This is a genomic window from Leuconostoc holzapfelii (assembly GCF_012396485.1).
Lineage (GTDB): Bacteria > Bacillota > Bacilli > Lactobacillales > Lactobacillaceae > Leuconostoc > Leuconostoc holzapfelii.
In genome coordinates this window covers 115,344-172,778 of the sequence record NZ_JAAXPO010000005.1, presented here as the reverse complement: position 1 = coordinate 172,778, position 57,435 = coordinate 115,344, and the positions used below count along the sequence as shown (strand labels likewise).

At 44.2% G+C, this 57,435-nt stretch carries 54 protein-coding genes (1 of these 54 cut by a window edge); 2 read left to right on the top strand and 52 right to left on the bottom strand.

The annotated features are described in order from the left end of the window. Nucleotides 1-143: 143 nt before the first annotated feature. The 22 genes from HF966_RS05940 to HF966_RS05835 all read right to left on the bottom strand — a co-directional run bounded on the left by HF966_RS05940 (nucleotide 144) and on the right by HF966_RS05835 (nucleotide 27,771). Complete coding sequence (locus HF966_RS05940; protein WP_168677094.1) at nucleotides 144-1,415, bottom strand: hypothetical protein; 1,272 nt, start codon at nucleotides 1,413-1,415, stop codon at nucleotides 144-146. Between the two features lie 111 nt (nucleotides 1,416-1,526). Next, nucleotides 1,527-3,110 (bottom strand): glycosyltransferase family protein, encoded by a 1,584-nt coding sequence (locus HF966_RS05935; protein WP_168677092.1) that lies wholly within the window; start codon nucleotides 3,108-3,110, stop codon nucleotides 1,527-1,529. Nucleotides 3,111-3,514: 404 nt separating this feature from the next. Beyond that, nucleotides 3,515-3,961: a hypothetical protein gene (locus tag HF966_RS05930; protein ID WP_168677090.1), complete on the bottom strand. Its 447-nt coding sequence runs from the start codon at nucleotides 3,959-3,961 to the stop codon at nucleotides 3,515-3,517. A 17-nt stretch (nucleotides 3,962-3,978) separates the two neighbouring features. Continuing rightward, entirely contained in the window at nucleotides 3,979-6,120 is a 2,142-nt protein-coding gene (locus HF966_RS05925; protein WP_168677088.1) for a GH25 family lysozyme, read from the bottom strand. A gap of 111 nt (nucleotides 6,121-6,231) precedes the next feature. Then, nucleotides 6,232-8,463: a hypothetical protein gene (locus HF966_RS05920; protein ID WP_168677087.1), complete on the bottom strand. Its 2,232-nt coding sequence runs from the start codon at nucleotides 8,461-8,463 to the stop codon at nucleotides 6,232-6,234. 7 nt (nucleotides 8,464-8,470) lie between these two features. Next, the gene (locus HF966_RS05915) at nucleotides 8,471-9,424 is read right to left on the bottom strand and encodes a glycosyltransferase family 2 protein (RefSeq protein ID WP_168677086.1); all 954 of its coding nucleotides are present in this window, start codon (nucleotides 9,422-9,424) and stop codon (nucleotides 8,471-8,473) included. Continuing rightward, nucleotides 9,425-10,246, bottom strand: a complete 822-nt coding sequence (locus tag HF966_RS05910; RefSeq protein WP_168677084.1) for a glycosyltransferase family 2 protein — start codon at nucleotides 10,244-10,246, stop codon at nucleotides 9,425-9,427. Continuing rightward, nucleotides 10,246-10,656: a GtrA family protein gene (locus HF966_RS05905; RefSeq protein ID WP_168677082.1), complete on the bottom strand. Its 411-nt coding sequence runs from the start codon at nucleotides 10,654-10,656 to the stop codon at nucleotides 10,246-10,248. Before HF966_RS05905 ends, HF966_RS05910 begins: the two co-directional genes overlap by 1 nt. Nucleotides 10,657-10,702: 46 nt before the next feature. Next, a complete protein-coding gene (rfbD, locus tag HF966_RS05900) occupies nucleotides 10,703-11,551 on the bottom strand; it encodes a dTDP-4-dehydrorhamnose reductase (protein ID WP_168677080.1) in 849 nt (282 codons plus the stop codon). 11 nt (nucleotides 11,552-11,562) lie between these two features. Next, nucleotides 11,563-12,600, bottom strand: a complete 1,038-nt coding sequence (gene rfbB / locus HF966_RS05895) for a dTDP-glucose 4,6-dehydratase (RefSeq protein ID WP_168677078.1) — start codon at nucleotides 12,598-12,600, stop codon at nucleotides 11,563-11,565. A gap of 12 nt (nucleotides 12,601-12,612) precedes the next feature. Further along, on the bottom strand, nucleotides 12,613-13,206 hold the full coding sequence (locus HF966_RS05890; RefSeq protein WP_168677076.1) for a dTDP-4-dehydrorhamnose 3,5-epimerase family protein: 594 nt from the start codon (nucleotides 13,204-13,206) through the stop codon (nucleotides 12,613-12,615). Between the two features lie 10 nt (nucleotides 13,207-13,216). Further along, nucleotides 13,217-14,101, bottom strand: a complete 885-nt coding sequence (rfbA, locus tag HF966_RS05885) for a glucose-1-phosphate thymidylyltransferase RfbA (protein ID WP_168677074.1) — start codon at nucleotides 14,099-14,101, stop codon at nucleotides 13,217-13,219. Nucleotides 14,102-14,319: 218 nt separating this feature from the next. Next, nucleotides 14,320-15,036 (bottom strand): response regulator transcription factor, encoded by a 717-nt coding sequence (locus tag HF966_RS05880; RefSeq protein ID WP_168677072.1) that lies wholly within the window; start codon nucleotides 15,034-15,036, stop codon nucleotides 14,320-14,322. Then, complete coding sequence (locus HF966_RS05875) at nucleotides 15,033-17,615, bottom strand: DUF4118 domain-containing protein (RefSeq protein WP_168677070.1); 2,583 nt, start codon at nucleotides 17,613-17,615, stop codon at nucleotides 15,033-15,035. The genes HF966_RS05880 and HF966_RS05875 overlap by 4 nt, the downstream gene beginning before the upstream one ends. 12 nt (nucleotides 17,616-17,627) lie before the next feature. Beyond that, entirely contained in the window at nucleotides 17,628-17,843 is a 216-nt protein-coding gene (locus HF966_RS08955; protein WP_168677068.1) for a potassium-transporting ATPase subunit C, read from the bottom strand. Continuing rightward, complete coding sequence (locus tag HF966_RS08950; RefSeq protein WP_168677066.1) at nucleotides 17,812-18,111, bottom strand: potassium-transporting ATPase subunit C; 300 nt, start codon at nucleotides 18,109-18,111, stop codon at nucleotides 17,812-17,814. Before HF966_RS08950 ends, HF966_RS08955 begins: the two co-directional genes overlap by 32 nt. A gap of 8 nt (nucleotides 18,112-18,119) precedes the next feature. Next, nucleotides 18,120-20,144, bottom strand: a complete 2,025-nt coding sequence (gene kdpB / locus HF966_RS05860) for a potassium-transporting ATPase subunit KdpB (RefSeq protein WP_210729363.1) — start codon at nucleotides 20,142-20,144, stop codon at nucleotides 18,120-18,122. Between the two features lie 10 nt (nucleotides 20,145-20,154). Then, nucleotides 20,155-21,816: a potassium-transporting ATPase subunit KdpA gene (gene kdpA / locus HF966_RS05855; protein WP_168677062.1), complete on the bottom strand. Its 1,662-nt coding sequence runs from the start codon at nucleotides 21,814-21,816 to the stop codon at nucleotides 20,155-20,157. A gap of 200 nt (nucleotides 21,817-22,016) precedes the next feature. Continuing rightward, nucleotides 22,017-23,444 (bottom strand): NADP-dependent phosphogluconate dehydrogenase, encoded by a 1,428-nt coding sequence (gndA, locus tag HF966_RS05850; RefSeq protein ID WP_168677060.1) that lies wholly within the window; start codon nucleotides 23,442-23,444, stop codon nucleotides 22,017-22,019. A 149-nt stretch (nucleotides 23,445-23,593) separates the two neighbouring features. Then, nucleotides 23,594-24,790: an SAM-dependent methyltransferase gene (locus tag HF966_RS05845; protein WP_168677058.1), complete on the bottom strand. Its 1,197-nt coding sequence runs from the start codon at nucleotides 24,788-24,790 to the stop codon at nucleotides 23,594-23,596. Nucleotides 24,791-24,937: 147 nt separating this feature from the next. Continuing rightward, entirely contained in the window at nucleotides 24,938-26,221 is a 1,284-nt protein-coding gene (locus HF966_RS05840; protein ID WP_168677055.1) for a pectate lyase family protein, read from the bottom strand. Between the two features lie 194 nt (nucleotides 26,222-26,415). Continuing rightward, a complete protein-coding gene (locus tag HF966_RS05835) occupies nucleotides 26,416-27,771 on the bottom strand; it encodes an FAD-dependent oxidoreductase (protein ID WP_168677053.1) in 1,356 nt (451 codons plus the stop codon). Between the two features lie 94 nt (nucleotides 27,772-27,865). Here HF966_RS05835 and HF966_RS05830 point away from each other — a divergent pair, with 94 nt between their 5' ends. Continuing rightward, entirely contained in the window at nucleotides 27,866-28,510 is a 645-nt protein-coding gene (locus HF966_RS05830) for a Crp/Fnr family transcriptional regulator (RefSeq protein WP_168677051.1), read from the top strand. Between the two features lie 33 nt (nucleotides 28,511-28,543). Here HF966_RS05830 and HF966_RS05825 read toward each other — a convergent pair whose 3' ends face one another. From HF966_RS05825 to HF966_RS05740, 18 genes are all read right to left on the bottom strand, one after another. Further along, on the bottom strand, nucleotides 28,544-30,130 hold the full coding sequence (locus HF966_RS05825; RefSeq protein WP_168677050.1) for an amidohydrolase: 1,587 nt from the start codon (nucleotides 30,128-30,130) through the stop codon (nucleotides 28,544-28,546). Next, the gene (locus HF966_RS05820; protein ID WP_168677048.1) at nucleotides 30,130-31,224 is read right to left on the bottom strand and encodes an ABC transporter substrate-binding protein; all 1,095 of its coding nucleotides are present in this window, start codon (nucleotides 31,222-31,224) and stop codon (nucleotides 30,130-30,132) included. Before HF966_RS05820 ends, HF966_RS05825 begins: the two co-directional genes overlap by 1 nt. A gap of 164 nt (nucleotides 31,225-31,388) precedes the next feature. Next, nucleotides 31,389-32,162 (bottom strand): ribonuclease HII, encoded by a 774-nt coding sequence (locus HF966_RS05815; RefSeq protein WP_168677046.1) that lies wholly within the window; start codon nucleotides 32,160-32,162, stop codon nucleotides 31,389-31,391. Nucleotides 32,163-32,166: 4 nt separating this feature from the next. Beyond that, complete coding sequence (gene ylqF, locus HF966_RS05810) at nucleotides 32,167-33,009, bottom strand: ribosome biogenesis GTPase YlqF (protein ID WP_168677044.1); 843 nt, start codon at nucleotides 33,007-33,009, stop codon at nucleotides 32,167-32,169. 49 nt (nucleotides 33,010-33,058) lie between these two features. Continuing rightward, nucleotides 33,059-33,286: a YozE family protein gene (locus HF966_RS05805; protein ID WP_168677042.1), complete on the bottom strand. Its 228-nt coding sequence runs from the start codon at nucleotides 33,284-33,286 to the stop codon at nucleotides 33,059-33,061. Next, nucleotides 33,273-33,884: a YpmS family protein gene (locus HF966_RS05800; RefSeq protein ID WP_168677040.1), complete on the bottom strand. Its 612-nt coding sequence runs from the start codon at nucleotides 33,882-33,884 to the stop codon at nucleotides 33,273-33,275. Before HF966_RS05800 ends, HF966_RS05805 begins: the two co-directional genes overlap by 14 nt. Then, nucleotides 33,866-34,783: an SGNH/GDSL hydrolase family protein gene (locus tag HF966_RS05795; protein WP_168677039.1), complete on the bottom strand. Its 918-nt coding sequence runs from the start codon at nucleotides 34,781-34,783 to the stop codon at nucleotides 33,866-33,868. Before HF966_RS05795 ends, HF966_RS05800 begins: the two co-directional genes overlap by 19 nt. 70 nt (nucleotides 34,784-34,853) lie before the next feature. Further along, entirely contained in the window at nucleotides 34,854-36,089 is a 1,236-nt protein-coding gene (pepT, locus tag HF966_RS05790) for a peptidase T (protein ID WP_168677037.1), read from the bottom strand. Between the two features lie 88 nt (nucleotides 36,090-36,177). Continuing rightward, entirely contained in the window at nucleotides 36,178-36,966 is a 789-nt protein-coding gene (locus HF966_RS05785; RefSeq protein WP_168677035.1) for a Nif3-like dinuclear metal center hexameric protein, read from the bottom strand. Next, nucleotides 36,963-37,652, bottom strand: coding sequence for a tRNA (adenine(22)-N(1))-methyltransferase (locus tag HF966_RS05780; protein WP_168677034.1), 690 nt, complete (start codon nucleotides 37,650-37,652; stop codon nucleotides 36,963-36,965). Before HF966_RS05780 ends, HF966_RS05785 begins: the two co-directional genes overlap by 4 nt. Before the next feature lie 126 nt (nucleotides 37,653-37,778). Further along, nucleotides 37,779-38,963, bottom strand: coding sequence for an iron-containing alcohol dehydrogenase (locus HF966_RS05775; RefSeq protein WP_168677032.1), 1,185 nt, complete (start codon nucleotides 38,961-38,963; stop codon nucleotides 37,779-37,781). A gap of 30 nt (nucleotides 38,964-38,993) precedes the next feature. After that, the gene (gene menC / locus HF966_RS05770) at nucleotides 38,994-40,082 is read right to left on the bottom strand and encodes an o-succinylbenzoate synthase (RefSeq protein ID WP_168677030.1); all 1,089 of its coding nucleotides are present in this window, start codon (nucleotides 40,080-40,082) and stop codon (nucleotides 38,994-38,996) included. Next, the gene (gene menH, locus HF966_RS05765) at nucleotides 40,069-40,887 is read right to left on the bottom strand and encodes a 2-succinyl-6-hydroxy-2,4-cyclohexadiene-1-carboxylate synthase (RefSeq protein ID WP_168677028.1); all 819 of its coding nucleotides are present in this window, start codon (nucleotides 40,885-40,887) and stop codon (nucleotides 40,069-40,071) included. The genes menC and menH overlap by 14 nt, the downstream gene beginning before the upstream one ends. Beyond that, on the bottom strand, nucleotides 40,880-42,505 hold the full coding sequence (gene menD / locus HF966_RS05760; protein ID WP_168677027.1) for a 2-succinyl-5-enolpyruvyl-6-hydroxy-3-cyclohexene-1-carboxylic-acid synthase: 1,626 nt from the start codon (nucleotides 42,503-42,505) through the stop codon (nucleotides 40,880-40,882). The genes menH and menD overlap by 8 nt, the downstream gene beginning before the upstream one ends. Beyond that, the gene (locus tag HF966_RS05755) at nucleotides 42,495-43,688 is read right to left on the bottom strand and encodes an isochorismate synthase (protein WP_168677026.1); all 1,194 of its coding nucleotides are present in this window, start codon (nucleotides 43,686-43,688) and stop codon (nucleotides 42,495-42,497) included. Before HF966_RS05755 ends, menD begins: the two co-directional genes overlap by 11 nt. A 55-nt stretch (nucleotides 43,689-43,743) precedes the next feature. Continuing rightward, nucleotides 43,744-44,247, bottom strand: coding sequence for an ECF transporter S component (locus tag HF966_RS05750; protein WP_168677025.1), 504 nt, complete (start codon nucleotides 44,245-44,247; stop codon nucleotides 43,744-43,746). Further along, complete coding sequence (locus HF966_RS05745; protein ID WP_168677023.1) at nucleotides 44,244-45,047, bottom strand: bifunctional hydroxymethylpyrimidine kinase/phosphomethylpyrimidine kinase; 804 nt, start codon at nucleotides 45,045-45,047, stop codon at nucleotides 44,244-44,246. Before HF966_RS05745 ends, HF966_RS05750 begins: the two co-directional genes overlap by 4 nt. 23 nt (nucleotides 45,048-45,070) lie before the next feature. Then, complete coding sequence (locus HF966_RS05740) at nucleotides 45,071-45,547, bottom strand: hypothetical protein (protein WP_168677022.1); 477 nt, start codon at nucleotides 45,545-45,547, stop codon at nucleotides 45,071-45,073. Nucleotides 45,548-45,650: 103 nt separating this feature from the next. On the opposite strand from HF966_RS05740, the gene HF966_RS05735 reads away from it, so the two are divergent. Continuing rightward, nucleotides 45,651-46,535, top strand: a complete 885-nt coding sequence (locus tag HF966_RS05735; RefSeq protein ID WP_168677021.1) for a YitT family protein — start codon at nucleotides 45,651-45,653, stop codon at nucleotides 46,533-46,535. Between the two features lie 27 nt (nucleotides 46,536-46,562). Here HF966_RS05735 and HF966_RS05730 read toward each other — a convergent pair whose 3' ends face one another. The 12 genes from HF966_RS05730 to trpE form a co-directional block, all read right to left on the bottom strand. Further along, nucleotides 46,563-47,135 carry a GNAT family N-acetyltransferase gene (locus HF966_RS05730; protein ID WP_168677019.1) on the bottom strand — a complete coding sequence of 191 codons (573 nt, stop codon included), beginning with the start codon at nucleotides 47,133-47,135 and terminating at the stop codon, nucleotides 46,563-46,565. Continuing rightward, nucleotides 47,132-49,327: a Tex family protein gene (locus tag HF966_RS05725; protein ID WP_168677018.1), complete on the bottom strand. Its 2,196-nt coding sequence runs from the start codon at nucleotides 49,325-49,327 to the stop codon at nucleotides 47,132-47,134. Before HF966_RS05725 ends, HF966_RS05730 begins: the two co-directional genes overlap by 4 nt. A gap of 119 nt (nucleotides 49,328-49,446) precedes the next feature. Further along, nucleotides 49,447-51,051, bottom strand: coding sequence for an ABC transporter permease (locus HF966_RS05720; RefSeq protein WP_168677017.1), 1,605 nt, complete (start codon nucleotides 51,049-51,051; stop codon nucleotides 49,447-49,449). Then, nucleotides 51,041-51,943, bottom strand: coding sequence for an ABC transporter ATP-binding protein (locus HF966_RS05715; protein ID WP_168677016.1), 903 nt, complete (start codon nucleotides 51,941-51,943; stop codon nucleotides 51,041-51,043). The genes HF966_RS05720 and HF966_RS05715 overlap by 11 nt, the downstream gene beginning before the upstream one ends. Nucleotides 51,944-52,134: 191 nt before the next feature. Then, nucleotides 52,135-53,202, bottom strand: a complete 1,068-nt coding sequence (folP, locus tag HF966_RS05710) for a dihydropteroate synthase (protein WP_168677015.1) — start codon at nucleotides 53,200-53,202, stop codon at nucleotides 52,135-52,137. After that, on the bottom strand, nucleotides 53,192-53,791 hold the full coding sequence (locus tag HF966_RS05705) for a non-canonical purine NTP pyrophosphatase (protein ID WP_168677013.1): 600 nt from the start codon (nucleotides 53,789-53,791) through the stop codon (nucleotides 53,192-53,194). The genes folP and HF966_RS05705 overlap by 11 nt, the downstream gene beginning before the upstream one ends. Beyond that, nucleotides 53,788-55,056 (bottom strand): bifunctional folylpolyglutamate synthase/dihydrofolate synthase, encoded by a 1,269-nt coding sequence (locus tag HF966_RS05700; protein WP_168677012.1) that lies wholly within the window; start codon nucleotides 55,054-55,056, stop codon nucleotides 53,788-53,790. Before HF966_RS05700 ends, HF966_RS05705 begins: the two co-directional genes overlap by 4 nt. 4 nt (nucleotides 55,057-55,060) lie before the next feature. After that, complete coding sequence (folE, locus tag HF966_RS05695; RefSeq protein ID WP_168677011.1) at nucleotides 55,061-55,636, bottom strand: GTP cyclohydrolase I; 576 nt, start codon at nucleotides 55,634-55,636, stop codon at nucleotides 55,061-55,063. Beyond that, a complete protein-coding gene (folK, locus tag HF966_RS05690) occupies nucleotides 55,623-56,123 on the bottom strand; it encodes a 2-amino-4-hydroxy-6-hydroxymethyldihydropteridine diphosphokinase (protein WP_168677009.1) in 501 nt (166 codons plus the stop codon). Before folK ends, folE begins: the two co-directional genes overlap by 14 nt. Next, complete coding sequence (folB, locus tag HF966_RS05685) at nucleotides 56,120-56,506, bottom strand: dihydroneopterin aldolase (RefSeq protein WP_168677007.1); 387 nt, start codon at nucleotides 56,504-56,506, stop codon at nucleotides 56,120-56,122. The genes folK and folB overlap by 4 nt, the downstream gene beginning before the upstream one ends. A gap of 173 nt (nucleotides 56,507-56,679) precedes the next feature. Further along, a complete protein-coding gene (locus HF966_RS05680; protein ID WP_168677006.1) occupies nucleotides 56,680-57,267 on the bottom strand; it encodes an anthranilate synthase component II in 588 nt (195 codons plus the stop codon). Continuing rightward, on the bottom strand, nucleotides 57,264-57,435 hold the 3' end of the coding sequence (gene trpE, locus HF966_RS05675) for an anthranilate synthase component I (RefSeq protein WP_168677004.1). 1,202 nt of this gene lie beyond the right edge of the window; only the last 172 of its 1,374 coding nucleotides appear in the window; its start codon lies beyond the right edge, outside the window; it ends in the stop codon at nucleotides 57,264-57,266. Before trpE ends, HF966_RS05680 begins: the two co-directional genes overlap by 4 nt.

Below are 57,435 nucleotides of genomic sequence, written 5' to 3'. Positions count from 1 at the left end.
CGTTCGTGAGCTGATAAACTAGAAGACATAAGCTGCAGATCCTTTATGGTTGATTTTAGTCAATTACCATTAAAGTCTCTGCAGTTTTTTTATGCAAGGTGTTCGGTTTAATTTTACAATCTGCCATTTATAAAATTAAGCCATCAGCTAATAAGTTGTTCAGTCATATGAAGCTCTGATCTTTTTATGATTTCCCAAGTCAAATAAAACATTATGATAATGAAGAGATATGGGTTAAATAATAATTTAGGTACAAAATGATACGATTCCCAAACTAAAAAGTTGAGGATTCCCATCAAGATAAAGTATTTTTTCGTTGGCGCGATGAAAAAAACCAAAAAAGAAAATACTGCCGATATAGAGAAATAGTTTTCATGTTGTCCCGGCAAAAAGAACCAAAAAATAAGAGGTGAAATAATTGTTAAATCTAATAGCGATATTTTCAGCCCTACTTCTGATTTAGTTTGAAACATCAAAAAAATAACTAAACAAAAATAACTAAACATCAAAAGAATGCTTATAATTTGAAAATGGCCAAGGTTATTTTGAGAGATTACTGGGAAGTTAACAAACTGATCTTTCCCGTCAAAGATACTCAAAAAGCCATTTTCAGCACCACCCGTACTACTTGTACGTTCTAATAAAGTGCCAAAAGCACTCTCAAAGAGTGTTAGCCCAGCAAAGTACCCTGGCAATGAAGCAGAAATCAAGCCAAGAAAGGAAAATAACGGTGCTAGTTTTTCAATAATTGATGTGTTTTTTAAATTAAATAAGTACAAAAATATATACAGTGGCGCAATATATAACGCCATAGCTTTAAAATAAATTGCAACGCCAAAAATGAACCACGAAAACCCATATTTTTCTTTGAGAAACATAAGTAATGAGAGAAGTACTAGTGCAATATATGCACTATCAGGAAGATTTGTTTTAAGCATATCTCCAAAAAAAGGTGGTATAAACAGAATTAGCATTGCTGCGAATACTGCATTCCATTGCTTTTCTGACTTATTTACTTGAAAATACTTCACAATTAAGAAGGTTACAACAGATGACATAATTGTAAATCCAGCGCCAATACACTTAATTGCTGCTGCAACGCTTGTAACATTGGGATGTACGCCCAGCTTTGTGATAACCACAATTATAAAATACCATACTGAAGTGTAATCAGCATAGTAACGCTGATCACCTATTTGAGAATAAACTTCAGAGTTAATCGTTGCTATTCCATGAAAACCATGCGTCGAAAGATATTTCCACCATGGTAACTGATATAGACTTAGATCATTTGCACTATTTTCGGGGTATAAATTTAATTGAGCAAGGAATATGGCAAACCACACACTTGCAAAAAACAAATAAAAAACAACTTGTTGCTTTTTTATGAAATACTTTATAAGACTGGAAGACATAAGCATACACCTCTATACTTTTACCGTAAATTATATTTACACGTATGATCAAATAATACAAACGATAATAATTAATTATTTTTACATGGCTGAGTTTTGCAATGTTTGAGTTTACTTGCGTTGACGTTTAATAAAATTTTCTAAAATCAATGTCCATGTCACTGCACCTAAAAGAAGTAGAAACGGTAGCATCATATAAATGTAATGCTCTTGCACTTCCCAAAGCAAAATATAGAATAATGACAAGGAATCAAATATGGACAAAATTAGCAATAAAATAGTTTTCTTTTGGAATGACGTACTTGAAAATAAAGTCGTTTGCCTTCTATTTTTGTGTAACAAAAATGGTATTAAGATAAATGAGAACAAACTTGTTAAAGTTGCGGTCATCGTTATGTGAATCATTTTTGGTGTTAAAAACCTGTATGTTGCCTCGTACCAATTTTGTCTCTTTTTATCACTTGCGTTTCTGAAGCTTGAAAAATATTGCATACCAAAATCTGACTTTATGCCAAATAAAATATTCGCCTTATCGCGCCATGTCATAATAATCCCCAAAACACCTAGCGCTTTAATTTTTTTAAACAACTCTTTTTGAATATAAGCTTTTCTTTGGCTAAAACTTACATACTTGTCCGTAATTTGATTAATCTCATTTCCAGACCTTCCACCTAAATAGTAGGCAGTCAAAAGCCACGATTCGGTAGGCATTTGATTATCTTGATTAATTGAAAGTTGGTAATAATTTGTTTTTTCTTGCGTAAACTCTGAAACTCTTTGAGCACCAAATGAAAAAAATAATACTACAACACATAAGAAAGCGATTCTTCGCCACTGTTTCCAAAAAAAGGTGCCTAATACGACAAACACACCTAATAGCGCTACGATAACATTAGGTCTAAGAAATAATGCAATCGACAGATAGAGACCGGAACAAAAAATATTTTTACATAAACCCCAATTAATCGACTTAATGTCTGTTATTTTTGGTGAATCTTCATTGGAATTATAAAATACATTTATCAAGTACTTAATTCCGATAATAAGAAACGGCAGTGAAAAGGTGTCTGAATATCCAATTTGTGTAAACTGCATCAAATATGTCGGCGTGAACAAACAAAAAACAAGCAACACGTTTCTTGCGTTATATCCATATATTTTTTCTGCAATTTTTGACAAAGAATGAAGAGACAACAACATTAAAACTTGTCCAACAATTGCATTCAGTAGCAAAAGATCATTCATACTCTTTAAAAAGTACTTGAACAGAAAATCTATCCAAAACAAGAAAATGGTGATTGGTACATTATTTGGAAAAACACTGAAATAAGTTGACCAGTGTGGATTAGGATAGTTTTGGACTAGTTCAAAAACTTGTTCATTAACATTCATGCTATCGTAGACAGGCGCATAAGGTTGAATTATCAATGCGATAATTGCCATGAATATAATTAACATCCATAACAAAAGTTTAATGATTTTTTCGTGTCTAAACGACAATTTAATTGTCATTGCTGATATCCCTACTAGAATAAAGGCCAGCCCACTATATTTTATGAATGAATACGCCTCAAAGTGGTTATTAAATGTGGCATTCCCATTAACATAATTTCCAGAAAACAGGACACAAAAAAGAATGAGTAGAGCAATCAGGGTTAATACTCCCGCAATTACTTTTTTTGTTTTAATAATCATAAATAAAACATTTTCCTCCTAACCAAACACGCTGCGAACATATACTTTTTTCCAGCTTTCTCCCAGCCGTTAAAATATTATTTATATTATATTTATGGGTGATTTTCACTCACGGGACATGCTGTACTTAATAGAATAAAAAATATCGAACATGGTTTAGGTTTAATCAAGAATGATGAAACAAAAACAACTGAATCGATAATGCACTCTTTCAAATATACTATTTAGCTACTAACTAGTCAAATTTAGTAGGGACTTGTGAAATTAATTCTCAAAGTGGGTTTCAGATTTTCATCATACTTTTGTGTCCAATACCTCATGCATTCTCCGCTTCGGTTGCTTTGAATACATTAAACTAGAAGATTAATCAATAAAACAAATAAAAAGCTACCAGCGGTAGCTTTTTATTTACGAGCTAAATCTGGAATTGGCTTACCAGTCTGAATTGATTGGTTCATCAAATCTTCGATCTCTTGATCTGTAAATTTTGAATCATCAATACCAGCATTTCTTAGAATTCCGCGTGTAGAACGAATTTCAGTAGCTGAAATCGTTACCTGCTGATCTCGACTTTTGAGATTAGCATGATCGTTACTTTCCGGGCGACTATCCATAGTTGAACCTGATTGCTGTGGTGCACTAGATGATTGCCTATTTTCTTGCGACACTTGACTTGATTCTGACAATGTTGAACCTGATGAACTGGTGCTATTGTCAGATTTAATCGACCTCTTCTCTTGATGAGATGTCGTCATTGCTTGAGAATTTTTTGAAGAGGGTTGTGTCCCCTTCATCAACAACACAGCTGCCGCAATAGCGAGGAAGACTAAGATAATAGCACTAAGATACAAAGCTAATCTTCTTTTTTTCAATTTGTAAACCTCCCTGAATAATCAATACTTACGTCTAATGGTATACTCCGTGATAATCCCGAGAAATACTTATTCGAACTGTATTGCCAGGCTGCAAATTGGCTATTATATTGTAAAGCTCGCGCAGCAGCTGGGTTGGTATTATTTGGATACTGCGCAATCCAAATATCATTGGGACTAATTCGATTAGTGTCTACAATATTTCCTGGGCCAATAATTGACTGGTAGGAATAATCGACAACGTTACCATAACCTCGTTGTGCTAGTGTGCTCCGGAATGTATCAAGATCTGCCACCTTATCTCCACTACTATCTACAGCATAGTTCACTTCGTAATCATCTACCATCACAGTATCACTCGGTAATCCCAAAGTCTGGGCATAGTTAGCAAAATAATTTGCTTCATTTGTCGCTTCTGCTTGATTTGTGAACCATGCATAATGGTAGACTGCTATTTTCATACCTGCATTTCTCGCATAACTAATTTGTGTAGCTGCGAATGGGTTTTTATAAGTCGTATATTCTGACAGTTTGACCACTGCCGTTTTGATCCCTGCAGCGTGCAGTGCATTGAAATCTGCTTGCGTCAGATCACTTTGATTAGATGAAACATCAATAAAATCCGATGGTTCCGGCGCCAAGTATGCCGTGCCACCGCCTGGTGCAGCGCTCCCTTTCTTGACCAGCTGAATTTGTAGAGCTTCGATACGCAACGACCTACCTGTGGTCCCTGCATTTTGACCATTGGCTGCCCAGCCTAGCCAACCATAATTTTGCACGTATGTGCGATAATAAACGTCATATACATTACTTAGTGTCCCAGTTAAGTTAAATGTCAATGCTTCCACACGTAAACTTTGACCGGAAGTACCGGCTACCGTATTATCGGCCACTTCTGATTGCCAACCAATATTTTGGACAAAAGCTTTATAGTTTATACCACCAGCAACATTATCTGACAAATTACTGATATTGGCTTTTAGTGCCTCAATTCGCAGAGCTTGACCTGTAGTACCAGATGTTGAACCATTTGATACACTATCTTGCCAACCAATGTTTTGCACATTGGTTTGATAATTAACGCTTGGGTTGGGCTGCTTTGTATAAGAAGAATTAGACGTGTCTCCAGGTGCAGCCTGACCTTTGGGGACCAAAACAACCTGCATGGCCTCTAAGCGATAACCATATCCAACTGTCCCAGCATCCTGGCCATTTGTGGCCCATCCCAGCCAACCAAAATTCTCAGCATGAACACGATAATAAACATCGTAAAAATTCGCTATATTTCCGGTTAGTTTTATTCGGATTGTTTCTAACCTCAAAGATTGACCTTGTGTCCCAGAGAGCTCGCCATCTTGAACCCAAGATTGCCAACCAATATTTTGTATTTGTGTTTGATATTGAATACTACCAGTTGTTGCCGCAGTTTGATTTCCTAACTGAAACATCGCTGCTTCTAAGCGCTTAGACTGACCAGTTGTGCCAGCTGTTTGTCCGTCTGAAACCGAATCTTGCCAACCAAAATCCTGCACATGGGTTCGATACTGTACAGTCGGGCCGCTATTGTTATTATAAAACGAGTTTAATGTACTACCTGGCGCCCCTTGTCCTTTGGGTACTAGGACAACCTCCATTGCTTCCAATCGATAGCCATAGCCAGTTGTGCCAGCTTCTTGACCATTCGATGTCCATCCCAGCCAACCAAAATTTTGGGCATGAACACGGTAATAAACATCATATGCGTTTGCAACAGTACCGGATAGTTTGATTTTAATGGCTTCAAGACGCAAGGATTGGCCGACAGTCCCACTCACACTACCATCTTGTGTCCAGTTTTGCCAGCCAATATTTTGAACATGAGTCTGATATTGAATACTGCCTGTTAAATTACCGTCCAAATTAGACAACTGAATCGAGGTGGCTTCCAATCGCTTGCCTTGCCCCGTCGTGCCGGATGTTTGACCATCCGCCACGTAATCCTGCCAACCAATATCTTGTACTTGTGATCGATATTGAACGCTTGGTTGTTGTGCTGCCGATACTGCTGATTTTTCAGTCAAAATCCCCATTCCAACCATCAACAATATTATCCAGAACACTTTAATATTTGTTTTTTTCATCACATCATCTACTTTCAAAACTAAACTCCACCCATTACTATTCATTGTATCAAAAATAAGTGTTTTTGCACATTGACATTAAAAGCCACCTTCTGAAAAAACAGAACATGGCTAAATTTACTGACAGGGTTAACTTATTTTCTTATATTTAAACATTAGACGTCCAAATGACCAAAACAATACACTAGTTATGGCAAAAAATATCAGAGCAACTGAAGCTTTAAAAAAGGGCGGTTCAAACTGTAAATTAATGGTCGTAGCTTTTTTAGATGCCGGTACTTTAATTCGCACAAGATAGCCTCGCAACGGTTTATCCAAAACGCCCTGCCCACCACTAACTTTATAGCCTGGCCACGCTGTCCTTGAGAAAACAATGTCTGCCGTAGTTTCATGGGGGGGAAGTTTAAACTTTACGCCATAATTACTATTTATAATTTGATCAATGCCATTTACATTACTTGACACGATGCTACCAATTGGTTGACTACTACGAATACGCTGAATGATTGCATAGGACGAGTCAAAAGAAGTTAATTGCCAACCATTAGGCACATTATGATGGCGAACAATCTGATAATAAGCCTTGTGATTCCCCTCATTCCCAACTGCAACAGTATCCACTGCGAGCAAGTCCACCAAAGGCATCTTTGTCTGATCATCTAATTCAAAAAGTTTAGAATAGTTTTTGATAGAAATACGCGTGGGATCACTCCCTCTAAAGTCATCACTAAACTTTTTAAATCCAACAGGGGTGTATACGTTCATTGAATTATTAGCTGTGAGATACCAATCGTTGCCCATAATTGTGTGTCTATTGAAACCTAATACGACTGAATTGCCTTTGAATTTTTCAGCAGTTTTTAAAACTTCAGTCTTTTTGGCTGGCATTTGATAATCAGGATAAACATACGTAATATGCTGATTTTGAATTGCATCATTCTGACGACCAATGACCCGTTGTTGAACAAGTAATGAAAATCCTGACAATGCAATGGTCAGTGATACCATCATTAAAACCGGATGTTTAACCTTCAAATTCACCCATTTTAGGGGAATACTTTTTTTACCACTACCAAGATAAGCCAAGGCACTAACTAGAGCAGCAATAATGATATTAATTATAATAATAGACTTAGTTCGAGCAGGCGTATTTGCAATTTCGAGATAAGATCCCAATACGATGACAAAAATGAACCAGCGCACTCGGGTTTTGTTAAATCGTAGCCCAAGATTATCAATTAGCAAAACAATCATCAACAAGAATAGTTGACCGAAGTAAGCCATCATACGAACTGGAAAACGCAAGGGACCAATATTTGCAGGACCAAAAAGCAGTAAAAACGTTACCAGCATCGGCGCTGACCACTGAATAAAAGATATACGATGGTTCGTTATGAACGCCTTAAATTGACGAAAATCAATGAACACGACCAGTAGCACAAACCAACTAATGTACATAAACGGCAGATAGGTCACGCCACTTGCCATCCACCAGGAGTTCATCTCAGAATAACTGACAGGTGAAAATGAAAAGAACAAATCTGACAAATTAGGTGATAAGAAATTGTCATTGAAGATGCCTTCCGTGTTACGCATCGTCACTGACGAAATTGCGATTCCGGGTAAATATACCGCAATAGTTGTTGCTGCAAGTGCAATACCAAGAAATACCACTTTTCGAGCATGACGCCAATTTTTTTCAACAGCGGCACCAACTAACGCACCCAACATAACTGAAATTAGCATGATTGTCCCAAATACGTAGCCAATTGTTATGATTGCGTAGCCAACAATGAAAACTAAGATTGGCCCAGTCTTTTTACTCAGAAAAAGGCGAAGTACATACCAAAACCAAGGAAACATTGCGGATACCATTAAATCCGTCACCCAGGAAGAAGCACCGGCAAAAAGCGTAAAGCCAACAAATGGTGTTATTATTCCATAAATAGTGGCATATCTCTCCGTTATCGACATCGATTTAGCCAACATGAATGTGCCAGTGCCTAACAAATTTAATAAGAAAATTTTAAATACAGTCGCAAAGATCAAAAAATTGGACGAATGATAAACTGCAGTTGCAATTAGCCAAACGAGCGGATTAAAAGTCCCCCATTGCCCCTCTGCTAAATAATTTCCGGAACCTTGGGCCGCTACATTAAATATCGGCAAATGTCCTTGTGCCAATAGTTTCCCGACCTCATACCATTGTCCAATTGCCCCTCTTTGGGTATCATCTAAAAAATAAAATCGCTTATAAAATATAAGCGGAATCAAACTAAAAATTGTAACAACAACGATTATAAGAGCCAGAGCACCAACTGAATTTTGCCAACGATTCCGTGCTTTTTGTATGATATTCATGATGCGTTTATTCACCAATCTTTTCAGCAATAATATACCTTGGGCGATGTTTAACTTCTAGGAAAATTTTACCAATATATTCTCCAATAATACCAATCGCAACTAATTGCAACCCACCCAACATCCAAATAGATACCATCAATGTTGGCCATCCTGCTGATGTTCTACCAAATGCCCAACCAATGACAATATAAATTAAGCTTAAAATACTAATACCAAAAATTCCCAAACCAACATTGCGAACAAAAGTGATCGGTGAGATAGAAAATGATGTGATTCCCGTCGCCGCAAATTTAATCATTTTACGCAAAGGATACTTCGTTTCACCAGCCTCACGTTCAGCACGAGCATAATAAACTTTCGCCTCATTAAAGCCAATCAACGGGAAAATGCCCCGTAAAAACATTTCACGTTCTTGATAGGCAGAAAATGCGCGTAAAACTTTTTGATTCACAAGACGAAAATCCGCATGATTCGGAATTGAATTCACGCCCAACGCGGACATAACCTTATAGAAACTTTGCGCTGTGAAACGCTTAAAGAAAGTGTCAGATGTTCGATCGTTGCGGACACCATAAATAATATCTTTCCCCTGATTAGCCAAGTCAACCATTTCAACAATGGCTTGCGGATCATCTTGCAAATCTGCATCAATTGTAACCACATAATCCACATCCGCGTCTGTGAGATGTGTCATGCCCGCGATGAGTGCATTTTGATGCCCAAAATTTGCACTAAAACGTAAGCCAAAAACATTGCCATATTTTTCATTTAAAGCATTAACTAGTGCCCAAGTATTATCTTTTGAACCGTCATCAACATATAAAATAAAACTTTCCGCCGATATTTTGTCAGATAATACCATCTCATTCAACAGTTTGTGCAATTCTGCCGTTGTTTTCTCAATCACTTCTTCTTCGTTATACGCCGGCAAAACAATTGCCAATTTTTTTGCTGCCATTTACTTCATTCCTCTTACTTTGTATATCAAAAAGCGCATAGATTGCATCGCCTTTGCCATCAAATTTCCTCGCCACAACACCCAAGTTGTGACGATATTAGGATATTTTTGGTGCATTGTTTGATTCATCCTAATAACATGTTGGCTTTGAACATCTTGTAATTCTGCTGTCCACTGACCTGAACTCACTCTGAATTTTACCCCCACAACTCTATCTGGTACGAACTCACCTGATGCCAAAACGTTTAAATAAGTTTCCAAATCCACAACATACGGATGACTAAAATCCCACCCACCGGCTCGTTCAAATACGTCGCGTTTCATGAGAACCCCACCTGGTTCGCCTAATGCGTTCAGACCCAGTCCAACTACTCGCCGAATGACCATTTCTCCAGGCATTGGTCTATTCAAGCCATATAAACCCCAACTTTTTTTAATAACTTGATTATGGTCATCAATAATTTCACGCAAACTTGCAGTTAACACAGCATTAGGGTTTGATTCTAGTAATTCAAACTGACGTTGCAAAATTCCAGGTAACAAAACATCATCTTGTGGGACCAATTTGATATACCGTCCCGTTGCTTGCTTTGAAATAAATTGCCAATTCTCTTTTGCTGCACCAACTGGTCCAGTATAAATTTTTAAACGTGGGTCTTTTTTGGCAATTTTTTCAAGCAATTCACGTGTACCATCATCTGGTCCTTGAATCGCAACAGACAAATCAATCTTAACCCCTTTTTGGTTCAAAATCGAGTGAACCGTTTCTTCAATAAATGGTCGGGCTTTATAAGCAGGTATTACAATCGAAATATCTAACATTATTTTGCTCTCCTAAATGAAAAAAATTTATGTCCCACAAAACTAATGATCGTTGTGACAATTAAGATTAAGAATTGACCACTAATTGGATCAATATGTCCAACATTAACCAATAGCGGCAATGCAACCAAATTAATAGCATAACTTACTGCATTAATCATCGTAAAACGGACAAGATCTTTAACAAATTGTCCCTTAACACGAAAAGTAACTTTTCGATGAAGATAAAATGCCACAAAATTTGAAGTAATTTGCGAAACAATTAGTCCAATCATATAACCATGAGGCACTGTTTTTAATGATAAAGTCAAACCAGAAAAAATTAAAAATCCAAAAAAAGTGTTGAATCCGCCAACCATCAAGAATCTGAATTTTTCATCCATGATTATTTTTTTTATGTTTTCTAGCATATTAGAGAAATCCTTTCGTGACGGAAATTTCAACAGTGACAAGAGGTTAATCTTCCATCTGTTGGTTGACTAAAAACTGCGCGAGTGCTTCACGCCAGCTTGGAATATCAAAGCCCGTTGCTTTAGCCTTTGCCAAGCTCATCACTGAATGCTTTGGACGATAGGCCTTTTGCGGAAATTCTGCACTGGTCACCGGTTCAACAATCACTGGTTCCCCTTTTAAAATTTCACGGGCAAAGTCATACCACGTGGCTGTATCATCATTTGATAAATGATACGTCCCATAACTGGCCTCAACCTCAATCAGGTGCAACATGAACGCCGCCAATGTTCGCGTCCAAGTAGGACGACCTAACTGATCATTGACCACCGTTAATTTCGGATGTGCTTTGGCCAGGCGTTGCATTGTATACACAAAGTTATTGCCAAATTCACCAAAGACCCAACTTGTGCGCACGATATAGGCTGATGCGCCACTTTCAATGACAGCTAACTCACCGGCCAGCTTAGCGCGACCATAGGCATTTTTTGGGTTCACTGGATCACTTTCCAGATAATCTGCCACGTTAGTGCCATCAAATACATAATCGGTTGACACCGCCACCAGCTTGGCTTGGTGTGCCTTAGCTGCATCAGCCACATTCTTCGTACCATTAACGTTCACTTGCCAATTGGTCTCACGGCCTTCGTCTTCGGCAAGGTCAACTTTGGTGTAAGCTGCTGCATGAAAAACAACGGTTGGGTGCACTTTGTCAAAAGCGGCAAAAACTGCCGCACGGTCAGTAATGTCAAGTTGCTGTGAGGACAACGCCGTAAACGCTAAGCCACGTTCCGTCAATAGTTTTTGTAGTTCTTGTCCCAGTTGCCCATTGGCACCAGTAATTAGAAATGTCATGGCACCCTCACTTATTGATTATTTTGGGCATACTTGGCTTCAACTTCGGCTTTTTCAGCTTGCCACCAGGCTTGGTTATCGGCATACCATTGAATTGTATCTGCCAAACCTGTTTCAAAGTCCGTGTACTTTGGTGTCCAGCCAAGTTCTTCGCGCATCTTGGTCGCATCAATGGCATAACGCAAATCATGCCCAGAACGATCTTGGACAAAGTCAAAGTCGTCTTCAGCCTTGCCCATGTCCTTCAAAATAGCGCGCAATACCGTGATGTTATCCTTTTCGCCGTCAGCACCAACCAAGTAAGTCTCCCCGATCTTACCTTGTGTCAAGATGGCCCATATGGCTGTGGCATGGTCATAGGTGTGAATCCAGTCACGCACGTTTTTCCCATTTCCATACAACTTTGGCTTAATGCCACTCAAAACGTTGGTTACTTGACGGGGAATGAACTTTTCAATGTGTTGGTATGGCCCATAGTTATTTGAGGTGTTAGAGATCGTTGCTTGCAAGCCAAACGAACGCACCCAAGCCCGCACTAACAAGTCAGACCCCGCCTTTGTTGACGAATAAGGGCTTGAAGGCCGGTATTGTGATTCTGGCGTAAACTTTTCACCAGCGCCTTCGCCATGCCCTGGCAAGTCTTCACGTAATGGCAAATCGCCATACACTTCATCGGTTGAGACATGATGGAAACGCTTGTTGTACTTCCGTGCTGCTTCAATCAACGTGTACGTCCCAATAATGTTCGTTTGCACAAACGGTGATGGGTCTTTGAGGGAGTTGTCGTTGTGTGATTCGGCAGCATAGTGAATCACAGCATCTGTTTCCGCGACCAATTGATCCACCAATGGCGCATCGGCGATGTCCCCCACCACCAACTTCACGCGGTCTTCAGGCAAGCCAGCTAAGTTGGCTTTATTCCCAGCATACGTCAACTTATCCAAGACAGTCACGAAGACATCTGGTTGTTCTTCAACAATGTAACGGACAAAGTTTGCCCCAATGAAACCAGCCCCACCAGTTACCAAAATATTTTTATACTCAGTCATGTTTCTCTCCAATTATAGTTGTTCCGGTTGCAACGCCACCACATCTTTAAGTAGTGGATGGTTTTTGTCGGCTTCACTCACTTCGGCATTGGCAACGTCCGCCCATTCAATCCCCAAGGTTGGGTCAGCATAGTTCACAAAAGCATACTTTGGCTTCAATTCTAAGGCCCAGTAATCGTTCACCAAGTATGAGTAAGACACTGTGTCACTCAAGACTTGGAAACCGTTAGCCACACCACGTGGCACAAAGATGCCCTTGCTGGCATCAATAACGGTTTGGTACACGTGACCAAATGAATCCCCAGCACGCAAATCAACCCATGCGCCTAAGACTTGACCGCCGTCCGCCACCGAAATATACTTATCCCAAGGTTCGGCGTGTAAGCCACGCAAAACGCCTTGACGAGAAAACGACACGTTATTTTGCAACTTACCTTCGGCAAAGAAAGTTTCAGGAAAACCAAGTGGTACCATCTTTTCTTTTTGGAAGTTTTCCTTGAACCAGCCACGATTATCGCCATGAACTGGCAAATCAAATTCTAGCATGCCAGGAATGGCTTCAATTTGGCGTGCTGCTAAGGGCTTTTCAAAAAATTCTGCTGTCATGTTATTTCCTTTACTTTAAGCGTGCCTGCTCAGCAGCTGCCAAACGTAACAAATATTGCCCATAATCATTTTTCTTCAAAGGTTGGGCTAATGTTTCTAATTGCGCAAGGTCAATGTAGCCCATCCGATAGGCAATCTCTTCTAGTGAAGCGACTTTGAGGTTTTGTTGCTTTTGAATTGTTGCAATAAATGATGACGCTTCGAGCAAGGAATCATGTGTCCCCGTATCCAACCAAGCAAAACCGCGACCCATCACTTGGACATCTAAGTCGCCGCGGTCAAGATAAGCTTGGTTAATATCTGAAATCTCAATCTCCCCACGGGCTGAAGGTTGCACATTGGCAGCAATTTCCACGACATCATTGTCATAGAAATACAACCCCGTCACGGCATAATTTGACTTCGGATGTTCTGGCTTTTCAACAATTGACAAAGCCTTGCCGTCTTCATCAAATTCCACCACACCAAAGCGTTCAGGATCATGAACTTGATACCCAAACACCGTCGCCCCAGTGGTCTTTTGCGCCGCTTCTTGGAGCTTTTCAGACAAGCCAGCCCCGTAGAAGATGTTGTCGCCTAAGACCAACGCCACCGTGTCATCACCAATAAAATCAGCACCGACAATAAAGGCATCTGCCAACCCACGCGGTTCTTCTTGAATGGCATATGTGATGCTTAAACCTAATTCATGGCCATCGCCAAACAAAGACTCGAATTGTCCCACATACTCTGGTGTCGAAATTAACAGGATTTCTTGAATGCCGGCCAACATCAACACTGACAAGGGATAATAAATCATTGGCTTGTCATAAATGGGCACCAATTGCTTACTAGTCGCCTTGGTAATGGGATAAAGTCGTGTGCCGGAACCGCCGGCGAGGATAATGCCTTTCATGATGGGTCTCCTTCTATTTTATGCATATTTTTTACGAGACGAAGAACTAGTCTCATTTTATTGGTTCACACATACTTTCTAATTATAACATAACTCTGGATATACCAGCAAAAGTCGAGATATTTGCTTGAACATGATGCACTTAGCCGCCACTTAAAATCCTCAGGAAATTCAAACTTTGCCCCTAAAATGGCATAAAAAAACAGTAGATTGACAACCTACTGCTTAAAATATTGTGCCTGTTCAACCGGTGCTAACCAGCGGTACCCAACCCCAACATCGGTCCCGATGTATTGCTGCCCGGCATTGGTCCCAATTTTCCGTCTTAAATGCGCCATCGTCACCCGTAAGGTATCACTTTGTCCTTGAAGCAGGTGCGTGCCCCAAATGTTACGCAATAAGACATCATAAGTTAAGACTTTTTGTGGGTGTTGGACGAATAGACTTAAGAGGGCATATTCCTTTTGTGACAAATGCAATCCCTCTCCAGCTTTCGTCACCGTTTTGGCATCGAGGTCAACGGTGAGCTCACCACAATGTAGTTGTCCTTTACCCACGCCAGTGGTGTCATAAGTACGCGATAAAATAGCGCGGACGCGGGCAACGAGTTCGAGTGGCTCAAAAGGTTTGGTCACATAGTCGTCCACACCAATTTCAAACAGCTTGAGTTTGTCTTGCGTTTGGTCGCGTGCAGTCAAGACGAGCACGGGCACGTGATTCGCTAAGCGAATTTTTTTGAGCAACGCCACACCGTCTTCATCAGGCAAACCCAAATCCAACACCAATAAATCAGGCAACGTAGCCATTAATTGGCTTTGGGTCTCGCGGGCATTGAAAGCTTGGGTCACGGTAAAGCCCGCAGTCACTAATGTTTGTTTGACGACCCGTTGAATGGTTGGGTCATCTTCAACCACTAAGAGTTGTTTTTTAATCATGCTGTTGTCTTGTCTGCTGGGATGCTGAGTTGCATCTCAGCGCCTCCTTGCCAATTTTGGGCCACCAACCGCCCATGGTGCAATTTGGCAATGGTCTGGCATAAGAATAAGCCAATCCCAAGGCCGCGTTGCTGATCGCCGGATTGCATGTTGGGGCGGGTTTGGTGATTAATTTTGGCCAATTGCGCCGCTGTGAACGGCTGGCCAGAATTTTGAATGGTGATGATGGCTTGCCCCTGGGCCACCGTGACAGCAATTTGAATCTGTACAGCATTGCCGCCATACTTCACAGCATTATCAAAAATATTAATCAGCATTTGCTGGAAAATATGCCGTTCGGCCTGTACCCAAATGACCGCATCCGGTAGCGTCAAATCAATTTTGATCTGACTATGCAACCATTTAAATTTTTCAATGGCTGACAAGATCAAATCTTCTACGAGTTCTGGGGTCGTTTCAAACACAATCGTCCCCTGTTGTAGTCGGGTCACGGTTAAAATATTTTCAATCATTTGGATGAGCCAGTTGGTCTCGTGGTTAATATTGGTGAGTAAGCGCTGATTCGACAACGATTGCGTTTGATCCTGGCGCAACAATTCTGTACTGGCCAAAATCCCCGTCAACGGTGTGCGCAAATCATGTGACACCGACTGAAGCAAATCACTTTTTAAGCGGGCATCAAGTTTTTCTAACGCATGTCTTTGCGCTTCTTGCCGTAAATAGAACGTTTTTAATGCCGCTGATAACGGCGTCAGAAAGCGTTCAAGTGCGAGGCGATCAGCCAACGTAAAGGCGTCGCCATCACCAACCAAAATGCCTAACGTGTGACCTGGATAACCAATTGGCAGATAAAATGCTTTTTTCCCAGCTAAAGTCTCCGTCCCAGCACCAGCCGGCAACCCGTGATGCCAGACCCACTGAATGACCTCGGGACCATCGGCATCTTGGTTGGGCATTTGACCAACGAATTTTTGCCGTTGGAAATATATGGCCACCGATCTTTTGAAATAATTTACAATGGCCTGTTGCGTCAAGGTACTTAAAGCTTCTGGTTGATCATCTGTCAATAACTGTAAGCTCAAGTCCGATAAGACCTGGTTTTGCGTTGCCGCCGATACCGAAACAGCCATTTGCGCGGTCACTTTGGACGTCAAACTACTAATTAAGGTTGCCGACACAAACATGGCTAAAAAGATGATGCCATACCCATTTTGATAAAACTGTAACGAATAAAATGGACGGACAAACAATAAATCAAAGAGCAGTACGCTCACCGCTGTGGTAGCTAACCCGAGAAAATAGCCCTGAGTAAAGCGAGAGACAAAGATAATCCCTACAAAATAAAACATGATTTTAAGCGCATTGTCGCTTGTCACATAGGTCATGCCCCCGTTAATTAAGGTCACCGCCACAATCATCCCCACCGCAAACCAGACATCGCGCCGTTGCACGGACAAAGTTAATTTTTTTGGCCAACCAAGTAGCCGGTGTATCGGCGAAACTTGCGAACGGTTTGGAATAATTTGAATATCTAGTGCCGGGAGTGCTGCAAGGATTTGATCTTCGATATCTGCGCGGCCAAATTGATACCACGCACGCGTCACGTGTTTACCAATAATCAAATTAGCGACTTGGGTTTCTCTAATATAAGCAATCAGGGTTGCCACCACGTGGTCACCCTGTAAAATCACGGTTTTGGCCCCTAATTTTTTTGCCAAATTAATATGGCGTTGTACCGTCGGTGCCAGATTTTTACCTGACTTCTGAACATGGACCACCGTCCAAGGGGCATCAAAAGCACTGGCTTGCCGATAAGCCCACCGAATGGCATTTTCAGAACTTGGGGCTGGACTAATCGCCACTAAAAAATGCCGGATTTGTTGGCCTTGTTGTGCGTTTTGTTCGCTCAATTGTTGCGTGCTTTGCTGCAAGGCAATTTCACGTAACTGAGTTAATTTCTGTAACTGAAAGAAGTGGTCTTGTGCGCGGGCAACTTTGTCTGTTGGATAAATCAGACCCGCCGTTAAGCGGTTCAAAAGGACTTTGGGGTCAATGTCGATTAATTCAATGTCATCGGCTTGATGCAGCCAGGCATCTGGCACCGTCTCTTGGACATCAACGCCCGTGATTTGTGCCACGAGGTCATGGAGGCTTTCGATGTGTTGGACATTGATTGTGGTATACACACTGATGCCAGACGTCAAAATTTCTTCAATATCTTGGTAGCGCTTTTGGTTCCAAGACGCCGCATTGGTGTGTGCTAATTCATCCACCAACACCACATCTGGCCGTCTTTTGATCACGGCCGGCACATTTAACTCGCCTAACAGCGCGGGTTGACCCACCGGCAGTTTTTCAGGTATTTGCTCAAAGCCTGAAATAAGCGCTGCCGTTGCCGCGCGACCATGTGATTCAATATGGCCAATCACCACGTCATCCCCAGCCGCTAAACGCGTCTGTGCCTCCTCTAGCATCCGGTATGTTTTCCCAACACCTGCGGCATAGCCAAGAAATATTTTTAGACGCCCACGTCGTTGTGCCACAATGTCTTGTAGCCATGCCTCAGAACTTTTGACCATAGTTTCCTCAATTTATTTTGTTTGCGCGACCAATCGTTGGAGGGCAACGTTTAAAGTGACAACGTTCACTGCCGGTTCCCCAAATAAATTGGCCGCAGGCGGCGTTGTTTGTGCTGCAATCAGCTTGTTGACAGTTGCCACCGATAAATGGTTAACCCGGGCAACCCGCTGCCGCTGATAATTTGCGCCCGCCAGACTAATATAAGGATCCGTTCCACCAGGTGACACGTTTGCCAATCGCCTGTTTTTCCGCCGCGCTGACGGCGGAAAGATTCGACACAACGGTCGGACGCCCAATGAAGAAAGCAGGATTTGTCGTTGTTTGGCCAACTAGTGCTGAACCCACAATCCGGTGGTTTTTCATGATGAGTTGCCCGTTGGCTTGAGTCGGCATGAAAACTTGTGCCAGCACAGTCGTTATCCCAGTATACATCACGACACACACCGTCAGCAAAAACATTAAACTACCCGCTTGCCTACATATTATCTTAAACATATTTTACCTCATTTCACGCCAATAATCGTTAAGATCATGTCGAATATTTTGATGACAACAAATGGCAAGAGTATGCCACCCACGCCATACACCAACAAGTTTTGGCGCAATAACTGTTCCGCACCTAATTCGCGATAGCGAACACCCCGCAATGCGACGGGAATTAAGCCAATAATGATCAATGCATTGTAGAGCAATGCGGCTAAAATGGCTGTTTTAGGACTGGTGAGGTGCATGAAATTAAGCACAGCCAATTGCGGGTAAAGCCCGACAAATAATGCCGGTAAAATGGCAAAATATTTAGCCAAGTCATTGGTAATACTAAAAGTGGTTAGAGCGCCGCGCGTCATCAGCAATTGCTTGCCCACCGCCACAATTTTAATCAGTTTGGTTGGACTAGAATCCAAATCAATCATATTACCCGCTTCTTTAGCGGCGACTGTCCCTGTATTCATTGCCACCGCAACATCAGCTTGCGCCAAGGCAGGGGCATCATTGGTGCCATCCCCAGTCATAGCGACCAAATGCCCGGCTTGTTGATACTTTTTGATCACAGCTAATTTGGACTCGGGCACTGCTTGGGCGATATAGTCGTCCACGCCAGCCTCGGCCGCAATGGCGGCGGCTGTTAACGGATTATCACCGGTAATCATGACGGATTTGATCCCCATCTTGCGTAAGGCATGTAAGGCATTAAACTGATCGCGCACACCTGGCTTGACAATATCTTTGAGCGCAATCACCCCCAAGACAGTGGCATTTTTGGTGACAACCAAGGGTGTCCCACCATTTTTGGCGATTTCTTCAGCAAAACTGGTCGCCTCAGCCGGCCAACTTGCGCCTAATGACAAGATATAGTGCTGCACTGAATCAGCGGCACCCTTACGATAATGATCAGTTTGGATATCGACCCCACTCATTCGTGTTGCCGCTGAAAATGGGACAAATACAGGATCCGTCAAGTGCTTTGTATCAATTGTCATCTGAGAGGTCTCACGTGCCAAATTGACCACACTACGCCCCTCTGGGGTCTCATCTGCCATTGACGATAGCAGAGCAGCTTCGGCCAAGTCATGTGCTGAAACACCTTGAATCGGTTTAAAAGCCACAGCTTGTCGATTTCCCAGGGTAATCGTGCCCGTTTTATCCAACAATAAAATATCCACATCCCCAGCCGCCTCAATAGCACGGCCACTTTTTGCTAAGACATTTTCTTGGTTTAAACGACTCATCCCTGAAATACCAATGGCTGACAACAAAGCGCCAATTGTAGTGGGTGCCAGACACACCAACAAGGCTGCCAAATTAGCAATCGTAATCGTTTGGGCCGCTGCTTTGCTATTGGCAAACTGGCTAAAGGGTAACAAAGTGGCCACGACAATGAGAAAGATAATCGTCAATGTCACCAATAAAATTTGTAAGGCAATTTCGTTCGGCGTTTTCTGACGCTTTGCGCCTTCAATCATATGAATCATTTGGTCAAGAAAGGATTCCCCAGCCCGGGCTGTAATCTTCACTTGTAAATTATCCGATAAAACGGTTGTGCCACCAGTGACCGAACTCCGATCACCACCGGCTTCACGAATCACTGGTGACGATTCACCCGTAATGGCGCTTTCATCCACCGCAGCTGTGCCCAGAATGACTTCCCCATCCATCGGGATCACTTCACCGGCCGTTACCTGGACAATATCGCCCGGTTGCAGGTCATCAGAGGTAACATCGACAGCCTGCCCACTTTTATCCAGCCGATGTGCTAGCACCGCATGGCGGGACTTTTTCAGACTTTCGGCTTGCGCACGACCACGCCCTTCTGCCACGGCATCAGCATAATTGGCAAACAACACTGTGGCCCATAAAATGAGCGTAATCGCCACATTATAACCAAGCGCCTGCTGGTTAACGCCCATGATCGCGTTCAACACATCAATGACTGTCAATAAGATGGCCCCAACATAAACGACAAACATGACTGGGTTTTTGATTTGTACTTGCGGTTGACATTTTTTCACCGCTAAAAAAATATTTTGCATCATATTCTCCTTACCTTGCCGTGAGAAAATCGGCAATTGGCCCCAAAACAAGTGCGGGCACAAAATTCAATGCCCCTATCAATAAGATGATAAATAGCAATAGTACGGCAAAGAGACCAGTATCTGTCCGTAAAGTACCACTTGAAGTCGCCATTTGCTTCTTCTTAGCCAAATTGGCCCCCAAGCAGACCATCGCAATGAGTGGCACAAAGCGTGTGCAGCCCATGAGTACGGCCCCAACCACGTTGACCATCAGTTGATTGCCATTAAAGCCACCAAACGACGAACCATTATTATTGCCCATTGATGAAAAAGCATACAAAATTTCTGAAAAACCATGCGCGCCAGTGTTGGTCAAACTTGCCCCAATCCCCGGCCAACTCACGGCGATAGCGGTACTGGTTAATGTCAAAACAGGGGGTAAAAGAATGGCTAATGAGACCATTTTCATATCATAAGCCGCAATCTTTTTACCCAGATATTCTGGTGTCCGGCCAACCATTAAACCACTGATGAACACAGTGAGTAGCACAAAGCTTAACATGCCATATAAACCAGAACCAACACCACCAAATACAATCTCACCGAGTTGCATCAACAACATCGGAATGAGCCCACCCAATGGCGTGAAACTATCTAGCGACGCGTTCACTGACCCATTGGAAACAGCGGTCGATAAAGTATTCCATAACGCTGACAACCCAATGCCGTTGACAACATTCTTGCCTTCAAATGCCGTTGATCCAGCCACCCCGGCGACGTGCTGACCAAGATGTAATTCAGACAACGTCGTCCCAATAATGGCCAACACTAAAATGCCTAACATCACGGCATACAAGACAAACGCCTGCCGGCGACCGACCATTTGGCCAAACATGACCACTAATCCAGCGGGCAGCAGGACAATCGCTACACTCTCAAATAAATTACTTAAACCTGTGGGATTGTGAAATAATGCACCGGCATTTGCACCAAAGAAGCCACCGCCGTTACTCCCCAACAAAGAAATAGCAAACTGGCTCGAAGCTGGCCCGGATGGCAATTGCGTCCCTTGCACCAAATGATTGGCAGCAAAATTCTGCACACCGCCTTGACTCACAATCAATAACGTTAAGACAACGCTCAGTGGGACAAGAACATATAAGGTAAAGCGCGTCACATCGACCCAAAAATTACCAATCGTGGCACTTTCCTTGCGTGAAAAACCGCAAATGACCGCCAGTAAGCCTGCGACCCCAACAGCTGCCGAAACAAAATTCTGGGTGGTCAACACCATAAATTGTGATAAGTAAGACATCGCTGTTTCGCCGGAATAGGCTTGCCAGTCCGTATTCGTCACAAAGCTCATGGCTGTGTTCAAGGCCAAATCCCAAGGGACGTTATGCGCGTGATTGGGGTTGAATGGCAGCCACTGCTGTGTCATCAATACCCCCATGACAACAGCAAGACTGATGGCACTAAATGCCACAATGGCCGCCACAAATTGGCGGCCCGTCATGTCATCAGGCGTATCAGGATACCCGAGAAAGCGATAAATGCGTTTTTCAACTGGTTGGAAAACCACGCTTAACCAAACTTTTTGACCCGTCATCACAGCAGCAAGATAACGCCCGAGCGGGATAGAAAGACCAACAATCAGGCCAATAATTAAGACATCTCGCCACCAAATCATGATCGATCTCCCCACATTAAAATGTAAAATAAATAACTCACTAAGCCAACAACGACCAGTCCGCCTAATAACGTCAACAGCATGGTGATGTGCCTCCTTTTTTTGATAACGTTATCTTAACAACTGGGATGTTAAAACGGTGTTAACGTCACAAAAAAACAACAGGCACAGTGTGTCTGTTGTTTGTGTAATAATGTTTTTTAAGCTTCGTCATACCATGGATAGTGGTACATCTCTCCGGCTGGTCGATCAGTCCGTTCATAGGTGTGTGCCCCAAAATAATCACGTTGTGCTTGAATGAGGTTAGCAGGCAAGACCGCTGAACGATAGGCATCATAGTAGCCAATCGCTGCTGAAAGTGAAGGTGTTGGAATACCTGCTTGCACAGCTAGGCTAATCACCCGACGCGTGGCTGCTTGATAGGAAGCCGCAATATTTTGGAAATAATCATCCAATAATAAGTTGTGTAAATCAGGTTGTGCTGCATAGGCATCCGTAATTTTTTGCAAGAATTGGGCCCGAATAATGGCCCCCGCACGCCATAATTGTGCCAGCTCGCCAAATGGCAAATCCCACTCATAAAAATCAGATGCCATGCGTAATTGATCAAACCCTTGCGCGTACGACATAATTTTACCGAAGTAAAGTGCTTGACGAATATCTTCTTTCGTCGCTTCAACATCGCCGGTAAACTTAAAGTCCGGACCAGTCAATACTTCAGCAGCAGCTAAACGGTCGGCCTTCATGGCTGACAAATAACGCGCATAGACAGATTCTGTAATTAAGGATTGTGGCGCACCAATCGCCAATGCTGATTGGGATGACCACTTGCCAGTGCCCTTATTGCCCGCGCGATCCAAAATAACGTCGACGATGGGTTGTCCGGTACCTAGATCATCGGTCCGAGTCAAAATATCGGCCGTAATTTCTGTCAAATAAGAATTCAACTCACCCTGATGCCAATCCAAAAATGTTGCCGCTAACGCTGATTGATCAAGTTGCAGCACACGCTTTAAAATATCATAAGATTCAGAAATGAGCTGCATATCGCCGTACTCAATCCCGTTGTGCACCATTTTAACATAATGGCCCGCACCGTTTGGCCCAACATAAGTCACCGTCGGCTTACCATCTTCTGGCGCCTTGGCTGCAATTTGAGTCAAAATTGGCGCAACCAGTTCATACGCCTCACGTTGGCCACCTGGCATTAAAGATGGGCCTTGCAAAGCCCCTAACTCACCGCCGGAGACGCCCATCCCAATGAAGTTAATCCCAGATTGCGCCAACTTTTCAGACCGACGCATAGTATCTTCAAAGAAAGTATTCCCACCATCAATGAGCATATCCCCAGCAGTTAAGTGAGGCAAGAGTTCATCAATGACGGCGTCTGTGCCTTGCCCGGCTTTGACCATTAACAAAATACGCCGTGGCGTTTTAATACTGGCGACAAAATCAGCGACCGTTTCACTTGGGACAAATTGTTTTTCGGGATGCTTAGCTACCAAATCAGCTGTGCGCTCATAAGAGCGGTTATACAACGCCACTTGATAGCCGCGTGATTCAATATTGAGCGCTAAATTACGGCCCATCACTGCCAAGCCAACGACGCCAAAATCTGCTACTGTCATACTTACCTCTTTCTGGTTCAATTTAAAATTTAGATCCTGTAAACGTTTTCAATATAGTCCCATTAATTTTAAAAGTCAAGCACTTGTGTATGATGTAACAAGTTAATTTTAAAGAAAAAGCTATTGCAACATTGCTGCAATAGCTTTTTTCACTTCACGCCATGTGCCACATCGGCATGATAAATATAGTCTCTCGTCATCGGCAACTCAGCCCCTGATGGGCCTTTTGTTAACAGATATTGGACAACATCGATATTCCCTGCTTCAAACGAGGCAGCGCAAGCTTGCAAATACAAATCCCACATGCGATAAAAACGTTCACCATATCGGGCAATCACCACTTCACTAACATCATGAAAATTCTGCGTCCAGATTTCAAGTGTTTTTTGATAATGACGGCGTAATGGTTCTAAATCATCTACCTGTAAGGCAGTATGCATAATATGGGTGAGATTTTCAGCAATATTTGGAATATAACCACCTGGGAAAATATATTGGTTAATCCATTCATCTACGCCAGCGCCTTCGTGTTGCCCTGTAATCCCATGAATTAACGCTGTCCCATTTGGCACCAGGCGATCACTGACTTGCGCAAAGTATTCACCAAGATTTTCCTTCCCGACATGTTCAAACATTCCCACCGAGGTCACGTGATCATACGTTTGCTGAATTTCACGATAATCTTTCAGAAAAACGGTGACTTGATCTGTTAAGCCTTCATCAGCAATGTTTTGATTCACATAATCATATTGTTGTTGACTCAAAGTCACCCCTGTTGCTTTTAACCCATATTCCTTGGCGGCAGTAAAAAGCAACGTACCCCAACCACACCCAATATCGAGTAGTGTCTCGCCTGGTTGTGCGTTTAATTTGTTTAAAATGTGATGAACTTTGTTCCATTGCGCGTCTTCAAGGGAATCCGAGTCGCTGGCAAAGTAGGCACACGAATAAGTGAGTGTCGGATCAAGCCACATCTCATAAAAATCATTCCCAATATCGTAGTGACTTTGCACATCTGTTTTACTTGTTTTTTCTGAATGGGAGCGTTTGGGTAGGAATTTTTTAAACTGCGCATTGTTTAAAAAACTATCCTTGGATTGGTAAACGGCTGTCACGAGTTGTTGCAGGTTCCCTTGAATTTCAATCGTACCAGCCATGTACGCTTCACCAAAAGTCAGCGAAGCGTGTGCCATAATGTCCTTAATGGGGATGAGCTCATGGAGTATAATTTTTGCAATGGGTTCTCCCTCACCGTAACTCACTTGCTCACCATCCCAGAATTCAACGTCGATTGGGGCGTTAAAACTTGCTTTGAAAATTTGCTTATAGATTGTTTTATCTAACATGTTTTCCCCTTTGCTTTATACCTTGCATTGTAGAAAAAGACGATAGAAAAGTCAAACCAAAAATGATTAACGTTTGCCATTTTGTTATAAACTGCCCTTTTGTTTGGCAATCAAAAAAGACGCTAGCGCGTCTCTTTAAATCCTCTTTTATTTTAAAACATCTGCCCCCGCCTGACTCATCACCGTAGCTTGTACTTGATTAGTCGGTGTTAAAATGGCTGGTGCCGTGGGTTGCCAAGTAATTGGCGCAGTGTGGCTTAGTGTTGAGGCACTCACGCTTGCACCATTAAATTGCGTACCAGAATCAGACAATTGTGTGCCTTTAAGCTTACTAATGATGTCTGGAGCCGACGCATTCGCAATATTTAACACATTGTTTTGGGCGGCAATTTGGGCGTTTTTACCTAAGCCCCAAGCATACTTAAATTTGTATGAGCTCGTGCCATCATTTTGGTATAAGTTGTTGACCACTTGCACTTCACCATAGCGTACACGTGGTGTTCGTTGCACCGTATTTTCAAACAAATTATGTGTGACCGTGACGTGCAATTTTCCCGCATCAGTGGTTTTCGTGTCACTGTTACCAATCAACATGGTTTTATCGTGGTTTCGGTAAATATTGTCCGAAACCGTGATATTATTTGCGCCATTCGTGAAATCCGTGTCCCCATCATGGTGTTGATACTCACGTCCATAGTAGGTGCCATTTTGCGCATCCGGATGCGTCCCATCATCAAAGGTATTATGGTCTAACCAGACGTTACTTGCGCCTTGGACAGAGATCGCATCATACTGGGAGTTCCAATTTCCCGTACTTTCATCCGTTGGATCCCATTGTGGAAAATCATCATATGGTGTTTCAAAATAAAGGTTGCGAACAATGACATTACCTTTTTGAATCACAAGGTTACCACCAATAAACTGGGCGCCTGGTTCACCGATGATCGTCGTGTTAGCTGGTACTTTAACGACAACTTGGGCGGCTTGGTTTTTTTGCGCTTGCAAGCGATCAGCTTCTTGCACACCACTCAATTTTTTCTTGCCCCAAGTACTTGGCGCATAGGCCGCTAAATAGCGCTCAAAATTATACCCAGTACCTTGCGCATAATCTGCTGCGGTAAGCGTTTGTCCTTGGTCATTGACATTCATGTCAATTTTACCAGAAACGTAAATAATTTTCGGGGTCGCGTTATTTTCACCACCCAAGGCTTTTAACAACGACGCACGATCTGTGACCGTATAGGTATGTGCCGCAGTAGCCTGGCTACCACCGGTCGTATTGCCACCAAAGCCACCAACAGTGCTGGCTGTTTGGGCTGCATAACCAGACATGTCTGCGTGCACGTCGCGCAACCCAGTCGTTACGGATAATGCAAGCATTCCTGCCATCACAGTTGCTGAAAACAACTTTGAGCGTTCGGCTTTTTTCATTATTTTTCTCCTGTACTTTGAAAACCAAGCGACAAAAATTCTAAATGTAATACATCTTATTACAAGAGTATTGTAACCCGAAAATCGTTCAGGCGCTATCCTTTTTTGTGGATTATCCGCCACTGTAATATTCTTGACAATTGAAAAAACCACGACTTGCGTCATGGTTTCAAATGCGTGGCGTTGCCATGTTTTTATGCGTCAGTTTTGTCCGCTTGTGCCAACGCCGCTTGGGCGAGTAGGTTCAAATAATTAAATGGTCGATCAAACCATGGTTGGAACAGCATATCGACAAATGCTAAGTCGGTCAAAGTCATACGATTTTGAATCGCAACCGAGGCAGTATTTGCAGATTGTGAAATATCGTATTTACTTTGTAGTTGCACACCTAAGATGCGCTGGGTTGTCTTTTCCCAAGTAATTGTCATTAAAACAGGCGCTGTTGATGACATGAATTCTGGTCGGAAATTATCTGTCATTGTTAAGCTTGCAGCGTCTAGGCCAAGTTCTTTAGCATGCGCTTCAGTTAAGCCAGAAGAAGCCATGTTTAAATCATATAACTTTAAACCGGACGTTGACTGGGTTCCCATGTACTTCACCGTTGGCTTCACGAGGTTATAACCAATCAGTGTGCCTTGCCGGACCGCGTTGGTCGCCAATGGAATGTAGGCGTTTTCGCCAGTTGGATTGTAGTGCACAGCCACTGAGTCGCCCGCAGCATAGACATCAGGTTGACTCGTTTGCATGTAGTCATTCACCAAAAGAGCGCCGTTTGGCATCATGTCCAGTTGACCAGCAAATAGTTGTGTATTTGGTCGAAAACCAACAGACATCACGACCAAGTCCGCTGCAAATTCTGATTGGTCAGTTTTTACGATGACTGCCTCAGGTGTATTTTCAAAGCTTTGCACAAGTTGACCCGTGGCCACTGTGACACCATGTGCAGTAAATAAGTCGGCGACGTTCTTGGTAAACGCTTCATCAAAGTATCGATTTAAAACCGTTGGTTGATTATCAATTAACGTGACTTCACGGCCTTTCACATTGAAAGCTTCAACGAGTTCTGTGCCAATGTAACCACCACCGATAATCACGACACGTCGAATCTTGGGATCATTAGCGTAACTAATCAAAGCTTTAGCATGCGTGTAATTCTTTGATAAAACAATTCTCTCATCTTCAATGCCTGGAATTGGTGGCACAACTGGCCAAGAGCCGGTGGTAGCAACCAACTTATCATAAGATACTGTTGTGACAGTTTGTGTCGTCAAATCGGTCACAGTAACCGTTTTATTTGCTGTGTCAACTGCCGTCACTTCGTGTTTCATGTGAATGTTAGCACCCAAATCACGCAAGATTTCAGGTGATGAATAGAAGAGATCCTCAATGTTTTTAACTTCACCCTGCACGGTTAACGCAATACCGCATGATAAAAAAGACACATTATCATTCTTCTCATAAACATCAATTTCAGCCTCTGGATAATGGTTTTTAATTGATTTGATTGTCGCAGTTCCTGCGTGGGTTGAGCCAATAATAACAACTTTCATGTGTATCCTCCATGAGAACTTTCCGTTCTTGATGTTTTTATTGTATAATCAATTTACCCTAAATAAATTGACTTATGTCAAGAAAGAGTGAAAAATGTCACATTCTGAATTTGCCTGCGTTAAAGCAGCCCCAATCTTTTCACAGTTATCAGAAGATTTAATCACCCAACTAGTCAATATTTCCGTTCACCAAAAAAGTTACCCTGCCGGCAGTTATATCTATGAACCAGATGATGATTTATCTGCACTCATCTTGGTTGACTCTGGTCAAGTCGACATCTTTAACGTCAACGACAATGGTCAAGAATTATTGCTCTATTCCTTACACGCGCATCAAATGGATATTGAAGCTGCGTTATTTACCGATACCAGACACCATCACTTTGCCCGCGCCAAAGTGGACTCACACGTGTGCATGATTCGACGTGCAGATTTTCAAAAATTATTACACGCTAATACCGACCTCGCCATTAGAATGCTTAACACCTATGGTGAACGACTCACGGCACTCGAACAACGACAAATCAGCTTATCGCTTCAAAACGCTGATGAACGCTTACTACAATATCTCCAAGATATTGCCGCTTCACAGCAAACCAATACTTTCCATCTCACCGTCACGAAAAAAGAACTGGCCGCATCGTTACAAATTGCCCCAGAAACCTTAAGTCGTCTGTTGAAAAAATTAACTTTAAGTGGCGTGATTATGCTCAATAAGCGCGAAGTAACTTTACTCTAAACAAAAAGAACGATCTGACGAGATCGCTCTTTATTATTTTTCCCAGACAAATTGACCATCAAAGACTGTGGCAACTGTTTCCACAGTTAATAATTGATCAGGGGGAGTTGTTAACAAATTTTGACTTAGAATTGCCAAATCAGCAAAATAACCCGGTGCAATCTGGCCAACATTTGTTTGCTGGTTGGCTTGCGCCGCGTGTAGCGTATGGGCAGTAATGGCTTCGCCAATCGTAACAGCTTCATCAAATCCCAAACCAACCCCAGCCTCATTGGCCAGCGTCCGACGCGTGACCGCTTGGAAAATAGTCTGAATCGGTGTTTGTCCGATCACGACTGGTGCATCCGTGCCAAATGCCAGAGTTGCGCCATGATCAATGAACTTGCGGAATGTAAACATCCAAGGTAACCGTGCCTCACCTACTTCTTTCCAAAGGCCTTCATAACTAATCAAAGCATGACTTGGCTGAACGGATAGAATCGCGCGAGAATGCGTGAGACGTGGCAAATCTGCCGGGTTAAAAACTTCCAGATGTTCAATCACATTGCGCTTCCCTGGCGACATTGGAAAAGCTGCTTCGGCTGCTTCAAAGGCCATTAAGGTTTCCCGGATGGCACGATCCCCAATGGCATGGACACGGATCGGTAAATCTAGAGCGTTTGAACGTTTGATCAGCGCATGCAACGTCTCATCAGGTAACATGGGGGCACCCTTTTCACCTGAACCCGGGAAATAGTCATCGACCATGTAGGCAGTTTGCGTACTCGTTACCCCATCATAAAACTGCTTAGTTCCAGCAATTTGCACGCGATCAGAGTTTTCAAACTCAGCCAGCAAATGTTGTAAACGCGTTTCATCCTGGCGCATCCCAGGAAAAAGCGCCGCCCGAACGGTCATGTCATTTTCAATGGTTTTGAACAAGTCTTCATTAATCAGATCTTGATCGGCACGGCCAGATACGGCTAACACACCGACACTCGTGACACCCTGTTGATTAAGCTCACGGAAATAGGATAAATAGTTTTCCGGCATGCTAGCCACCAATGTTGCCAGCACTTGGTTTAAGACGTGCGTAGCAATACCTTCGGTGAAGAAACCAGTCAATGCCCCAGTAGCGTCACGGAAAATTTCACCGCCAGCCACCGCCAGATCCTTTTCCGTGACGTGAATTTTAGCCAAAGCCTTGCTATTGAGCCAAATGGAATGCACATCTCCAGCCACTAACATGACCGGGATATCAGCTTCGATGGCATCAATATCTGCAGCTGTTGGCGTGCCGGCAAGGTCGAACTCACTAGCATAATAACCCATTGGGATTTTCCAACCAGCAAATTCGGGTACCTTTGCGACTTGGGCTAAGACTTCCGGCATTGTGCCGTAATCAATTGGTGTCAATGCCCCCGCCTGGACCAATGAAATCACATAAGTATGCTGATGAGCATCCACGAAACCAGGGACAATCATTTGTGCCCCAAAATCCCGAACAACATCAAATTGGGCCTCATCAACCGGTGTTCGATAAACGGCACTAATTTTTTGCCCAGAAATCGCGATTGCGCCGGCAAAGGTTGATTGTGTTGCCACATCAAAAATTGCCTCACTTTTTAATAACGTTACCATTACTTTCCTCCATTGGCCATGGCCATTTTTGCTGCTAACCAATTGTCACTATAGGCCGCGACAGTGTTATCCGATAGGTTTTGATAATGTTCAATATTTTTTAATGTATGACGCTTTGGATAAAGAATTTTATCCGTTGTTATTGTATTGGGTAAGTATTTTTTAGCTGCTAAGTTTGGACTTGAATAAGCCACATAGACAGCGTTTTGGGCCGCATTTTTTGGATCAAGCAAAAAGTTGATAAACGCATAAGCACCGGCTTGATTTTTTGCATTTTTAGGGATGGCCATATTATCAGTCCATACCGATCCGCCGTCTTTTGGTATGACATAGTCAATATGCGGATTCAGGCTATGGGCATAATCCGCAACCCCTGAATAGGCAACGGCGACGTTGGCTTCACCGGCATTGACATATGGCCGAATCTCATCATTTAAAATAGCTTTGACATTAGGGGCCAAAGCGGCTAGTTTTTGCCTGGCCGCTGCAATATGCGCTGGGTTGGCATCATTTTCTGAATAGCCTAAGGCCTGTAAGCCCATGCCCATTGACTCGCGTGGCGCATCAATCACCATGACTTGATCTTTCATTTTTGGCGCCCAAAGTTTTTGCCAAGTCGCCACATCATCTTTTGAAAAATATTGATCATTATACATGATTCCCGTTGTGCCCCAGAAATATGGCAGTGAATAGTGGTTATGCGGATCAAAATTTTGATTCAACAATAACGGGTCTAGATGACTCAAACCGTGAATTTTATGGTGGTCAAGTGGCGCAAGCAACTGGTCTTGAGCCAACTTTGTCACAAATGGTTCACTCGGGAAAACGAGATCATAGTTTGAACCACCTTGCTGCAATTTGACCATCATTGATTCGTTAGAATCATAGGTTTCATAACTGACTTGATAGCCTGTCTGCTGCGTGAATTTTGTCAAAAGCGCGGGATCGATATAACTGCCATAATTATAAATATGGACGACACGTTGTTGTCCCTTTGTGGTTGCTTGCTCGCTTGTCATGAGTTGCCATTTCAACAAACCTAAGCCCGCCGCAATGATCAAGATGATGCCCGTCAGCAAAAATATTTTTTTCAATACATATACACCTCAGCTATAATTTCATTTAAAATTACCCGCCAATAACCCTACGGATTGTTGACACAGAACTTAATTATATTATGGAAATAACCTGATGTAAACGCTATTTTTAAAATTTTTTTCGACAAAAAAAGCACGACAAACGCGCCGTACTTTTTGACTTACTCTGATGTCAGCACTGCTTTGACTGGACTAAATGAACGCCGATGAATCGGCGTTACGCCCAATTTTTTCAAGGCCGTTAGGTGTGCCTGTGTCCCATAACCCGCATGTTGCGCAAAGCCATATCCTGGATACGTGCGATCATATTCACTCATCATACGATCACGCGTCACTTTGGCCACAATGCTGGCAGCCCCAATCGAATTACTTCGAGCATCGCCCTTAATCAAAGCGGTTTGAGGTGTCTCAACAGGTATGGTCATCGCATCAACGAGTAAAAATTCAGGTGCTGGTGCCAGATTTTCAACAGCTTGGGTCATTGCCAATCGCGCAGCTTCATAGATATTGATATCATCAATCACGTCTGAAGCCACCACACCCACACCCACTGAAATCGCTTGGGATAGAATCTCATCGTACAACTTATCTCGCATGTTTTCAGACAGTTGCTTTGAATCAATCACCTCTAATTCAGCAAAATCATGTGGTAAAATCACTGCCGCAGCAACCACAGGCCCAGCCAACGGCCCACGCCCAACTTCGTCCACCCCGGCAATATGCGTCACGCCTTGTACCCATAACTGCTTTTCAAAGGTAAATCGTTCTTGGAATGCCTCTGTCTTGGCTGCCTGTTTTGCTTGCTGACGGTCCCATTGTTGGACCGCCTGCTGCACGCCAGCGCGGCTGTCTTGGCGCCATTGCACAAGCCGGATATCCTGATTATCGGTCACTGTTTTTAACGTTTTTTTAATTTGTGTAATTGTTTCAGTCATGTCATCAGTCAATGAGATCTAAAGTGAACGGTCCCAACTTTCCTTTACGTAAATCGTTAAGAATCCGCTCACTAGCTTTGTCATAGTCATCTTTAAAACCGAGTTTTTGCGTAATTGCGAGTAATACCTGAACGCTTTCTTCATCAAAAGCATTTGCTGGCAAGTGGTAGCGGTCAATTATTGCCTCAGGCCGATAGTCTCTAAAGAAATCCAACAAGTATAACACGGCATCATCTTTGGCAAAAATCGTATCTTTTACCGCCCCTGTTAGCGCTAATTTCAAACCAACAACTTGGTCTTCAAATTTAGGCCACAAAACACCTGGCGAGTCCAAAAGTTCTAATTTCGTCGGTGTTTTCAACCACGCAATTTTTTTAGTGACCCCCGGCCGATCTGCGGTTGGGGCCACGTTTTTCATCACTAAGTGATTAAGCAAGGTGGACTTACCAACGTTTGGAATGCCTGTAATCATCGCGCGGATGGGTTGATCTTGAATCCCACGCGCTAATTGCGCTTCTTTCTTGGCAGCCACTGCACGACGTGCGGCTTTCGTAACTAATTGTGGTGTGCGTGGATCACGTGTGTCAAGCACTAAAACCGTGTGACCTTGTGCTTCAAACCGCTGTTTCCACGCACGGATTTGTTCTGGATCGGCTAAGTCCGCTTTCGTCATAATCAACAATCTGGGCTTGCCACCAATTAACTTATCCACTTCAGGATTCCGTGAGCTTTCTGGAATTCGCGCATCCACTAATTCAAAAATCACGTCGACGAGTTTGAGGTTTTCGCGCATCAAACGAAAGGCTTTAGCCATATGACCAGGGAACCATTGAATAATTTGTGCCATAATCTTTTTAATCGCTCACTGAATCAGTCAGCATTCTCCATTCTAAAATTTAGCGTGCCGCTTCGTAGGCTGCCCATGCCGTATCAAAGATTGACATAGCAGTTAAGTATGTGGCGTTTTCTTCCAAATACTGCGAAATGTCGTCAAAATCCGTACTTTGCTTTGGAAAAGTTGAATCCAAAAAAGCATTATTGGCAAACTGCTGCACTTCATCTGCTGCGACAACGTTTCGGTTGGTCATCAACCAATTATAAAACGACCGATCACTTTTTACCATTTTCTAACCCACCTTCGAAAACAAATTGTCCTGCTTTTAAATCGATAATTTTTGCCCGGAAAGACATGCCTTGTGCCACTTTCAACTGCGCCATATTAATGACGATTTGTTTCTTGGCAGGATTTATCGTGACAAATTTGGGTGCATGATAACTTGATTTCACATATTGCATCACTGCGCTAATTGGTAAAGGTAGGTTACCCACCCGCATCGCTTTGGCAGTCAAAATCACATTCCCGTTTTTCGTCACTTCTGGGGTCATAGCTAAGCCAAATCGGAATTTATCGCCTAGAAATTTTGTTTGACCATAAAGCATAATTTCGTCGCCCACCCGGAAAGTATAATCTTGGTTATGCGTATCTTTCAAATAATAAGCCACCAGCGCATTGACTTGCTTGGTATCGAGATTCACATCAAACGTGGCATCACCGGGTGCAATTTTGGCTGGCTCATCTTGCACCTGAATTGTTTGCGTGGCCAGATAATAGGTCGTACCCAAACCCAAAAGACACAATAAGATCACTGTCCAAAAAGCCCAAAACCAAACCCGTGTTGGTTTTTGTTTTGGTTGCAGGCGCGTTAATGCGTTGTCAGCCATGCTGCTTGTCCTCGTTTCATTTGTTGAAATAATTGATTGGTCATATAGTCATAACCGGTTGGGTTGGGGTGGAAATTATCACTGGGACTTAACCAGTCGTTTAACACCGTGGGCTGCGCAGTCAAAACTTTTAAGATTTGATCTGGACTTTCTGACGCTTGTGCCGCCACATCGGCTTGGTTTAATAAGTGGCGTCGCGCGCTTGGTGTGCGGTATTGGCCATAAGTTAAATCAAAAATGCCAACGTAATGACTAGCCTTGTCAGCACGAGCCACCTTTTGATTAATTTGATTAAAGGTCGTGACGTCTTGGTTCAAGTCAGTTCTTTGAGGGAAATGCACATAGATTGGATTATAGTTGCCAAAAATATAGATTGGTGCGTCAGCATTGTAGTGCCGGACAGCCGCAAAAAGCGTCGTTAACTTTTTTTGATAATCACTTTGACCAGCATTAATGGCATTTGTCAAGGCAACTGGGCTGGCAGCCATTTGATTTTTCAGTAATAATTGCTGCAAATCGTTGCCCCCCACCGTCATGACAATCACATTGGCTTGTCGCATCGCCGACTGTAATTTAGGCTGGGTGGTTAATCGCGCTTGGATTTGGTCAGACCGATCGCCCGCGCGACCAAAGTTCCGCATGGTCACCTTCACATCATATTGTTGTTGCACCTGTCTCGCGATGCGTCCCGTATAACCTTGCAAATGCGCATTATCGCCTACCCCTTCTGTCAAGGAATCGCCTAAAGCTACGATTTTTATGGCTTTTACCTGGGCGATTTTAGCGGCATCACTTGGTTGAGCAGTTTGAAGCGCATTTTTTTGATAGTAAATCCAGCCAAAGCCACCCAGACCAGCGATCATCAGCCCAATAAAACCAAGTGTTAGATATTTTCGCATGCTTGTCCCCTAAAAATTGATCTCTTCTATTGTAACAAAAAAAGCACAACCAAGCGATTGTGCTTTATCTTTACTGCGCGAGTTCAATAATCTTCAAGATGGTGTCGGTTGCTTGTGCCATCACCGTCGTTGAAACATATTCAAAACGGCCATGCATATTTTCGCCACCAGCAAACAAGTTTGGCGTTGGTAAACCAAGGAAAGTAATTTTTGACCCATCTGTACCACCTCGGACAGGCGCAATCAATGGCTTAATGTCTAATGCTAACATGGCTTTTTCTGCCAAATTCACAGCACGCATATCGTCTTTTAAGATTTCCCCCATGTTATAGTACTGGTCCTTCAGGGTAACCGTCACACGCGTCATCCCAAATTCTTTGTTCATCTGATCCGCGATGTCTACCAAGCGTTGCTTACGTGCTTCAAATTTTGCCCGATCGTGATCGCGGACAATGTAGCGCAGTTGTGCGGCTTCAGGATTACCAGACACCTGCATCACATGCCAAAAGCCTTCGCGACCCGCAGTATTTTCTGGGCGATCATGTTCTGGCAGCTGTGCGTGAAAATCAAATGCCACTTGGATTGCATTCACCATCGTGTCTTTGGCCGTACCGGGATGTACATTGCGGCCTTGGATATCGACTGTTGCCCCAGCAGCTGAGAAAGTTTCCCATTCCAATTCGCCAGCAGGCCCACCGTCAACTGTGTAAGCGAAATCTGCCCCAAAGGCGGCCGTATCAAAATGATCGGCGCCAATCCCAATTTCTTCATCCGGACCAAAGGCAAATCGCAATGGCCCATGCTTAATTTCAGGGTGTGCAACCAAATATTGCGCCGCCGTAATAATTTCAGCCACACCGGCTTTATCATCAGCACCCAGCAAAGTGGTCCCATCCGTTGTAATCAATGTGTGGCCCGCATACTTGGACAAACTTGGAGATGCTGCTGGACTCAAGTCGTAACCACTATCCCCAAGTGGAATTGTTGCTTGGCCGTCATAGTTTTCAATGATTTGAGGTTTGACATCTGACCCCTTAAAGTCGGCTGTATCAACATGAGCAATAAACCCAATCGTTGGCACTTGCGCGTTATCAACATTACCAGCTAACTCAGCGAAAACATAGCCGTCTGCCATGGTGCGGACATTTTCCAATCCAATGGTTTTAAGTTCTTTTGCGATGTCAACCAGAAAGGCCACTTCTTTAGGGGAAGATGGGACTGTCGTTGCGTTCTCATCCGATTGGGTATCTACCGCAACATATTGCAAAAATCGGTTCACTAATTCAGGGTATTTTTCGCTTGTCATAATTTATTCTCGATTCACTCACAGCTTGTGGGAATCGCGGTCCTTTCTAACTTTTGGTCGACACATTTGTCCGGACGTCCCCGAAATTTTAGATATACGTATAGGGATCAGTGTTGGTTTTTGATGGGTAGACTGTGAGTGTTTCACCGAACCACGCCGTCACTTTTTCGGCCATTGGTACCGTCGCGATGGCTTCCATATGATGGTCAGGATCAATGACCACAAAATCAGCAGCCAAAATATCATGGCCAACGTGATAGTAAACATCCGCAGTGACAAAAGCATCTGCACCGGCTGCTTTGGCAGTCGACCAATAACGCCCGCCATCACCACCTAGCACTGCAACCTTTTGAATCTTGGCGTTGAGATCATTGGCAATCACTCGCACAGCTTTAACGTTAAAGATCGTCCGTAACTTCTCAGCGAAGTCAGCAACCGAGATTGGTTGCACCAAATCTCCGATCCGTCCCAGTCCGCTAACACCGTCTGGCTGTGGTATCAAAGGGGTCACGTGATCTATCCCCATCGCAGCAGCTAACCAATCATTCATGCCACCTTGGGCACTATCTAAATTCGTGTGGGCAGCATAGACCACAATGTGATGTTGAATTAAATCAGCATACATTTTATTTTGTGGCACCCGCAAGTCCAAATTTTTGGCCGGAAAAAACATGGCTTCATGATGGGCCCAAATAAAGTCAACGCCAGTCGCAATGGCTTCTGCCACAACTTCTGGTCTGACATCAAGCGTCGTCATGACCCGATGAATCGGTTGCAGCGGATCACCAATTTGTAAGCCAGTAGGATCACCTGACTCGGCTAATGATTTTGGTGCAAATTGTTCAATGCGATCAATGAGATCTTGCGCGGCAATCATGACAATACCTCTTGAATTTGTTGGTAACGTGCTTGCCACTGATGATAGGCTGGCGTATCATCTTTGCCCGCTGCCGACATGCGTTCAAAAATCAGTGCAATACGGTCTGCTTCTTTTTGCCATTTCGCCTTAAAAACTGGCGATTGCTCATCGCGTAAAAATGGGCCAAAGGTTAAGTCTAATGATGACAAGGTTTGCTTGCCTGGCTTGGCCACAATGATTTCATAGAAATGTTTGTCTTCTTGCACAATCCGCTCGTGTGTCAATTGGTAAGCGTTTGCAATTAACCATTGACGGACCACGGCCTCATCAGTATTAGGTTGTAAAATAAGTGTCTCAAAGACTTGGCCACGTGCTTTGGCTGCGGCTAAAATATCACGAATCAATATGCCACCCATACCGGCAATCGTCACCGTATCAATCTGATCAGCTGCCGTTACGGCCGCTAAACCGTCCGCAAGCCGTAAAACTGTGACGTCAGTTAAGCGTTGCTTAGCTAATTCATGACGGGCATTTTCGAGCGGCCCTTTGGCGACTTCTCCCACCACGGCAAAATTAATTTTTGATTGCAATAATAAATGTGCGGGCAAATAAGCGTGGTCTGAGCCAATATCTGCCATACGTGCGCCTTTTGGCACAAAACTCGCCACCGCCGAAAGACGGGGTGATAAATTGATACTATCCATAGTTAAATTCCTTTAATTCTAGTATATCATAATCAAACATATCATGACTATTCACTCATAATCACCTCACAAAAAGGCTAGCATAAGCTGCTAGCCTGGCATACTTTATTCTATTATCACGATGGATTATTGGATAAAATCATCATCAGTCATGGCAGCAGATAAGATTGCCACAACATCAGCCGCTTGCATTGGCACATAGGCCGCCTGAGCCAACCGACCAACTTTGACAGCACTTTCAGCCATCACTTCAAAATATTTTTTATCAACAATGCCAACACCTGGTAGCATTGTTGGCACGTCCAAGGCTTTAATCCAATCAAAAGTGGCTTGGATCGCGCCTTGTGCGACAGCTTCATCTGTGCCAGTCAAATCCCAAACTTCGCGGCCAAATTGCGCAAAACGTGGTAACGTCTCTGCTGACAAACTGTACTGCATCCAACGTGGCGTGAGAATTCCTAAGCCCACGCCATGGGTAATATCATAATAGGCCGATAATTCATGTTCAATCGGATGCACTGTCCAACCATTGGTGTTACCCACATTGACCAAACCGTTGAGTGACATGGTTGACGCCCACATCAAGGCAGCGCGAGCATCATAATTATCGGGATCAGCCAACGCAATTGGCGCATTTTTAATCACAGCACGATATAAACCAGCGATCATGCCAGATGTGACATCATTTGCCGAACGATCAAAATATTGTTCCGTCAAATGACTAAAAATGTCTATCGCCCCAGCAGCCGTTTGCCACTTAGAAACCGTATAAGTTAGCGTTGGGTCTAAAAATGAGACAGCCGGTGATTGTGGGCCACCCGTACCCAGTTTTTGGTGCGTTTCTGGATTTGAAATCACTGAGCCAACGTTCATTTCAGTGCCAGTAGCCGATAAGGTTAAAATATCAACCACTGGTAATTGGTCTAATTGATAACGTTTACCTGAATCAAGGACTAAATCCCATGGGTCAGCATCATAAAACTTCGATGAGGCAATCACCTTTGCGGCATCAATGACTGACCCACCACCGACAGCCAAAATCACATCAATATCATGCGCTTTAACTAGGGCCTGGCCTGCTCGAACTGAGGCAATTTTAGGATTTGGGGCAATGCCTGAAAGTTCTACGACTGTTAAGCCAGCTAACTTTGACATGACGCGGTCATACAAACCAGATTTTTTGATGGAACCGCCACCATAAACAAATAAGACATTTTGTCCAAATTGTGCCACAGCATCGTGCAGCGCATTATCAATCACATCTTTTCCAAATTGAATGGCTGTTTTATTTTGAAACTTAAAATTATTCATGTTAATTATTCCCTTTCATATATCGTAATATTATAACATAGCTACGCTTGACTTCAGAGTTACCCCAATGCCTGGTGTCGTTGGCACCTGCATGGTGCCGTCGACTACTGTAAAATCAGTGGTTGTCAGATCACTTTCAAAATAACGAGCACTCGCTGAAATATCACCGGGAAAGCTCATCCCTGACAAACTGGCCAACGCGAGGTCCACCCCACGACCCAAGTTACTACTGAGCATACCGCCAATCCAGGGTTTGAGCCCAGCAGCTTGTAACCTGTTGATTGCACTGATCGCAGCCGTAATCCCACCGATTTTCCCCTGTTTAATCGTTACAGCATCCGCTGCATGTAACGCAATTAGCGTCTCGATATCGGCAATATGATTGATACTTTCATCCAAACTTAACGCTGGCCGCAGCGTTTTTTGTAGCGCCGCATGTGCGACGAAATCATGTGCCTCGAAAGGTTGCTCAATAAAGGCGACATTGTCAGGCACGTGTTCCAATTTAGTCACGGTGTGGCCATCAAAGCTGCTATTAGCATCTAAGGAAAACATTTGCTCGGGAAATTGCTGCAATAAAGCGAAAAGCGCTATAAAATCTGTCTGCTGGCCATCAATTTTTAATTTCAACCGACGATAGCCAGCTTGGATGGCGGTACGAATGGCAGTTGCCGTAATTGGCATCCCCAAAGCCATACCCACTGGTACGTTTGTGCCAACACCACCAATCATTTGTTGAAGAGATTGATTCGTCAGCTTACCAACCGCATCCCACACAGCCATTTCGACGCCAGCCTTAGCAAACGCGCCATAGGGTACTTTGGCTGCCAACAGGGTCGCAAAATGTTTTGGCGATTCAAAAACCAGGTCGCGCAGCATGGGTTGAATGACAGTAGCGATAATCGCTTGGCTCGTACTTTGATTTTCTAGCGCGTAACGATAATCGGCAAACGACTGGATTTCACCAAATCCCACCACTGTATTCTCTGTCTGATCATCATAAATCCACAACTTAACCAATGTGAGGGGGCGGACTAAAGTCGTTCCGTGCGCCGTCTGAAAGGGTTGTTTCAACGTCAAAGACACCGGTTGCGTTGACATTTGTTTAACGTGATACATGCTGAATTAACCTCATGTTGAATTGTTCTGGCTGCTCAAAGTGCGTATTATGCCCCGCCCCACCAATCACGACCTTTTGAGCATGGGGTATGCTTTGCAATAATTGATCGGCAATATGGTTGAATTTAAGGTCCTGTTCACCAACAATCAGTGTTGTCTTCATACGCAATTGGGCCAACTTCGGCCAAAAATTGGGCTGGACCCCTGTGCCCATACCAATGAGGGCATTGGCAACATTCTCAGGTTGTTGCTGCAAACGCTGTTGGAACATCCGTTGCCGTAATGCGGCCGGTAAGTGTTTTTGTGATGCAAAAAGAGGCAATTGTCCCCAGTCCGTCACAAAGGCACCAAAGTCTTGTCTAATCTGTTCGGCCTTTTTGGCATCCGCCGCACGGCGTGCGGCTCGCGCCTGCGCGTCAGCAAGACCTGCTGTTGTACTTTCTAACACCAAAGTTTCGACATGCTCTGGGTGTGCCAATGCAAAACCTAACGCTAAACGTCCCCCCATTGAATAGCCAACCAGATAGACCTTTTCCCATTGATAAGCGAACAAAATTTGCCGAATATCAGCAATCTGATGATGCATCGCAAAACGTGTTGTCGGTGCCACTAACGGTGCCTCAGTGCCAAAACCAAGTAAATCAATCACGAGCACTTCACCTGGTAATGCTGGCGCAATGGCATCAAAATCATGCCGCGAGCCCATAAAACCATGCAATAATAGCCAGCGGTTTGAGCTGGCTGTATTTTGATAATGGGTCGTCTGATACGGATACCCAGCAATCGTTATCACACGCTCACTCATGATGCTCTCCTAATAATTGCTGATGATCTGCCACATTATTTTGGCGATTACTCTGAAAAACAATCAGCCGTGGGCCAGCTACTTGATTTGCTAACACCGTCTTAAGTTCTGAAGCGGCTGATAATACCACATATGGTAGTTCATAAAGTTGGGCAACTTTCGCCATATCTAAATCAAGTGGCGTTCCAAATAACAACTCAAAGTAGTCTGGTTCTGCCGCTTGCGGCAAAAATGAAAAGATCGCCCCACCATTATTATCAACGACCAAAATATCAATTGGTAATTGGTACTTTCGTGCCATCATCAGACCATTCATGTCATGAAAAAGTGTGAGATCACCAGTGATGAGCAGGCTGCGTTGTTTTGTGGTGCTACTCATTCCCATGGCCGTAGAAATCACCCCATCAATGCCATTCGCACCGCGATTAGCATAAATTTCTTGGGTGGTTTGCCCTGTAAAGATATCATCCATATCTCGAATCGCCATACTATTGGCGACAAAAATCGGCGTATTTTCGGCGACGATCTGGTCGAGATGATACGGGAGCGCTGCTTCACCTTGGATGTGACGAGCACGTTCATTCAAAGCTTGCCACAAGTCGTAAAATGCCTGGTGATTCGTCACAGTGTGTGAGGATAAGAAATCCATTGGCGATTGTAAAATGGCTTGGGAAATATGTCTTGAATGATCAGTTCCCGCATGCGTATCGACGTGCCATACGGGAATATTTGCTTGGCGCAACCATTGTAATACCCGTGCTGAGACTGGCGTCGCCCCAAAACGAATCACCAAATCTGGCCGATAAGCTTCAGTTACTAAACCAGCTTGTAGCAAGGCATCAATGCCATAAATCGTTTCGGGCGTACGTGCACGGCTCAACACGTCAGCAATCACGGGTACCGCATAAGCTTGTGAGAATTGTGATAGCGCTGCTTGATAAGATGCCCCTTCATTGGGGCCGGCTAAAATCACCACTCGTTGCTGGGTGAGATGTTGGGTGTCAAAATGTGGTGTTGGTGCATGAAAGGTTAGCGGCGCAACCGTAATCGGTTCGCGCGCCGCCAAATCTGGCATCAGTGGTTTTCGTAACGGCAAGTTAATCTGCATTGGCCCACGCCGGTCTGTGCGAGCGGCATGAACACTTTTTTGTACCATGAAATCAATATAGGCTGTTGTGTCCGGATGGTCGTCTTGTAAATTAAACGATAAAAATTGCTGAGTTAATTCACCAAACACCCGATGTTGTGGCAAGGTTTGCGGCGCACCATTTCCCTGAAGCTCTGCTGGGCGATCTGTTGAGAGCACAATTAACGGAATATGAGACACGTGCGCTTCAGCTACAGCTGCCGCATATTCAACGATTGCTGTGCCGGATGTGCCTAGCAACACAACCGGTGTCTGACACATTTTTGCGATCCCCAGGCCAAAAAAGCCTGCCGACCGTTCATCAACATCAATATAGAGTTTGATGGCGGTATTCTCACGGGCAAACGCCGCAAGGAGTAAGGCGATTGGTGTGGAACGTGACCCTGGTGAAACCACAAAATGTCGCACTCCGCTTTGGAAAAGCGCGTGCAATAAGTGTTTTGTATTGCGTGTTAACGTCTCATTCGACATGATTATAATCCTTCAATAGTTGGCGCATCGGTTCAAACTTCAAGCCCGTTTCGTCATATTCTTGTTGTGCATCTGAATCGGAAACAATGCCTGCGCCAGCAAATAGTGTGGCCTGATGTGTCAGCTGATTCACATACATTGAACGAATGCCAACAACAAATTCGCCACTGTTATCCGCAGTAAAATATCCCACCGGCCCGGCAAACAAACCGCGTGGCCGCTTTTCGTGCGCAGCAATATACGCCAGCGCTGCTTCTCGCGGCACGCCACCCAAAGCAGGCGTCGGGTGTAAACTCGTCACCACAGCTGTCAATGACATATTGTCAACGAGCTGTCCAGTGATTGGCGTGTATAGATGTTGGACCTGTTTATTTTTTAATAATTGTGGTGTGGTGGGGATGTGCAATTCTGAGGTCACGTGCTGTAAACGTTCAGCCAAACTGTCCACGACATATTGATGCTCAACGCGATTTTTTTCACTGGCGAGCAATGCCACCTCCAAAGCCTCATCCTCGGCTTTTTTGCGCCCTCGGCGGCTGGTCCCGGCCACCGCAGCAGTCGCTAACTTGCCAGCGGATAATTTGACCAAACGTTCGGGGGTTGCGGAAATGAACAACTCCGCTTGACGCTTTAACACCACGTGATAGGTATTATCCTGTTCACCAAGGGCGCCAATAAGTTGTGCCAAATAAAGGTGATCAGATAATTGATGTTGCTGCTGGCGCCCAAAAACAACTTTGTCCAAATGTTGATCAATCGCCAAGGTATCAATTAAGTTAGCTGTTCGGTCAACCCAATCCGTTTCATCAGTGATAGCCATGTCATCAACCACTTGACCGCTAACTGGCTGAAATCTAGCTAACCAGGCGTCAAAATCTGATACCTCATCTGATACAAAAGTGATGGTCTCACCAGTAATTGTCACCACCACTTTTGGAACAAACCAAAAACCACGCATCAATTGTGATGCCGGATAAAGTTGATGATCGAACGCTTGGGCACCAAAAATGACTGGGCCTGATAGTGCCGCAGCAGTGGTCGCAATTGCGGTCGCATCAATGCCAAACCGTCGGACATCGCGCGTTGGTGTGGTGAAATAAGCCCCATATTCGGCTGTCTCTAACGCCGCATATAACTGTTGTAAATCATTTGTATTGAACAAACGGGTATATTGATGTGCCATGATAATCATCCCTTTTCACATGAAAAAGCAACAGGCAGAACCCGTCGCTTTACGTTTAGCTTTTTAAATTGACTTGCGGCATCCGCTTGAAGACTGGCATTAACACCAGTGCCACAATTAAGCCCATGACTGCTTGGGCAATATTACCAATAATGGAAGCAACGCCCGCAGTCCAATTATATAGGAGTGCACCTGCCAACAGATAACCAATCACCATGATGGCTGACCCAATGATCAAGCCAATGATTTGACTTGTGACACGCTTTTGATAGCCAAAATAGCCAACAACCAAACCTTCAAGCCCATGAATCACCAATGAGAAAATCATCCATTGCGGATAGCCTGCAAGCAAATCAAGTAATAAGCCACTCAAACCACCAACAATCAAACCACTGCGTGCACCGCCAAGTAAGGCAGCCACAAAAATACCAGCTTCCACCAAGTTCACAAAGCCATTGGTGGCTGGTACTGGAATTTTCACGACATAAGATAAGGCCACATTAAAGGCAATAATTACAGCTAAGATTGCAAGATTTTTTGTTTGTAGTGTTTGTTTCATAAATTGGCCCTCCGTGCGCCTTGCCAGACATTGCCGACATCAAAATTTTGGTTTAGTGCGACACCATGTGCAATCCCCTGCCAAACAAAGTCTTTGGCATCTCGGGCAGCGGTCAAAGCATCTGACGATTGGCCGAGATTAGCGGCAAGACTTGCTGACAACGTGCAGCCTGCCCCATTATGATACATCTGAGTGACAGGAATCATTGCTTGCTCCAAATAATTTGTGGCTGTCCCGTCAAATAAGACATCCACTGCATTGTCTCCCGCCAGCAAAGCACCACCCTTCAATAGGACTTGTCTCACACCAAACGTCGTCAATTGGCGCGCTGCTTCAGCCATTCCCGCGTAGGTGGTGATTTTTTGTCCAGTTAAAATTTCTGCTTCACGTAAGTTGGGGGTAATGATCGTTGCGAGTGGCAAGAGTTCAGTTCTGAGACTCACCGCAATGTTTTGTGCGTCAACATCGCTGGTCTCTTTAAACACCATGACCGGATCAACAATAATTGGGACTGATACTTGGCGTAGTTTTTCCGCCACTAAACGCACAATAGCGGGTGTTGGCAAGAATCCAACTTTAATGGCAACAATATCATCCAGCGCTAATGCTGAATCTAATTGCGCCGACACGATGGCTTCTGCTATCGGAAAAATTTGAAAATCATTCGGGGTGACTGTCACAATTGCTGTCGTGACACTTAATCCAAAATAGCCATACTCAGAAAAAGTGGCTAAGTCTGCTTGTAATCCCCCACCTGCGAGGGTATCGGACCCAGCGATGGTTAAAATCTTGTGGGGCATAAACGTTACTTCTTTACTTAAATTTATTTGGCGGATGCGACAAAGTTAATATGATGGCCATCATCAGTAACTTGGGTCACGATGGCATCATTGCCACCAGAAGCAATCGACCATGAATAGTACCGACCATGCGCCTGCGCCCAGGCAATCGCTTCAGCAATTGTTTTCCCTTTCAGTTGCGCAGACTCTTTGATGCTGTCATCGGAGCTACTGGCTTGGTTAGCACTTTGGCCGGATTGACTCTGAGCTGACGACGCGTGTTGGCCATCTGATGATTGACTGACAGCGCTGCCAGTTGTGGAATCAATTGTTTCATCAACCGTTTTTTTTGATTGGGTCTGTGTTTGAATGCGTGTTGAAGTCTTTTGTGATGACGAATAAGTGATATAGAGAAACACACCTAAACTAATCACAACAAGGACAGCCAATACAATGAAAAAATTGCGAATTGGATGACCTTTTTTCTTGAATTCAGGACGTCGATAATCGTAATTTGTCATACATTACCTCTCAATGTCTTCTATTATATCAAATATCAAACCGCTTCGAACAACTGTTTTTATGATAAGATTAAAATAGTGACTTTGAGGAGATTAATTGCTTATGCTCAAAACAAATTTAGAGCGCATCTCGGTGAAAGATATTATCATGATTGCCATCGGTACCGGCTGCTATGGCTGGGGTCTGATTAATGTCAATATTCCCAATCGTTTGGCTGAAGGTGGATTATCTGGTATTACTTTGATCTTGCGTGCTTTACTCAACTGGAATCCAGCTTACACCAACTTAATTTTAAATATTCCCTTGTTGGTTTTGGGCTATCATATTCTTGGCCGACGCACCTTGATTTATACCATTTGGGGCATTTCATCATTATCCATTTGGCTCTATATTTGGCAAGCCTTTCCAACACCGCCAGCCCTACATCATGACATGTTAATTGCTGGTTTAATTGCCGGTATTCTTGCAGGTATTGGTTTAGGCATTGTCTTTCGCTTTGGTGGGACGTCTGGTGGGACTGATGTCGTGGCCCGCATTATGGAACAAAAATTTGGCATTCAAATTGGTCGAACCATGTTTGCTTTGGATGCAGTGGTCTTACTCTTATCGTTGGTTTATATTGACATCGTCCATATGATGTACACCCTGATTGCCTCATTTGTGTTCTCTCAGGTTGTGGGCTTAACGCAACAAGGCGCTTATACCGCACGGTCATTCATGATTTTTACCGACTACCCTGAAGAAATCTCACATGCAATCATGGATGAACTCGAACGTGGGACAAGTTTATTAAAGTCTGAAGGTGGTTATTCTCACCGTGAACAACGCGTCGTTTACGCCGTTGTTGACCCGTCAGAAGTCAACACCGTCCAACACATCATCGAAACCATTGATCCCAAGGCTTTTGTCTCCATATTTACAGCACAGGAACAATTAGGCGAAGGTTTTTCATATCTTCGCCCCAAGAAAAAATATTATTTCTTTTAAAAAAGACTGCCCATGGGCAGTCTTTTTTTAGATCAATGATTTTTGCATATGCGTATATGAATGATCTCCAATCCTCAGCTGCCCGCGCGCGACAAAACCTAAGCGTTCATATAAGGTTTTGGCCCTTGGATTACGATCATCAACATTTAGGCCAATCACTGCCCGTTGTTCTTGGCGGGCCCTGGCCTCTGCTGCCTTAATCAAGGCCTGGCCAATCCCTTGTCCACGGGCATTTTCTCGCACAACTAACGAATCGACATACCATTCATTTTCAAACACTTCAGACGTGTCAAATAACCAACGATGGTAGCTGTAACGGTCGGCTAAAACAGTTTGAACCGCCTCGTCTAATACTGGTTCATCTGAATCAGGGTAACCAAATAAGACACCAACGACCGTGTTTGTTTCATCTTTTGCGACGAGCGCACGATGAAAATGGTAACGAGATTGGTCTGACTGTCGTGTAGCCAATTGCCAGGCTGTTTGGACTTCTGCGACACTCAGTTCATCGTAAACGGCTAAATCCATAGCGTCAAAAATAGTTTGTTCCAGTTCAAGAACGGCCAACTGATCTGCTTGTGTTGCTACTTGAATCTTCATGCCGTAGTTTCCTCTGGTTGCACCATCGTCAGGCCAATACGTTGGCGCTTGGCGTCAATCGTAACGACCCAAACATCGACAATGTCCCCAACTGCCACAATTTCTGACGGTGTCTTCACGCGTCGCTTAGCTAAGCGTGAAATATGCACCAATCCATCATGTTTCACCCCAAGGTCAACAAAGGCACCAAAATCAACCACATTACGGACTGTGCCCTGCAATTTCATGCCTGGTTTTAAATCTTCAATGTGCAAGACATCTGACTTGAGCAAGGCACCGACCATGTGTGATCGGCCATCTCGTCCTGGCTTCTGTAAACTCATCACGATATCATGTAAGGTTTGTTCGCCAATGCCTAATTTTTCGGCTGTGGCGATGTGATCCAGTGCTTGTAAACGCTGGTTGGCTGCTGGCGTTGTCAGCTCAGTTGGTGATATGTCGGCCAATGTTAACAGCGACTTAGCCGCAGTATAACTCTCCGGATGAATGTCAGTATTATCCAAAACATTCCCGCCCGAGACAATACGTAAGAAACCTGCTGCCTGTTCGTAGGCTTTTGGTCCCAAACGTGGTACTTTTTTAAGTTGCTCACGTGCGGTGAATTCACCATTAGTCTCACGAAACGCGACAATATTTTGCGCCAACGTTTGATTTAGCCCCGCAATGTGGGTTAATAATGCCACGCTCGCAGTATTTAAATTGACGCCGACTTGGTTGACCGCAGTTTCTACAACCGCATCAACTTGCTCATCTAACGCTTTGGTGTTCAAATCATGTTGATATTGCCCGACACCAACAGATTTCGGATCAATTTTAATCAATTCAGCCAAGGGGTCTTGAATACGTCGGCCAATTGAGATCGCTGAACGCTCTTCAACTTGTAGATCGGGAAATTCTTGGCGCGCAGCATCGGAAGCTGAGTAGACGGACGCACCTGCTTCATTGACGATCGTATACTTCACATTTTTGGGCAAGTTGGCCGCCACAAATTCTTCTGATTCGCGTGATGCTGTCCCATTGCCAATAGCCACCAATTGGACATCATATTCCGCAACAAGCGCTTTAAATATCTCAGCGGCAGCTGCACGTTGTTGCGCATTGGCCGGCTTATGGGGATAAATCACCTGCTTTTTAAGAAACTTTCCGTGGGCATCGATAATTGCTAGTTTGGCGCCTGTCCTAAATCCAGGATCAAACCCCATCACAACTTGACCAGTTAACGGTGCTTGCATCAATAGGTGGTATAAATTCTCACCAAAAACTTGAATGGCTTGCGCTTGAGCACCTTGAGTTAACGTTTGCCGAATTTCACGTTCAACAGCTGGTTGAATGAAGCGTTTGTAAGCATCGGCAATCGCAGCTCGTAACACGACAAGGCTGTCTTCATTTGCTGTTTGCCCTTGCTGCAACGTCGTTTGAATAAAGTGCATCATGCGTGCTTCTGCAAAGTCGATTTTCACCGACAAGACGCCGTCCTTCTCGCCACGATTAACGGCTAAAATTCTAAATTGATTCGCATTGAGTGTTTTGATGGGTTCGCTATAGGCGTAATATTGGCCATATACTTCCTGCGGATCCCTTGCTTGGCCGCCTCGCTTTAACGTGACGGCCAAAATACCGTCTTGTTGCATGCGTGTCCGTAACCATTGACGGAAAGTCGCATTTTCACCAATTTGTTCAGCTAAAATTTCATGTAGGCCGGCTTGGACATCAGCGGTTGTTGGGAGGGCATCAGTCACGAAATCTCGATATGGGATATGCTGATCGAGATGGGCCAGCACTTGATCAGCTAATGGCTGGAGTCCATTTTCACGTGCAATCATGGCTTTTGTGCGCCTTTTTTGTTTAAAAGGCAGGTATAAATCTTCAACGGCTTGCAATGTGATCGCCGCGTTAATAGCTGTTTGTAGCGCAGGGGTTAACTTTTGCTGATCTGCAATCGCCTTTAAGACCGCATGCTTGCGATCAGTCAAATCTTGGACTTTTTTGGCCGTTGTTTGTATTGCGCGAATTTGCACTTCGTCTAAATCGCTGGTCATTTCTTTACGATATCGCGCGATGAAAGGTACGGTTGCCCCATCATTTAATAAGGTTAGTGTCGCTTGAGTTTGCTTCTGATGCAGCCCCAAGTCTGCTGCAACGTGCGCCGCAAGATCTGTTTGCGATAACGCGGTTAAAACCAATTCTGTCATGTATAAATTCCGTTACTCTCTTTTCGCTCTTGTCCGGTATGAGACGAGACAATATCTTTCATTCTATCTCAAATTACCCGATGAAATCAAATCGACTCAACTGGTGTTAACCGATATGATTAACTACGCAAATCACCACGTTGGTAACCAAAATACCCCAGGCCACTCAAAATCAGCCCAATCGCAAATACAGTACTCCAAGATACCCAATCAATAGCTGAAATTGGGACTTGCGCCACCCATGAACTGGGCGTTGCTTGGATTAACCAATCTGGCATTTTAAGCATTTTACCTAAATAAAGCAGGTAAAAATTAATCCCTAGGACCAAATACACAAGCCGATACCACTTTGGCACCCACCCCATGAGTGCGGCAGCTAAGCCAACAAAAAATAACAAAACTGGGGTGTCATTAATGACGACCGCGTTAAATTTGGCAAACGCAATCGGTTGCGGCATCACAATGGTTTGTGCTAAAAACATACTAGTCATCGCAGCTAACCAGGCGCCAAACGTGAAGATTATCCCACTGCCAATGTAACCGAAAAATAGGCGTGTTCGGCTAATTGCATGCGCACTGATTAAGTCAATCGTGCCCTTCTCTAAGTCGCGCTTAAAACGCCCAATCGTGATGAGGCCAGCGAGGCTGGCGATTGTGACTGGCATAATCAAGATCGTATGCATAAAAACTAAAACAATTTGATCGCCCAGTTGGGCAATTTTTGACGTCCCTAGCAAATTTTTGAGGACGGCATTGTCGGTCGCCAACTGTTTGATTTGATTAAAAATGGCCCCATAACTCACACCCAAAGTGCTCAAGCCGAGTAACCAAATCACAAAGCTGGTCCGTTCCAAACGCACCTGTAAACTGAGCCAACCACGCAAAGTCTTTGGCGCCGTTGCTGGTCCCACACTGACACTGACAAGCCCAGTCCCAAGATCATGCACCGCTAATAGCCACAGACTAGCACCGGTAATCGCCAGGCTCAAACAAAATAATAGTAGCACGGGCAACCAGTTGTTTGTCGCGCCAATTTGGCATTTTTCTACCCAACCTAACGGCGAGAGCCAAGTGAGTTCCGGCTTGACAGTATCGGTTATCATCCGTACGACAAACATCACGCCAAAAACGAGATACCCCATCGCCGTGGCCAAGCGTGCTTGACGTGCTAATTGAGCAGTCAGGAGGCCAATCCCAACAAACAAAAGCCCACTACTCAATAACCCCGCTGAAAATAATAGGGTTGCTGGCCAAGTAGCCCCATGCAAAACCTGATAAGATAAGCCGGTTAACGCAATTGCCGCATTAACGGCGACCACCTCAATTAATACGGCTGCTAGTTGGGCAAATTTACCCACTGCGAGACTGCGCAACAATTCATTCACGCCTTTTTCTTCTTCAGCGCGTGTATTTTTGATAACCAGTTGTAAATTCATGACCACCAGCATCATGATGGTAAACAATAACATCTCACCCACCGCAATATCAAAAGTGGTATATGCATGCAATGACGGAAGTAATCCGAAAAGGGCCACCATGGCCGGCGTTTTCAAGGTTGTCACAATACTTTGAACTTGGGCTGGTGTCCCATAAATTTGGTTATAAATGGCGGCAATCACGAGGTTCAACCCGCCGACAATCACCAGCCAAAGCGTCAACACGCGCCAATCTTTTTTGAGGTAAAACCAGGTCAACTGACCGGTTTTGGCAAAATTATTTTTCATGCACTGCCCCATCCTTGTAGTAAGTCAAAAAGATTTCTTCCAATGTCGGTGGTGTCATGCGCAAGTCTTTTAGGCCGTACTGGGCTAACTGTTTGGTCACTGCTGGTAGGCCAGCATGCGAGACAGTAAAGGTCAACCGTTGACCATTCTGTGTCAAATTCGTCACCCCAGGCATGGCGGCTAGTTCAGTGGCATCTTCGGTGACGATAGCTAAGACATTCAAGTTGGCAATATGTTGCAAATCTTGTAATTCACCAGTTTCAATTATTTCGCCTTGTCGAATAATGGCAATTTGATCCGCCGTTTTCTCAACTTCATCTAAAATATGGGAACTTAACAATACCGCCTTATTGGCCGCTTTCAGTGCCAACACTTCTGACTGGAAATTAAGGGCTTGCAAAGGATCTAATCCGCTGGTTGGTTCATCAAAAATATATAAATCGACATCGGCTGAAAATGCGGCAATTAACGCCACCTTTTGGCGATTCCCTTTGGAATAAGTGCGGGCTTTTTTTGTTGGGTCAAGCGCAAATTTTTTAATCAGCGCATCTGTTTTGGCAGTATGATCATGCCCCCCTATCCGCAACAACAAATCAATAATTTCACCACCCGTTAAATTCGGCCACAAATAAACATCCCCAGGGACATATGCAATCCGTTGATGGGTCGCCACAATTTCTGTTAAGGCATTTTGCCCGTTCAGCGTCACCTGCCCTGATTTAGGCTTTAATAACCCCAAAATCGTCCGAATCAGGGTTGATTTCCCCGCACCATTAGGCCCAAGTAAAGCAAACACTTCACCTTGGTGAATCGTGAACGTGACTTGTTTTAACACATGAAACCGACCAAAAAACTTGTCCAAGTTTTTTACTTGTAAAACGTTATTTACCATCCGCTTCTCACTCCAAATTTTTGCAATAATATGGCTTCATTTTGCGCCTTTCGCCACGCGTTTGCAAGAAAAAAGACCATAAAAAACGCCAGCAACACATGCATGTTGCTGGCGGGTAGGTAGATAGATACTACCCAGTTGGTCACTAGTAGTATACCTTATTTTTTAAATCATCACAAGCTTTATTCACACTATTTTTGCCAAAAACTTTGGGCAATCGCGCGCACCACTTGCGTCATTTCCTTTGCTGATTGCACATCATGCACGCGTAGAATGCGCGCACCACGCTGAAACATTTCTGTTGCCGCCACCAATGACACATCCGCCCGGGCCAACTTTGGTAACCCAAGCAAAAACTTGGCCCAACCTTTGTTAGAAACAGCCGTCATCACTGGTCGTTGCAAATCTTGCAAATGACCAATCGTGTTCATCATGGCCAAATCTTGCGCTACGTCGGAGTTTTTCGCATACCCAACGCCTGGATCAAGCGCAATGCGTTGGCGATTAATGCCGGCCGCCGTCAATTGTGCCAAATTATCTTCAAACCACGCGTGCATTTCCGCTTGCAAGTTCTGAACTGTCTCACCACGCGGATTCCACATCGTTAACAAACCAACTTGCTGGTCTGCCAGAAACGGTGCTTTCCGCGGATCATCCAAAAAGCCGTTGACATCATTAATAATATCAACGCCCAAAGCAACGGCGCGGACCATGACATCATATTTATAGGTATCGACAGCAATAACCGCATCTGGGTATTGCGCTTTAATACCGTTAATGACCGGTGCAATCCGATCAATTTCCGCAGTTGGGGTCAATTCAAGCCCAGCGGCTTCAAAACCTGGCTTGGTGGTTTGCCCACCTACTTCAATCACATCAGCCCCTTTGGCCAACATCTCACCAGCTCGAGCCACCATCGTGTCAACATCTGCCACTTGATCGCCATTATAAAAGGATTCCGGACTGACATTTAACACGCCATAGATAATGCCGTCAGCATCATGCAAGGTTTTCCCATTCACGACCCAGAGACGGTCATTAGCCACTAACCATTGTTGCAATTCAAGGCTGGCAGTGCGTTCATGTAACGCGACAATCGCACCACGACTTAACCAATACGTCTCCGCAGTTAATGGGATAGCATTGTACTCAGCCAAACATTGTTGATCGGCAGCGGTAATCCGCCAAGCAGCCCCTTCACTGCGCACCACCATTTGTGCTAGAACAGGGTTTTCTGTTGTAATTTGTTCAAAATGCATGCCCAATTTTCTCCAATAACTGTTTTGCTGCGCGTCCACGATGAGAATACTGTACACGCTCGGCCATTGGCATCTCGGCCAACGTCAAGCCATTTTCCGCTTCAAATAACGTATCAAAACCAGCTGAATAGGTACCCCTTGGTGCCAATGCCAAAGTCACCCCACCCCGACCAGTACTCTGATACACAGTGCCCGATGGTGTGAGCAAAATAAACAAAGCCGCCAAATAGGCTCCACGATCCATGCCAGGTTCGTACAAGCCGAGTAAATAATCATCCTCTTCTTGCATCGATTGAAAACCCATCGCTTTAAAATCTCTGGCAATCGTCAACCCAAATTGATTCGGAAAGGCCGCAAAAAAAGCGCCCGTATCATCGGCTAAAATATACTCATTAGGTAAAAATTGCTGGATAAATCGTGCCTTACCCAATGCATTTTCCAATTGATCATCCGTTGTTTCTGCTGGAAACGTTTTTTCGGAAATCAGCTCGCGATAGTTCACGGCTGTCATCCCAAACGTGGCAAAAACAGCGACAATCTCACGCGTTTTTGCTGAATTATTTGATGCAATCACCAACCGCTTAATCATGAAAAACCTCCAACTGCATTTAACGTATAAAATGAGCCCGCGACAATAATATATTGGCTTGGGGATGTGCGTTGCGCCATAGCGTATGCCAATGGGTCTTGGTCCATGACTGTCACGGGCATTTCGGCAGCCACTGCTTGCACTGCCTTGGCCAAAGCGGCTGCTGACAAGGCACGCGGATTATTGGGCGTGACCGTAATCACTGCTGAGACCATCGGTAACACAATGTTGAGCATTTGTTGATAGTTTTTATCGGCTAACACCCCAAGAACCAAGATTGGCCGTTCCGGTAACGCCCAGTTTTTCAGGGTTGCCACGAGTCCTTGGACGGCATCTTCATTATGCGCCCCATCCCATAAAATATGCCGCGTTGGATCGACCTGCATGCGCCCCAACATGTGTGCCTGCGCTAGGCCACGTCGCCGGGTTGCGACATCAATTCTGAGTTGATCGCGCGTTTCTAGTGCTGCTAGAATTTGCCAAACCACGCCAAGGTTACGTCGTTGAAACGCCCCGACTAACCCCAACTGGTAACGTTCGCCTGCAACCGACACAACCAATCCCGCCGGTGTGTCGTGCTTGACGACCACCGCTACTGGTTGGGCAGCCCAGGTCGCTTGTTTAGCTGCGGTGGTAGCCTTTAAAATAGCTAACACTTCAGCAGGTTGGACTAAATCACTGACCACCAATGCGCCTGGCGTGATGAGATCCGCTTTATTTTGCGCGATTTCGGCCATTGTTTGCCCTAAGATATTTTGATGATCTAACCCGATTTCGGTATAAGCTACGACAGCGGCTTGCCCAACCATGTGCGTGGCATCATCACGACCACCTAACCCAGCTTCCATAATGGCATACGTCACATGTTCCGCCTGAAACACCAACAACGCCACAATCGTCCACACTTCAAAATAAGACAACGCAGCAATTGTCAGGTCATGTTGATTTAAGGCGTCATGCAATTGCTCGTAAGCGGATACCCAGGCGGTCTCGGTCACAAACTGACCGTTGAGCCAAATTTGTTCGCGATCATTAAAAACTGCTGGACTGGCAAAATGGCCCACTGTCTCACCATTTGCGCGTAAGACTTCACGCAACATTGCCCCAGTTGAGCCTTTCCCATTGGTGCCGGCGATTTGAATGATTGTTAATGCTTGATCTGGTTGCCCGACCCATTGCAGCACTTGGCGCAAAAATGTTAACCGGTTCGGGTCAAACACGCGCCAGCCTTTATCTAATTGTTGTTGAATGGTTTGATAAGTCATCTGATTAACGCTGACTGACCCGACGGGCAAAGCTTTCCCGCAAAAAGGCATCGGTTTTTAATAAGTCACGATAAATAGAGGTATTTGTTTGTGTGCCTGGTTGATTAATCCCCCGCATCTCCATGCACATATGGCGGGCCGTGACGTTAACGGCCAAGCCTTTGGGATGCACAATGCGTTGCATTTCATCAGCAATTAAATGGGTCAAATTTTCTTGCACATTTGGTCGACGGCTTGCCCAATCAACTAAACGTGGGACTTTACTTAAGCCAATAATTTCGCCATCCGGCACGTAAGCAACATCAACCGTGCCAAAAAATGGCAATAAGTGATGCTCACACATGGAATAAAAAGGGATGCCTTCGACAACGACCATGTCAGCATCTTGCGCCGTTTCAAAAAGTTTATAATCCGTAAATGCCGTCTCACCCGTATGGGCAAAGATTTCAGCGTGTGCTTTCACAACACGTTCTGGTGTTTCAATGACACCGGAGCGGTCTGGATTATCCCCAATCGCCGCCAATAATTCCGTGACGCCTGCTTGGAGTTGCAAGTTTTGTTCGTTATTAAATGTTTTCATATTCTACTCTCGCACCAGTCACAACATGCACCCAATTGGTATCTGTTGTGCTAGCTAATAATCGTTCAATTTCATGTCGCCGATCTGCGGCAATCACATCTAAAAGTGGTTGCAACACAAAGCGTCGGTTTGCCATTTCACGGTGCGGAATGGTCAAGATTTCATCTGACCAGACTTCATCCCCGAAAACTAAAATGTCGAGGTCAATGGTGCGTGGTCCCCAATGAATTTGGCGAACACGCTTGAGTTGTTGTTCAATATCATGTAACCGTGCCAACAGTTCTGGCGCGGTTAAAGTCGTTTCTAATCGGACCGCAATGTTATAAAAATCATCTTGGACGACACCACCCACTGGTTGGGTTTCATAGACTTGGGAGACAGCTGTCACAGTGATATTGGCCGATGTGTGCAGTAAAGCAACACCGTGTTGCAAATTGTCCAAACGGTCGCCAATATTGGCCCCCATGCTAAGATAGGCCCGCGTCATGCTTGGCCCCGTTGTATGATATCAGCTGGTGTACCGCTAACGGTAATCACAAACGGATCATAAATACCCGGCAATGGAATATAGTCTTTGTGTACTGCCACATCAATTTGCGTCACTTGGGGAAACTGTGTCAAAAGTGCGCTCAGCAACGTGTTGGCCACACTCTCCATCAAATTAAATTGCTTTGTGGTCACAATCGTTTTCACCGTTTCATAGACATCAACATATGAAATCGTGGTTGTCAAATCATCATCTTTCACTGCTGTTTCAATTGGATAATGTAACGTCACATCAACGGCAATTTGTTGTCCTAATTTTTTTTCTTCATCAAATACGCCATTATATGTATAAAACCGCATATTTGGTAAATGAATCATTCCCATTGTTCGCCTCCCTGGCACATACTTGTTATATTTTACCACGGTAACTCACCACGCGACAAACTGATTTTCATGAACCGACGGTTTCACACCACGAAAAAAGCCAACCGATGATTGGCTTGTTGATTTATTGTGCTGATGCACGAAAAAAGCCAACCGATGATTGGCTTGTTGATTTATTGTGCTGATGCTGGTTGCGACTGCGTGGCAATCGCGACAAATTTGGCTACCATGGCCGCGCCAGTTGGTGTCCCAATGGACTCAGGATGAAACTGCAAACCATAAATTGGCCGCGTCCGATGTTGCATCGCCATCACCTCGTGGTCATCTGCCGCCACACTTGTGACCACAAAATCTTTTGGTAGTTGGTCTCTGGCAATAATTAGCGAGTGATAACGCATGATTGGCGTTGATGTGTCGGGAAACAACGCAGATGGTGCGGTTGGTATCATCTTTGAAACCTTGCCATGGCGAATATTGGGCGCGGCGATTACTTGACCACCAAATGCTGCGCCAATGGCTTGATGTCCTAAGCAAATACCAAGCATCGGCCGCGTTTTGGCAAACATTTGGATGATTCGTAACATCTCACCGGCTTGCTCTGGTGTCCCTGGGCCTGGTGAGAAAATAATCCCCCGGGCTTGCTGGGCTAATGTCACCAATTCTGGATCATCGTTGCGTCGGACGACAACTGTGGTAAGTTGACCCACAATTTGTGCTAAGTTGTAAGTAAATGAATCATAATTATCCACGAGAAGTATCATTTGCTGGCCCCCAATCCTAATAAGGCTTGCGCCTTATTGCGTGTTTCTTGGTATTCATTTTCTGGGATAGAATCATACACAATGCCGGCACCGGCTTGTACGTGGCCTTGGCCATCTTTAACGACCATCGTGCGAATTGCGATGGCAAAATCCATTTGATCAGATTGG

What these genes read in the sequence shown, in the direction of transcription:
- HF966_RS05940 (WP_168677094.1), bottom strand. Translation starts at nt 1,415, where the DNA reads ATGTCTTCCAGTCTTATAAAGTATTTCATAAAAAAGCAACAAGTTGTT.
- HF966_RS05935 (WP_168677092.1), bottom strand. Translation starts at nt 3,110, where the DNA reads ATGATTATTAAAACAAAAAAAGTAATTGCGGGAGTATTAACCCTGATT.
- HF966_RS05920 (WP_168677087.1), bottom strand. Translation starts at nt 8,463, where the DNA reads ATGAATATCATACAAAAAGCACGGAATCGTTGGCAAAATTCAGTTGGT.
- HF966_RS05915 (WP_168677086.1), bottom strand. Translation starts at nt 9,424, where the DNA reads ATGGCAGCAAAAAAATTGGCAATTGTTTTGCCGGCGTATAACGAAGAA.
- HF966_RS05910 (WP_168677084.1), bottom strand. Translation starts at nt 10,246, where the DNA reads ATGTTAGATATTTCGATTGTAATACCTGCTTATAAAGCCCGACCATTT.
- HF966_RS05905 (WP_168677082.1), bottom strand. Translation starts at nt 10,656, where the DNA reads ATGCTAGAAAACATAAAAAAAATAATCATGGATGAAAAATTCAGATTC.
- rfbD (WP_168677080.1), bottom strand. Translation starts at nt 11,551, where the DNA reads ATGACATTTCTAATTACTGGTGCCAATGGGCAACTGGGACAAGAACTA.
- rfbB (WP_168677078.1), bottom strand. Translation starts at nt 12,600, where the DNA reads ATGACTGAGTATAAAAATATTTTGGTAACTGGTGGGGCTGGTTTCATT.
- HF966_RS05890 (WP_168677076.1), bottom strand. Translation starts at nt 13,206, where the DNA reads ATGACAGCAGAATTTTTTGAAAAGCCCTTAGCAGCACGCCAAATTGAA.
- rfbA (WP_168677074.1), bottom strand. Translation starts at nt 14,101, where the DNA reads ATGAAAGGCATTATCCTCGCCGGCGGTTCCGGCACACGACTTTATCCC.
- HF966_RS05880 (WP_168677072.1), bottom strand. Translation starts at nt 15,036, where the DNA reads ATGATTAAAAAACAACTCTTAGTGGTTGAAGATGACCCAACCATTCAA.
- HF966_RS05875 (WP_168677070.1), bottom strand. Translation starts at nt 17,615, where the DNA reads ATGGTCAAAAGTTCTGAGGCATGGCTACAAGACATTGTGGCACAACGA.
- HF966_RS08950 (WP_168677066.1), bottom strand. Translation starts at nt 18,111, where the DNA reads ATGTTTAAGATAATATGTAGGCAAGCGGGTAGTTTAATGTTTTTGCTG.
- kdpB (WP_210729363.1), bottom strand. Translation starts at nt 20,144, where the DNA reads ATGCAAAATATTTTTTTAGCGGTGAAAAAATGTCAACCGCAAGTACAA.
- kdpA (WP_168677062.1), bottom strand. Translation starts at nt 21,816, where the DNA reads ATGATTTGGTGGCGAGATGTCTTAATTATTGGCCTGATTGTTGGTCTT.
- gndA (WP_168677060.1), bottom strand. Translation starts at nt 23,444, where the DNA reads ATGACAGTAGCAGATTTTGGCGTCGTTGGCTTGGCAGTGATGGGCCGT.
- HF966_RS05845 (WP_168677058.1), bottom strand. Translation starts at nt 24,790, where the DNA reads ATGTTAGATAAAACAATCTATAAGCAAATTTTCAAAGCAAGTTTTAAC.
- HF966_RS05840 (WP_168677055.1), bottom strand. Translation starts at nt 26,221, where the DNA reads ATGAAAAAAGCCGAACGCTCAAAGTTGTTTTCAGCAACTGTGATGGCA.
- HF966_RS05835 (WP_168677053.1), bottom strand. Translation starts at nt 27,771, where the DNA reads ATGAAAGTTGTTATTATTGGCTCAACCCACGCAGGAACTGCGACAATC.
- HF966_RS05830 (WP_168677051.1), top strand. Translation starts at nt 27,866, where the DNA reads ATGTCACATTCTGAATTTGCCTGCGTTAAAGCAGCCCCAATCTTTTCA.
- HF966_RS05825 (WP_168677050.1), bottom strand. Translation starts at nt 30,130, where the DNA reads ATGGTAACGTTATTAAAAAGTGAGGCAATTTTTGATGTGGCAACACAA.
- HF966_RS05815 (WP_168677046.1), bottom strand. Translation starts at nt 32,162, where the DNA reads ATGACTGAAACAATTACACAAATTAAAAAAACGTTAAAAACAGTGACC.
- ylqF (WP_168677044.1), bottom strand. Translation starts at nt 33,009, where the DNA reads ATGGCACAAATTATTCAATGGTTCCCTGGTCATATGGCTAAAGCCTTT.
- HF966_RS05805 (WP_168677042.1), bottom strand. Translation starts at nt 33,286, where the DNA reads ATGGTAAAAAGTGATCGGTCGTTTTATAATTGGTTGATGACCAACCGA.
- HF966_RS05800 (WP_168677040.1), bottom strand. Translation starts at nt 33,884, where the DNA reads ATGGCTGACAACGCATTAACGCGCCTGCAACCAAAACAAAAACCAACA.
- HF966_RS05795 (WP_168677039.1), bottom strand. Translation starts at nt 34,783, where the DNA reads ATGCGAAAATATCTAACACTTGGTTTTATTGGGCTGATGATCGCTGGT.
- pepT (WP_168677037.1), bottom strand. Translation starts at nt 36,089, where the DNA reads ATGACAAGCGAAAAATACCCTGAATTAGTGAACCGATTTTTGCAATAT.
- HF966_RS05785 (WP_168677035.1), bottom strand. Translation starts at nt 36,966, where the DNA reads ATGATTGCCGCGCAAGATCTCATTGATCGCATTGAACAATTTGCACCA.
- HF966_RS05780 (WP_168677034.1), bottom strand. Translation starts at nt 37,652, where the DNA reads ATGGATAGTATCAATTTATCACCCCGTCTTTCGGCGGTGGCGAGTTTT.
- HF966_RS05775 (WP_168677032.1), bottom strand. Translation starts at nt 38,963, where the DNA reads ATGAATAATTTTAAGTTTCAAAATAAAACAGCCATTCAATTTGGAAAA.
- menC (WP_168677030.1), bottom strand. Translation starts at nt 40,082, where the DNA reads ATGTATCACGTTAAACAAATGTCAACGCAACCGGTGTCTTTGACGTTG.
- menH (WP_168677028.1), bottom strand. Translation starts at nt 40,887, where the DNA reads ATGAGTGAGCGTGTGATAACGATTGCTGGGTATCCGTATCAGACGACC.
- menD (WP_168677027.1), bottom strand. Translation starts at nt 42,505, where the DNA reads ATGTCGAATGAGACGTTAACACGCAATACAAAACACTTATTGCACGCG.
- HF966_RS05755 (WP_168677026.1), bottom strand. Translation starts at nt 43,688, where the DNA reads ATGGCACATCAATATACCCGTTTGTTCAATACAAATGATTTACAACAG.
- HF966_RS05750 (WP_168677025.1), bottom strand. Translation starts at nt 44,247, where the DNA reads ATGAAACAAACACTACAAACAAAAAATCTTGCAATCTTAGCTGTAATT.
- HF966_RS05745 (WP_168677023.1), bottom strand. Translation starts at nt 45,047, where the DNA reads ATGCCCCACAAGATTTTAACCATCGCTGGGTCCGATACCCTCGCAGGT.
- HF966_RS05740 (WP_168677022.1), bottom strand. Translation starts at nt 45,547, where the DNA reads ATGACAAATTACGATTATCGACGTCCTGAATTCAAGAAAAAAGGTCAT.
- HF966_RS05735 (WP_168677021.1), top strand. Translation starts at nt 45,651, where the DNA reads ATGCTCAAAACAAATTTAGAGCGCATCTCGGTGAAAGATATTATCATG.
- HF966_RS05730 (WP_168677019.1), bottom strand. Translation starts at nt 47,135, where the DNA reads ATGAAGATTCAAGTAGCAACACAAGCAGATCAGTTGGCCGTTCTTGAA.
- HF966_RS05725 (WP_168677018.1), bottom strand. Translation starts at nt 49,327, where the DNA reads ATGACAGAATTGGTTTTAACCGCGTTATCGCAAACAGATCTTGCGGCG.
- HF966_RS05720 (WP_168677017.1), bottom strand. Translation starts at nt 51,051, where the DNA reads ATGAAAAATAATTTTGCCAAAACCGGTCAGTTGACCTGGTTTTACCTC.
- HF966_RS05715 (WP_168677016.1), bottom strand. Translation starts at nt 51,943, where the DNA reads ATGGTAAATAACGTTTTACAAGTAAAAAACTTGGACAAGTTTTTTGGT.
- folP (WP_168677015.1), bottom strand. Translation starts at nt 53,202, where the DNA reads ATGCATTTTGAACAAATTACAACAGAAAACCCTGTTCTAGCACAAATG.
- HF966_RS05705 (WP_168677013.1), bottom strand. Translation starts at nt 53,791, where the DNA reads ATGATTAAGCGGTTGGTGATTGCATCAAATAATTCAGCAAAAACGCGT.
- HF966_RS05700 (WP_168677012.1), bottom strand. Translation starts at nt 55,056, where the DNA reads ATGACTTATCAAACCATTCAACAACAATTAGATAAAGGCTGGCGCGTG.
- folE (WP_168677011.1), bottom strand. Translation starts at nt 55,636, where the DNA reads ATGAAAACATTTAATAACGAACAAAACTTGCAACTCCAAGCAGGCGTC.
- folK (WP_168677009.1), bottom strand. Translation starts at nt 56,123, where the DNA reads ATGACGCGGGCCTATCTTAGCATGGGGGCCAATATTGGCGACCGTTTG.
- folB (WP_168677007.1), bottom strand. Translation starts at nt 56,506, where the DNA reads ATGGGAATGATTCATTTACCAAATATGCGGTTTTATACATATAATGGC.
- HF966_RS05680 (WP_168677006.1), bottom strand. Translation starts at nt 57,267, where the DNA reads ATGATACTTCTCGTGGATAATTATGATTCATTTACTTACAACTTAGCA.